The organism is Mycobacterium sp. PSTR-4-N (genome assembly GCF_022348085.1).
GTDB lineage: Bacteria > Actinomycetota > Actinomycetes > Mycobacteriales > Mycobacteriaceae > Mycobacterium.
The window spans coordinates 57,672-114,945 of sequence record NZ_JAKRFN010000008.1; the positions used below are offsets into that span (position 1 = coordinate 57,672).

54 protein-coding genes and 3 tRNA genes (2 of these 57 only partly in view) are annotated in these 57,274 nt (G+C 68.8%); 22 read left to right on the plus strand and 35 right to left on the minus strand.

Annotated elements, in window-relative coordinates; genetic code table 11:
* Together MHN84_RS13420 and MHN84_RS13425 are read left to right on the plus strand one after the other, a co-directional pair.
* Positions 1-1,643, plus strand: the 3' portion of a protein-coding gene (locus tag MHN84_RS13420; RefSeq protein WP_241205049.1) for a helicase HerA domain-containing protein. 1,486 nt of this gene lie to the left of the window's left edge; the window shows 1,643 of its 3,129 coding nt (coding positions 1,487-3,129); the start codon falls outside the window, past its left edge; its stop codon occupies positions 1,641-1,643.
* Positions 1,640-2,452: a sulfurtransferase gene (locus tag MHN84_RS13425; RefSeq protein WP_241205050.1), complete on the plus strand. Its 813-nt coding sequence runs from the start codon at positions 1,640-1,642 to the stop codon at positions 2,450-2,452. Before MHN84_RS13420 ends, MHN84_RS13425 begins: the two co-directional genes overlap by 4 nt.
* On the opposite strand, the gene MHN84_RS13430 is transcribed toward MHN84_RS13425, so the two are convergent.
* Together MHN84_RS13430 and MHN84_RS13435 are read right to left on the minus strand one after the other, a co-directional pair.
* Positions 2,423-3,805, minus strand: coding sequence for an APC family permease (locus MHN84_RS13430; protein ID WP_241205051.1), 1,383 nt, complete (start codon positions 3,803-3,805; stop codon positions 2,423-2,425). The genes MHN84_RS13425 and MHN84_RS13430 overlap by 30 nt on opposite strands.
* A 1-nt stretch (position 3,806) precedes the next feature.
* A complete protein-coding gene (locus MHN84_RS13435) occupies positions 3,807-5,441 on the minus strand; it encodes an amidohydrolase (RefSeq protein WP_241205052.1) in 1,635 nt (544 codons plus the stop codon).
* A 93-nt stretch (positions 5,442-5,534) separates the two neighbouring features.
* On the opposite strand from MHN84_RS13435, the gene MHN84_RS13440 reads away from it, so the two are divergent.
* Positions 5,535-6,131, plus strand: coding sequence for a TetR/AcrR family transcriptional regulator (locus MHN84_RS13440; protein WP_241205053.1), 597 nt, complete (start codon positions 5,535-5,537; stop codon positions 6,129-6,131).
* A gap of 7 nt (positions 6,132-6,138) precedes the next feature.
* Here the strand turns inward: MHN84_RS13440 and MHN84_RS13445 are convergent, their stop codons facing one another.
* Both MHN84_RS13445 and MHN84_RS13450 read right to left on the minus strand, forming a co-directional pair.
* The gene (locus MHN84_RS13445; RefSeq protein WP_241205054.1) at positions 6,139-6,891 is read right to left on the minus strand and encodes an SDR family NAD(P)-dependent oxidoreductase; all 753 of its coding nucleotides are present in this window, start codon (positions 6,889-6,891) and stop codon (positions 6,139-6,141) included.
* A 10-nt stretch (positions 6,892-6,901) separates the two neighbouring features.
* Positions 6,902-7,915 (minus strand): acetamidase/formamidase family protein, encoded by a 1,014-nt coding sequence (locus MHN84_RS13450; RefSeq protein ID WP_241205055.1) that lies wholly within the window; start codon positions 7,913-7,915, stop codon positions 6,902-6,904.
* Positions 7,916-7,963: 48 nt separating this feature from the next.
* Here MHN84_RS13450 and MHN84_RS13455 point away from each other — a divergent pair, with 48 nt between their 5' ends.
* Both MHN84_RS13455 and MHN84_RS13460 read left to right on the plus strand, forming a co-directional pair.
* Positions 7,964-8,395: a nitroreductase family deazaflavin-dependent oxidoreductase gene (locus tag MHN84_RS13455; protein ID WP_241205056.1), complete on the plus strand. Its 432-nt coding sequence runs from the start codon at positions 7,964-7,966 to the stop codon at positions 8,393-8,395.
* A gap of 54 nt (positions 8,396-8,449) precedes the next feature.
* Entirely contained in the window at positions 8,450-9,313 is an 864-nt protein-coding gene (locus tag MHN84_RS13460) for a DUF4344 domain-containing metallopeptidase (RefSeq protein WP_241205057.1), read from the plus strand.
* On the opposite strand, the gene MHN84_RS13465 is transcribed toward MHN84_RS13460, so the two are convergent.
* The 3 genes from MHN84_RS13465 to MHN84_RS13475 form a co-directional block, all read right to left on the minus strand.
* Complete coding sequence (locus MHN84_RS13465) at positions 9,314-10,330, minus strand: esterase family protein (RefSeq protein ID WP_374238366.1); 1,017 nt, start codon at positions 10,328-10,330, stop codon at positions 9,314-9,316.
* Positions 10,331-10,403: 73 nt separating this feature from the next.
* Positions 10,404-11,087 carry a phytanoyl-CoA dioxygenase family protein gene (locus tag MHN84_RS13470; RefSeq protein WP_241205058.1) on the minus strand — a complete coding sequence of 228 codons (684 nt, stop codon included), beginning with the start codon at positions 11,085-11,087 and terminating at the stop codon, positions 10,404-10,406.
* A 50-nt stretch (positions 11,088-11,137) separates the two neighbouring features.
* Entirely contained in the window at positions 11,138-12,349 is a 1,212-nt protein-coding gene (locus MHN84_RS13475) for a multidrug effflux MFS transporter (RefSeq protein WP_241205059.1), read from the minus strand.
* 65 nt (positions 12,350-12,414) lie between these two features.
* Between MHN84_RS13475 and MHN84_RS13480 the strand changes: the two genes are divergently transcribed.
* Positions 12,415-12,858, plus strand: coding sequence for a MarR family winged helix-turn-helix transcriptional regulator (locus MHN84_RS13480; protein ID WP_241205060.1), 444 nt, complete (start codon positions 12,415-12,417; stop codon positions 12,856-12,858).
* Here the strand turns inward: MHN84_RS13480 and MHN84_RS13485 are convergent.
* On the minus strand, positions 12,852-15,368 hold the full coding sequence (locus MHN84_RS13485) for a glycogen/starch/alpha-glucan phosphorylase (RefSeq protein ID WP_374238364.1): 2,517 nt from the start codon (positions 15,366-15,368) through the stop codon (positions 12,852-12,854). The genes MHN84_RS13480 and MHN84_RS13485 overlap by 7 nt on opposite strands.
* Positions 15,369-15,483: 115 nt before the next feature.
* Between MHN84_RS13485 and MHN84_RS13490 the strand changes: the two genes are divergently transcribed.
* Positions 15,484-17,322 (plus strand): diguanylate cyclase, encoded by a 1,839-nt coding sequence (locus tag MHN84_RS13490; RefSeq protein WP_241205061.1) that lies wholly within the window; start codon positions 15,484-15,486, stop codon positions 17,320-17,322.
* Here the strand turns inward: MHN84_RS13490 and MHN84_RS13495 are convergent.
* The 5 genes from MHN84_RS13495 to MHN84_RS13515 form a co-directional block, all read right to left on the minus strand.
* Entirely contained in the window at positions 17,308-18,333 is a 1,026-nt protein-coding gene (locus MHN84_RS13495; protein WP_241205062.1) for an FAD-dependent oxidoreductase, read from the minus strand. The two genes, MHN84_RS13490 and MHN84_RS13495, sit on opposite strands and share 15 nt — an antisense overlap.
* A complete protein-coding gene (locus MHN84_RS13500; protein ID WP_241205063.1) occupies positions 18,330-18,833 on the minus strand; it encodes an isoprenylcysteine carboxyl methyltransferase family protein in 504 nt (167 codons plus the stop codon). The genes MHN84_RS13495 and MHN84_RS13500 overlap by 4 nt, the downstream gene beginning before the upstream one ends.
* Before the next feature lie 3 nt (positions 18,834-18,836).
* Entirely contained in the window at positions 18,837-19,907 is a 1,071-nt protein-coding gene (locus MHN84_RS13505; protein ID WP_241205064.1) for a type III polyketide synthase, read from the minus strand.
* Entirely contained in the window at positions 19,904-22,150 is a 2,247-nt protein-coding gene (locus tag MHN84_RS13510; protein ID WP_241205162.1) for an MMPL family transporter, read from the minus strand. Before MHN84_RS13510 ends, MHN84_RS13505 begins: the two co-directional genes overlap by 4 nt.
* 87 nt (positions 22,151-22,237) lie before the next feature.
* Positions 22,238-22,939 (minus strand): M15 family metallopeptidase, encoded by a 702-nt coding sequence (locus MHN84_RS13515; RefSeq protein WP_241205065.1) that lies wholly within the window; start codon positions 22,937-22,939, stop codon positions 22,238-22,240.
* A gap of 157 nt (positions 22,940-23,096) precedes the next feature.
* Here MHN84_RS13515 and MHN84_RS13520 point away from each other — a divergent pair, with 157 nt between their 5' ends.
* Positions 23,097-23,309, plus strand: coding sequence for a hypothetical protein (locus MHN84_RS13520; protein WP_241205066.1), 213 nt, complete (start codon positions 23,097-23,099; stop codon positions 23,307-23,309).
* A 16-nt stretch (positions 23,310-23,325) separates the two neighbouring features.
* On the opposite strand, the gene MHN84_RS13525 is transcribed toward MHN84_RS13520, so the two are convergent.
* The 12 genes from MHN84_RS13525 to MHN84_RS13580 form a co-directional block, all read right to left on the minus strand.
* Positions 23,326-23,748: a PPOX class F420-dependent oxidoreductase gene (locus MHN84_RS13525; protein ID WP_241205067.1), complete on the minus strand. Its 423-nt coding sequence runs from the start codon at positions 23,746-23,748 to the stop codon at positions 23,326-23,328.
* Between the two features lie 114 nt (positions 23,749-23,862).
* Entirely contained in the window at positions 23,863-25,059 is a 1,197-nt protein-coding gene (locus MHN84_RS13530) for an SfnB family sulfur acquisition oxidoreductase (protein ID WP_241205068.1), read from the minus strand.
* On the minus strand, positions 25,056-26,225 hold the full coding sequence (locus MHN84_RS13535; RefSeq protein WP_241205069.1) for an LLM class flavin-dependent oxidoreductase: 1,170 nt from the start codon (positions 26,223-26,225) through the stop codon (positions 25,056-25,058). The genes MHN84_RS13530 and MHN84_RS13535 overlap by 4 nt, the downstream gene beginning before the upstream one ends.
* A 14-nt stretch (positions 26,226-26,239) precedes the next feature.
* The gene (locus MHN84_RS13540) at positions 26,240-27,691 is read right to left on the minus strand and encodes an LLM class flavin-dependent oxidoreductase (RefSeq protein WP_241205070.1); all 1,452 of its coding nucleotides are present in this window, start codon (positions 27,689-27,691) and stop codon (positions 26,240-26,242) included.
* A 78-nt stretch (positions 27,692-27,769) separates the two neighbouring features.
* Complete coding sequence (locus MHN84_RS13545) at positions 27,770-30,166, minus strand: lysylphosphatidylglycerol synthase transmembrane domain-containing protein (protein WP_241205071.1); 2,397 nt, start codon at positions 30,164-30,166, stop codon at positions 27,770-27,772.
* A gap of 27 nt (positions 30,167-30,193) precedes the next feature.
* Positions 30,194-30,493, minus strand: a complete 300-nt coding sequence (locus MHN84_RS13550) for a hypothetical protein (RefSeq protein WP_241205072.1) — start codon at positions 30,491-30,493, stop codon at positions 30,194-30,196.
* Positions 30,494-30,589: 96 nt separating this feature from the next.
* Entirely contained in the window at positions 30,590-30,889 is a 300-nt protein-coding gene (locus MHN84_RS13555; RefSeq protein WP_241205073.1) for a hypothetical protein, read from the minus strand.
* Between the two features lie 218 nt (positions 30,890-31,107).
* Positions 31,108-32,787 (minus strand): exodeoxyribonuclease V subunit alpha, encoded by a 1,680-nt coding sequence (recD, locus tag MHN84_RS13560; protein ID WP_241205074.1) that lies wholly within the window; start codon positions 32,785-32,787, stop codon positions 31,108-31,110.
* Positions 32,784-33,683: an NYN domain-containing protein gene (locus MHN84_RS13565; protein ID WP_241205075.1), complete on the minus strand. Its 900-nt coding sequence runs from the start codon at positions 33,681-33,683 to the stop codon at positions 32,784-32,786. The genes recD and MHN84_RS13565 overlap by 4 nt, the downstream gene beginning before the upstream one ends.
* The gene (gene recB / locus MHN84_RS13570; RefSeq protein WP_241205076.1) at positions 33,680-36,985 is read right to left on the minus strand and encodes an exodeoxyribonuclease V subunit beta; all 3,306 of its coding nucleotides are present in this window, start codon (positions 36,983-36,985) and stop codon (positions 33,680-33,682) included. The genes MHN84_RS13565 and recB overlap by 4 nt, the downstream gene beginning before the upstream one ends.
* Positions 36,986-40,249 carry an exodeoxyribonuclease V subunit gamma gene (gene recC / locus MHN84_RS13575; RefSeq protein ID WP_241205077.1) on the minus strand — a complete coding sequence of 1,088 codons (3,264 nt, stop codon included), beginning with the start codon at positions 40,247-40,249 and terminating at the stop codon, positions 36,986-36,988.
* 102 nt (positions 40,250-40,351) lie between these two features.
* Positions 40,352-41,023 (minus strand): DUF3060 domain-containing protein, encoded by a 672-nt coding sequence (locus MHN84_RS13580; protein WP_241205078.1) that lies wholly within the window; start codon positions 41,021-41,023, stop codon positions 40,352-40,354.
* A gap of 198 nt (positions 41,024-41,221) precedes the next feature.
* Here MHN84_RS13580 and MHN84_RS13585 point away from each other — a divergent pair, with 198 nt between their 5' ends.
* A complete protein-coding gene (locus tag MHN84_RS13585; RefSeq protein ID WP_308192943.1) occupies positions 41,222-42,235 on the plus strand; it encodes an FAD/NAD(P)-binding oxidoreductase in 1,014 nt (337 codons plus the stop codon).
* Here MHN84_RS13585 and MHN84_RS13590 read toward each other — a convergent pair.
* Together MHN84_RS13590 and MHN84_RS13595 are read right to left on the minus strand one after the other, a co-directional pair.
* Positions 42,213-43,208 carry a magnesium transporter CorA family protein gene (locus MHN84_RS13590; protein WP_241205079.1) on the minus strand — a complete coding sequence of 332 codons (996 nt, stop codon included), beginning with the start codon at positions 43,206-43,208 and terminating at the stop codon, positions 42,213-42,215. The two genes, MHN84_RS13585 and MHN84_RS13590, sit on opposite strands and share 23 nt — an antisense overlap.
* Positions 43,209-43,225: 17 nt before the next feature.
* Positions 43,226-43,939: a crotonase/enoyl-CoA hydratase family protein gene (locus MHN84_RS13595; protein WP_241205080.1), complete on the minus strand. Its 714-nt coding sequence runs from the start codon at positions 43,937-43,939 to the stop codon at positions 43,226-43,228.
* 211 nt (positions 43,940-44,150) lie between these two features.
* Between MHN84_RS13595 and MHN84_RS13600 the strand changes: the two genes are divergently transcribed.
* Complete coding sequence (locus MHN84_RS13600; protein WP_241205081.1) at positions 44,151-44,288, plus strand: hypothetical protein; 138 nt, start codon at positions 44,151-44,153, stop codon at positions 44,286-44,288.
* A gap of 9 nt (positions 44,289-44,297) precedes the next feature.
* On the opposite strand, the gene MHN84_RS13605 is transcribed toward MHN84_RS13600, so the two are convergent.
* A complete protein-coding gene (locus tag MHN84_RS13605) occupies positions 44,298-45,296 on the minus strand; it encodes a DUF2235 domain-containing protein (RefSeq protein WP_241205082.1) in 999 nt (332 codons plus the stop codon).
* Between the two features lie 92 nt (positions 45,297-45,388).
* Positions 45,389-46,105, minus strand: a complete 717-nt coding sequence (locus MHN84_RS13610; protein ID WP_241205083.1) for an MBL fold metallo-hydrolase — start codon at positions 46,103-46,105, stop codon at positions 45,389-45,391.
* Positions 46,106-46,228: 123 nt separating this feature from the next.
* On the opposite strand from MHN84_RS13610, the gene MHN84_RS13615 reads away from it, so the two are divergent.
* The 11 genes from MHN84_RS13615 (at position 46,229) to rplA (ending at position 50,988) form a co-directional block, all read left to right on the plus strand.
* A tRNA-Thr gene (locus tag MHN84_RS13615) sits at positions 46,229-46,301 on the plus strand.
* A gap of 28 nt (positions 46,302-46,329) precedes the next feature.
* Positions 46,330-46,403 (plus strand) — tRNA-Met (locus tag MHN84_RS13620).
* A gap of 39 nt (positions 46,404-46,442) precedes the next feature.
* Positions 46,443-46,610 carry a 50S ribosomal protein L33 gene (gene rpmG / locus MHN84_RS13625; RefSeq protein ID WP_003929651.1) on the plus strand — a complete coding sequence of 56 codons (168 nt, stop codon included), beginning with the start codon at positions 46,443-46,445 and terminating at the stop codon, positions 46,608-46,610.
* Positions 46,611-46,624: 14 nt separating this feature from the next.
* Entirely contained in the window at positions 46,625-47,104 is a 480-nt protein-coding gene (gene hadA / locus MHN84_RS13630) for a (3R)-hydroxyacyl-ACP dehydratase subunit HadA (RefSeq protein WP_241205084.1), read from the plus strand.
* Positions 47,091-47,519 (plus strand): (3R)-hydroxyacyl-ACP dehydratase subunit HadB, encoded by a 429-nt coding sequence (gene hadB / locus MHN84_RS13635; protein WP_241205085.1) that lies wholly within the window; start codon positions 47,091-47,093, stop codon positions 47,517-47,519. The genes hadA and hadB overlap by 14 nt, the downstream gene beginning before the upstream one ends.
* 11 nt (positions 47,520-47,530) lie before the next feature.
* Positions 47,531-48,073 (plus strand): (3R)-hydroxyacyl-ACP dehydratase subunit HadC, encoded by a 543-nt coding sequence (hadC, locus tag MHN84_RS13640; RefSeq protein WP_241205086.1) that lies wholly within the window; start codon positions 47,531-47,533, stop codon positions 48,071-48,073.
* Positions 48,074-48,199: 126 nt separating this feature from the next.
* Positions 48,200-48,272, plus strand: a tRNA-Trp gene (locus tag MHN84_RS13645).
* A 101-nt stretch (positions 48,273-48,373) separates the two neighbouring features.
* Positions 48,374-48,832, plus strand: a complete 459-nt coding sequence (secE, locus tag MHN84_RS29875; RefSeq protein ID WP_241205087.1) for a preprotein translocase subunit SecE — start codon at positions 48,374-48,376, stop codon at positions 48,830-48,832.
* Between the two features lie 48 nt (positions 48,833-48,880).
* Positions 48,881-49,732 (plus strand): transcription termination/antitermination protein NusG, encoded by an 852-nt coding sequence (gene nusG / locus MHN84_RS13655; protein ID WP_374238365.1) that lies wholly within the window; start codon positions 48,881-48,883, stop codon positions 49,730-49,732.
* 56 nt (positions 49,733-49,788) lie between these two features.
* A complete protein-coding gene (rplK, locus tag MHN84_RS13660; RefSeq protein ID WP_046361080.1) occupies positions 49,789-50,217 on the plus strand; it encodes a 50S ribosomal protein L11 in 429 nt (142 codons plus the stop codon).
* Between the two features lie 63 nt (positions 50,218-50,280).
* Positions 50,281-50,988 carry a 50S ribosomal protein L1 gene (gene rplA, locus MHN84_RS13665; protein ID WP_241205088.1) on the plus strand — a complete coding sequence of 236 codons (708 nt, stop codon included), beginning with the start codon at positions 50,281-50,283 and terminating at the stop codon, positions 50,986-50,988.
* A 249-nt stretch (positions 50,989-51,237) separates the two neighbouring features.
* Here the strand turns inward: rplA and MHN84_RS13670 are convergent, their stop codons facing one another.
* The 5 genes from MHN84_RS13670 to MHN84_RS13690 all read right to left on the minus strand — a co-directional run bounded on the left by MHN84_RS13670 (position 51,238) and on the right by MHN84_RS13690 (position 56,567).
* Positions 51,238-52,137: a cyclopropane mycolic acid synthase family methyltransferase gene (locus MHN84_RS13670; RefSeq protein WP_241205089.1), complete on the minus strand. Its 900-nt coding sequence runs from the start codon at positions 52,135-52,137 to the stop codon at positions 51,238-51,240.
* A gap of 163 nt (positions 52,138-52,300) precedes the next feature.
* A complete protein-coding gene (locus MHN84_RS13675; protein ID WP_241205090.1) occupies positions 52,301-53,194 on the minus strand; it encodes a cyclopropane mycolic acid synthase family methyltransferase in 894 nt (297 codons plus the stop codon).
* A gap of 138 nt (positions 53,195-53,332) precedes the next feature.
* Positions 53,333-54,235 carry an alpha/beta fold hydrolase gene (locus MHN84_RS13680; protein ID WP_241205091.1) on the minus strand — a complete coding sequence of 301 codons (903 nt, stop codon included), beginning with the start codon at positions 54,233-54,235 and terminating at the stop codon, positions 53,333-53,335.
* A complete protein-coding gene (locus MHN84_RS13685) occupies positions 54,235-55,590 on the minus strand; it encodes an AarF/ABC1/UbiB kinase family protein (protein ID WP_241205092.1) in 1,356 nt (451 codons plus the stop codon). Before MHN84_RS13685 ends, MHN84_RS13680 begins: the two co-directional genes overlap by 1 nt.
* A complete protein-coding gene (locus MHN84_RS13690) occupies positions 55,587-56,567 on the minus strand; it encodes an oxygenase MpaB family protein (protein WP_241205093.1) in 981 nt (326 codons plus the stop codon). The genes MHN84_RS13685 and MHN84_RS13690 overlap by 4 nt, the downstream gene beginning before the upstream one ends.
* Positions 56,568-56,649: 82 nt before the next feature.
* Between MHN84_RS13690 and MHN84_RS13695 the strand changes: the two genes are divergently transcribed.
* Positions 56,650-57,246 (plus strand): TetR/AcrR family transcriptional regulator, encoded by a 597-nt coding sequence (locus MHN84_RS13695; protein WP_241205094.1) that lies wholly within the window; start codon positions 56,650-56,652, stop codon positions 57,244-57,246.
* Between the two features lie 3 nt (positions 57,247-57,249).
* Here MHN84_RS13695 and MHN84_RS13700 read toward each other — a convergent pair whose 3' ends face one another.
* A protein-coding gene (locus MHN84_RS13700; protein ID WP_241205095.1) for a DinB family protein crosses the window boundary here: on the minus strand, positions 57,250-57,274 show its end. It continues 572 nt past the right edge of the window; only the last 25 of its 597 coding nucleotides appear in the window; its start codon lies beyond the right edge, outside the window; its stop codon occupies positions 57,250-57,252.

Here is a 57,274-nt window from a genome sequence, read left to right on the forward strand (position 1 = left end):
TCCGCGCCGTGGCGGCCGACAACGCCAGCGCTGCGCTGAGCCGGGTCCGAAAAGCCATCACCGCCGCGGGTTTCGGCCCCGGCGCCGGCCGGCGCCGACTGTTCCTGATCCGCAACACACCCTGGCCGACCGGGAAGAAGACGGCCGAGGAGATCGCGGCATTCCACGCGTGGGGCGGTGCGACGGTGCCGCTGTCGGAGGGCGACGTGCGGACGATGGCCGCGCTGCGTGATCTGTTCGCCGAGGACGACCCCAGCCTCGCCCAGTGGCTGCGGACACGCCGGCCCGCCCACCGGATGGCTCTGCTGGCGGAGACCCTCGGCGACGGTGTGGTCGAGGACGAACCCGAGATCGATTCGGACAGTGACTCATCGGATGAGCCGGTCGACGATGCCCCCGCCGTCGACGTGCCCGACGACGAGGTGCCGCTGGGCCGCGACCTGCACAGCGGCGAACCGGTGTCGATCCCGATGTCAGCACTGCGCAAACACGTCGCGATCTTCGCGGGGTCGGGATCGGGCAAAACGGTGCTGATCCGCCGACTGGTCGAGGAATGCGCGCTGCGCGGAGTGTCCGCGATCGTGCTGGACCCGAACAACGATCTCTCGCGCCTCGGGACCGCCTGGCCGCAGAAGCCCGACGGCTGGCAACGCGCCGACGACGTGCGCGCCGAGGACTATCTGCGCTCGACCGAGGTGACGATCTGGACGCCGCGGCGCACCAGCGGCCGCCCGCTGAGCTTCCAGCCGCTGCCCGACTTCGCCAGCGTCGTCGACGACCACGACGAGTTCTACGAAGCCGTCGAAGCGGCGTGCTCGGCGCTGGAACCGCAGGCGCTGATCACCGGCAAGACGCAAAAGGCCACCCGCGCCCGGGCGGTGTTGCGAGAAGCTTTGCAGCACTACGGCAGAACACCCGAGCCGACGCTAGCCGGATTCGTCCGGCTGCTGGTCGACCTGCCCGACGACGTCAGCAACATGGCCGGCGCGCACGAGATCGCCGGCGACCTCTCGCAGAACCTGCGCGCCGCGATGGTCAACGACCCGCTGTTCGGAGGTGCGGGCACGCCCGTGGATCCGGGCGTTCTGCTGACCCCCTCCGACGGTTACCGCGCACGGGTGTCGGTGATCAGCATGATCGGACTACCGTCCGACGAACAGCGGCAGAGCTTCGTCAACCAACTGCAGATGGCGCTGTTCGCCTGGATCAAACGCAACCCGGCGGGCGACCGGCCACTCGGCGGGCTGCTCGTGATGGACGAGGCGCAGAACTTCGCTCCCGCACGGGGTTTCACCGCCTGCACCCGCAGCACGCTCGCGCTGTCGTCGCAGGCCCGCAAGTACGGTCTGGGCTTGGTGTTCGCCACGCAGGCGCCCAAGGGTTTGAACCTCAACATCCCCGGCAACGCGGCCACCCAGTTCTACGGACTGCTCAACGCGCCCGCGCAGATCGAGACGGCCCGCGAGATGGCCAGGGCCAAAGGCGGACTCGTCGACGACATCAGCCGGTTGCGGGCGGGCAACTTCTACGTCGCCACCGAGGGGGAGTCCTTCCACCGCGTCGTCGAACCGTGGTGCCTGTCCTACCACCCGTCGAGCCCGCCGTCGGCCGACGAAGTGCTGGCCTTGGCGGCGCAGCGATGAGCCGGGTCTTCATCACCGCCGACGAGCTGGCGGCGATGCTGGAGCGCGGTGAACCCGTCACGCTGCTCGACGTCCGGTGGTCGCTGCCCGAACCCGACGGCAGCGCAGCCTACGACCGCGCCCACCTGCCGGGCGCGGTCTACGTGTCCCTCGACGACGAGCTGTCCGATCACAGCGTCACCGGACGCGGCAGGCACCCGCTGCCATCGGGTGCCGCGGTCCAGGCGGCCGCCCGGCGGTGGGGCGTCCGCACCGGTGTCCCGGTGGTGGTCTACGACGACTGGAACCGGGCCGGTTCCGCACGCGCGTGGTGGGTGCTGACCGCGGCCGGCATCCCGGACGTCCGCATCCTCGACGGCGGGCTCGCCGCCTGGCATGGCGAACTGCGTTCGGGCACCGAGGCCGTCGAACCCGGTGACATCACGGTGGCCCACGACGACCTGTACGACGGCGCGCTGCCGACGGTGACGGCCGACGAGGCGGCCGCGGCGCCGGTCCTGATCGACGCCCGCGCACCCGAACGGTTCCGCGGAGACACCGAACCCGTCGACCCGGTGGCCGGACACATCCCCGGCGCCCGCAACGTCCCCAGCACCAGCCTGCTCGCCGAGGACGGGACGCTACGCGATGATCTGACCGCGCGGATCGGGTCCGTGGACGCGCGCCCTGCGGTGTATTGCGGTTCCGGGGTCACCGCGTCCGTCGTCGTCGCCGCCCTGGCATCGGTCGGGGTGGACGCCGCACTGTTCCCGGGCTCGTGGTCGCAGTACAGCGGCGAGTCAGCGCGCCCGGTCGCTCTCGGTGAGTGACCCCGTCTCCTCGAGATCGAGCACCGGGGTGGGCCGCCGGAAGCCGCGGGTGACCACGGCCAGCCAGACGACACCGATGGCCAGCCAGATCAATCCGATCGTCAGCGCCTCACCGGACAGGCTGGTCCACAGCCAGACCGTCAGAAGGAAACCGATACCAGGCAGCACCACGTTGAGCACGACGTTGCGTTGGCGCTGATCGACGAAATAGTGCTTGATCACCGACAGGTTGACCACCGAGAACGCCACCAGCGCGCCGAAGCTGACCACCGACGCCAGGATCGCGAGATCGATCACCAGCGCCAGCAGCGAGATGACACTGACCGTGATGATTGCGTAGACGGGCGTGCTGAATTTGACCGACACGTGCCCGAACACCTTGCGCGGCAGGATGCCGTCGCGGCCCATCGCGAACAGGATGCGCGCGACCGACGCCTGTGAGGTCAGCGCCGAGCCGAGCGCACCGGCGACGTAGGCAGCCGTGAAGAAGATGTTGGCGAACGACCCGCCGGCGGCAAGCATCACGTCGGTCGAGCCGGTGTCGACGTCGGCGAACTCGTTGGACGGGAACACCAGCTGCGAGACGTACGACAGCACGATGAAGATGATGCCCGAGACGACCGTGGCGATCATGATCGCCTGCGGCACGGTGCGTTTGGCGTCGCGCGCCTCCTCCGACAGCGTCGACACGGCGTCGAAGCCCAGGAATGACAGACACAGGATCGCCGCACCGGCCAGGACCGGGCTCATACCGCCGGCACTGCCGTCACCGGTGAAGGGCGCCAGCAGATCCACGGTGCCGAAGCCGGAGATCTTCGACAGTGCCAGCGCCACGAACACCACGATGAAGATCGCCTGGATCGCGATGATCAGGAAGTTGGCCCGCGCCACCGACACGATGCCGACGATGTTGAGCACGGTGACGATCGCGATCGACACGAGCACGATCACCCAGGCGGGCAGTGCCGGCAGGGCGGCGTTCAGATAGAGCCCGATCACGAGATAGTTCAGCATCGGCAGGAACAGGTAATCGAGCAGTAGCGACCAGCCGGCGAGGAAGCCGACGGGGGCGCCGAACGTCCGCTGTGTGTAGGTGTAGGCAGAGCCGGCCACCGGGATCGCGGCGGCCATCCGCGCGTACGACAGCGCGGTGAACACCATCGTGATGGTGGTGACCACGTAGGACATGGGGACCCGACCGCCCGAGGTCTCGGTGACGATCCCGTAGGTGGTGAACACCGTCAGCGGCACCATGTACACGAGGCCGAACAGCACCAGTGAGGGCAACCCCAGTGCTCGTTTCAGGTGACCCTCGTGCGGGTCGGCGAGAAAAGCGCCCGAATCTGTGCTCATGTCAGCCCCTTCCGTTCTGGGCCCGGTAGGCCGGTGTGCCACGCAGATAGGTGGCGCGGATGCCGACATCCGGAAGATCCAGTGGCGGCACGGTCCGTGGGTCGCGGTCCAGCCATACCAGGTCGGCACTGGCCGCCGGGGCGATAACGCCCCAATCGTTATCGGCGAACGCTTGATTCGCAACGCCGGCGGTATACGCCGACAGGGCACGGTCGACCGGCAGGATCTCGTGCGGAGTCCAGCCACCCTCGGGCTCACCCGTGGCGGTGCGTCGCGAGGTGGCGACGGCGATGCCGTCCAGCGGGGCGCCGGAGGACACCGGCCAGTCCGAGCCGAAGCCCAGCGGAGCGCCGGAGGTGTCCAGCGTGCGGATCGGGTATTGGCGGTCCGCGCGTTCGGCGCCCAGCCGGGGCACGGTGAGCACGGTCATCAGTGCGTCGAGTTGTGCCCACAGCGGCTGCATGTTCGGGATCACCCCGAGGGCGGCGAACCGGGCCAGATCGACCTCGTCGACGAGCTGGCAGTGCGCGATCACGGGCCGGCGATCGCGGGGACCGTTGTGCGCCACAACGTGTTCGATGGCGTCGAGGGCCTGGCGCACCGCCGCGTCGCCGATCGCATGGATGTGGATCTGCAGTCCGAGCTCGTCGACGCGGCGGGCCGCCTCGGCCAGCGAGTCGCCCTCCCAGTTCCGCATTCCCCGGTTCTCGTGGGCGTGCATGCCCGTGCAGTAGGGCGCCAGCAGCGCGCCGGTCTCGTTCTCCACGACCCCGTCGGCGAAGAACTTCACGGTGTTCGCGGTAAGCAAGGGGTTGGCCGCCTCGGCCACCATGCGCTGCTGCTCGGCGAAATGGGTGACCTGGCTGTCGAAGTGGCGTGGATCGCCGTAGAGCGCGAGATTGAACCGCATCCGCAGGGCCCCGCGACGGGCCGCCTCGACGTAGGTGGCGACGTCGGCCGGCTCGACCCAGGCGTCCTGCACCCACGTCACGCCGCGCGCCAGGTAGTAGTCGGCGGCGGTGCCCAGGGCCCCGATGCGGACGTCCTCGTCGCGCGGCGGCATCACGTTCATCACGAGATCGGTGGCGCCCCACTCGCGGAGCGTGCCGAGCACCGATCCGTCCTCGCGGTGCGGGATCTCGCCGAGCACCGGGTCGGGTGTGTCGGCGGTGATGCCCGCCCGCTGCAATGCCACGCTGTTGCACCACACCGTGTGGTAATCCCACGCGCGCAACACCACCGGCCGATCCGGCACGGCCGCATCGAGCCACCGCGCGTCGAACAGGCCGCCGGGGGCGAGGCTGCCGTCATAGGAGGCGCCGACGATCCAGTCCTCGTCCGGGTGATCCTCGGCGTACTGCTTGACGGCCAGCACGATCTCGTCGACCGAGGTGCACGGCCGCACGGCCGGCCCGACCGCCTCGAGACCGCCGTAGAGCGGATGGGCGTGTCCGTCGCCGAACGACGGCATCAGGAAGCCACCGTCCAGATCGACCGTCTCCGCCTGTCCTGCTTGGACTTTCGCGTCGTCGCCCAGGGCGGCGACGACGCCGTCGACGACGAGGACGGCGTCGGTCTCCTGAGGGGCATGACCGCCCGTCCACACGGTGCCGCCGGTGAACAGTGTCGCGCTCACGCGAGCACCAGAATGAACATCGAGCTCCTAAAACGAATGAAGTTCGTTTATTGTGAACTGACTCACCCGACCGTGCAAGAGGGGAGCGCGAATGTGGGCCGACCGCGTACACCTCTGCTGTCGTCCGAGCGGATCGCCGAAGCCGCTCTGGAGCTGGTGATCAGCACCGGCGGCTTCACCATCGCGGGGGTGGCGCGCGCACTGCGGGTACGGCCGTCCTCGCTGTACAACCACGTCAGCGGGCGCGACGACGTCGTCGAACTGCTTCGTGAGCGCGCGATGTCCGACGTGGAACTGCCCGTCGACGACCCCCAGCGACCGTGGCGCGACGTCGTCGCCGACATCGCCCGCTCCTACCGCCGCAGCTTCGCCCGCTACCCGCAGCTGATCCCGCTGCTCACCGAATACGCGGTCAACAGCCCGCACGCCATCACGATGTACAACGCACTCGCGGTCACGCTCACCCGGGCCGGCTTCAGTCCGGCCGACACGCTGCGGACGATCACGCTGGTGGATTCCTACGTGCTCGGCTCGGCGCTCGATGTCGCCGCCCCGGACCAGCCGTGGCGGCACCGCGCCGAAGTCGGGCCGGAGCTGGCCGCCGCCCTGGACACGGGGGCACCCAAGCCGCAGCGCGCCGACGACGCGTTCGAGTTCGGCCTGGCGGTACTGCTGCGCGGGCTCGGCTGATTCGCGATCAGAACTGCACGCCGCGCGTCAGCGCTCCGTCGACCACGAGATTGGTGCCGGTGATGAAGCTGGCGGCCGAACTGCTCAGGAACACCACCGCGTTGGCGACTTCCTGCGGTGTGGCCATCCGGCCGGTCGGGTTCAACGCGAGCGCCTCGGCGAACAACGTGGGATTCTCGACCTCGATCGTCGACCACACCCCGCCCGGGAAGTAGGTGTTGCCGGGGCTCACGGTGTTGGCGCGCACGCCCTGGGCGGCCAGCTTGTACGCGAGGCCCTGCGTGTAATGGATGATCGCCGCCTTCATCGTCCCGTAGGGTCCCGCCGCGAAATCCACCTCGCGGCCCGAGACGCTGGAAATCGTGACGATGGAACCGGATTCGCTCGCGAGCAGATGCGGCAGCGCGGCCTCGACCAGTCCGATCGTGCCCATGAGATCCACCTCGAACGTCGTCCGCCAGTTCTCCGCGGACTCCGGAATCGCCAGCGCGCTGACATTCGCGACGACCCCGTCGAGCCCGCCGAACGCCTCGGCCGTAGCGTCCACCCACGCGGTCAACGCCGCAGTGTCACCCACGTGCACCACGGTTCCCAGAGCGGCATCGCCCAGATCCTTTTGCGCGTCGGCCACCGCCTCGGGCGTCCGTGCGCAGTAGGCGACGCGGGCGCCCTCGGCGAGCAGCCCCTCCACCACGGCCCGGCCGATGCCGCGGGTGCCGCCGGTGACAGCGAACCGCTTGCCCGTCAGCCCGAGATCCATGCGCGTCCTCCTAATAGGTGATGGAACCGAAACCACCTGCTGCCGAACGCATCTCGGCATGGACACCGCCGAACGCGGATGCGGCGGGCAGCAGCCGCTTGTCGATCTTGGTGACCGAACTGTAGTTCGTGTCCACGACGTTGGCGATCGGGGCGAGCGAGATCTGGGTCAGCAGCTGGTAGGCATCGAGACGATCCAGGCCGTAGAGCTCACCGAGCCACGTGATCATCTCCACCTGCCCGGCTCGCCACGCCTCCTCCAGTGGACGGCCCGAGCCCACGCACATCAGATGGGTGTCGGTCTCGATCCGCGGCCAGGCCGGTCCGCCGCCCTTCACCAACCCGACGATCGCCGTCACGTTCATCGCGCCCTCGACCGCGGTGCCGCAGGACTCGCCTTCACCCTGCCGGTAGTGCCCGTCGCCGAGCGAGAACAGGGCGCCGGGCACGTTGACCCGGAGGTAACAGGTCGCGCCCGCTCTCATCTCCGGGGTGTCCATGTTGCCGCCGAACACGTCGGGCACCAGCGAGGTCCGCACCTCGCGGCGGGCGGGTGCGACACCGACGGTGCCCAGCATCGGGTTGGCGGGCAGCGCGAGCTCGAAGTCGCTGCCGTGCGCGGAGAACGCGACAGTGCCGGCCGCGGAGTCGTACTCGTAGATGTACGTGCGCTCGGGCAGTGGGTCCTGCAGCGTCGGGCTGACCGGAACGCTGGTCAGCCCGCCGAAGAACGGAATCAGACTCGACGCACCCCAGGTGCGCGCGGGCGTCAGGTCGACGAGATGAACGACGAGTGTGTCCCCGGGTTCGGCGCCCTCGATCCAGAACGGCCCGGTCTGCGGGTTGAGGTCTTCGGTGTCCAGGGCGGTGGTCGCGACATCCGCGGCGCTCGTGATCCGGCCCCCGTAGGCGTCCTCGGTCCACAACGTCAGCACCGTCGGCGGCGTGATCCTCGCGACGGGCGCCGCGCCGCCGAAGGTGTAGGCCATCTGGTCGGCGGTCGGGATGAAAGTGACGTGATCCATGCTCGCCATCCTCGTCCGGTGCAGCGCGCGCCGCCATACGATCGGGGCATGGCCGATGAGATGAGCGGAGAGCGCGACTTCAACCAGCGCAACATCGACGAGTTCCGGGCCAACGGCGGCAAGGTGGGTGGCCAGTTCGAAGGGTTCCCCCTGCTGCTGTTGACCTCGACCGGCGCCAAGAGCGGCGAGCAACGCGTCAACCCGGTGGCGTACTTCGAGTTCGACGACGGCATCTACATCGTCGGGTCGGCGGCGGGTAGGGATTCAGATCCCGCGTGGGCGTTCAACATCCGCGCGCACCCGGAGGCGCAGGTCGAGATCGGCTCCGATCCGCCGCGACCGGTGCGGGCGCGCGAGCTGCCGCGCGAGGAACGTGACCGTCTCTACCCGCGGGTGGTCGAGCAGGCGCCCGGTTTCGGCGACTACGAGAAGCGGACCGACCGCGTCATCCCGATCTTCGAACTGGTGCCCGCCGACTGACGGGTTTTGCCGCAACCGACTCGGCGCGAGCGCCGGTGTGCGACGGTATGCACCATGCGCGTGTGGGGGATCGTGGTGCTGTCTGTCGGGCTGATCGCGGGCTGCAGCAGTCCGGCACCGGCCCCATCTCCGTCCCCATCGATGTCGCCTCCAGCTGCCAAAGCCTCTGGCGCTCCGCAGGACCCGCAGACCGACGACACCGAAGGCGGGGACGGCACCATGACCGTCACCTACGAGGATGCGACCACACCGGAGGCGATCGCCGGCCGAGCACTGCTCCAGGACAACACCGTGCTCGACGACTTGGCTGCCGACATCAACGAGTCCCTGTATCTGCCGCAGGACATCACGCTGCGGGGCGCGCAATGTGACGAGCCGAATGCGTTCTGGGACGCAGGCGCCAACAGCATCACGCTGTGCTACGAGGACGCGGATTCGGCGAAGGAGGTGTTCACCGCGCTGGGTGATCCCGATCCGAGCGCCGCGGCCATCAACTCCGAGTACGCGACGTTCTATCACGAGGTGGGTCACATGGCGATCAGTATTTACGAGCTGCCGATCACCGGGCGGGAGGAAGACGTCGCCGACCAATTGGCGGCGTTCGTGTTGCTGCAGCCCGGCGACGACGGTAAACCCGACCCCGAATCCGTCAAGGCCGTCAAGGATTTCGCCAGCACCTTCGAGGCGTCGGGCGCCGAACGTCAGGAACTCGGCGCCGCCGACTTTGCCGATGTGCACTCACTCGACGAAACGCGGATGTTCAACCTGCAGTGCTGGATCTACGGCGCGGACCCCGATGCGGGTGCCGACCTCGTGACGTCCGGCCGGCTGCCGGAAGGCCGAGCCGACGGCTGCGCCGACGAATGGAACCAACTGGACAACGCCTGGTCGACGCTGCTGGACCCGCACCTGAAGTGATCAGCGCGGCGCCGGTGCCGCCGGTGCCGGCGGGGGCGGCGGCAGCGGAGCGGGCGCCGGTGGCGGAGGAGGCGGGGGTGCGAGCAGCCGGACGATGTCGGGCTTCATCTGCTGCAACTGCGCGCCCCAGTACCCCCAGCTGTGGGTGCCGTTCGGTGGGAAGTTGAAGATCGCGTTGCGCCCGCCCGCGGCGATGTACTTGTCGCGGAACTCCTTGTTGGTGGCAATCGTGATCGTCTCCAACGACCCCGCACTGAGGTTGATGCCCAGGTCCGTCCCGGTGTCCAGGTCGGAGGCGACGCCGTTGCCGCAGTAGATCCACAGCGCGGTGCGGTTGGCGACGAGCCGGTTGATGTTGAGCATCGGATCGGCCCGCTTCCAGGCCGGTGAGCCCGACGGGCCCCACATGTCGAGTGAGTCGAAACCGCCGGCGTCCTGCATCGCGATGTCGATGAGCGGCGGCCAGAACTTCTGCGACGGAGCCAGATAACCCGACAGCGACGCTGCGAACTTGTACTGACGCGGGTAGTAGGCGGCCATCGTCAACGCAGCGCTGCCCGACATCGACAGCCCGACAACGGCATTGCCGAACGGATCCTGACCGCGGTTGGCGGCGAGCCACGTCGGCAGCTCGTTCGTCAGGAACGTCTCCCACTTGTACGTCAGCACGCCGTTGCGGTTCTTCGCCGGCCGGTACCAGTCGGCGTAGAAGCTGGATTGCCCGCCGACCGGCATGATCACCGACACCCCGGACTCGTGGAACCATTCGAAGGCTGCGGTGTTGATGTCCCAGCCGTTGAAGTCGTCCTGCGCACGCAGGCCGTCGAGCAGCAGCACCGAATGCGGGCCCCCGCCTTGGAATTCGACGCGGATCGTGCGGCCCATCGACGGCGACGGCACGTCGAGCTGTTCGACCGGCAGACCTTCCCGGGAGAACGCGTGCGCCTGCGGGGTGACGATCAGCGCGGTGGCGGCGAGCAGCGCCGCGACGGCGGCACGACGAACCCGCTGGCCCAAAGAGATCACGCGCGCGAACCTATTCGCGATGCGGCGCCGGCGGTCGGGGGCGCGCCCGGCGGTGACCGGGTTGTTACCGAGTTGTGAGCGGGCGCGTCAGCAGCACAGGACCTTGGGCCATGAACCGTGGTGTGTGGCCCCGATGTTCGTCTGCGGCGTGCACGGTGAAGGGATGCAGGACTAACATGTCTCCGGGCTCCCCGGTGGCGTACCGGACCGGCCGTGACGCGCTCGCGGCGTCGACGAGGGCGCCGGCCGTCACTGCGTCGAGCGGTTCATCGCCGAGCACGCGTGCCGTGTCGCGGTGGGAGCCGACCCGGATGCGCGTCGGCGCGTCGTCGATCGACACCTCGGAGAGCAACGTCAACACCAGCAAGGTGTGCGGCCGCCTCGTCACGTGCCAGGCACCGTCGTCCCCCGGGGTGTTCAGATCGATGTGCCAGCCGCGGTCATCGGCCGGCGGACGCACCGGGAAGCGAACGGGGATGTTGCCGAGGGCCCCGCGTGGCGTCCACCCGCCCTCGCCGCAGATCGCGTCGAGCGCGTCGGCCAGCTTCGGACTGCGGACCAGTGCGCCGAAGGGACCCTCGCCGGTCAGGTCGGCGGTCCAGACGACCGGCTGGGTCCAACTCGCCGGATCCCGCGCGACGCCGAGCCGTTGCCACAGCAGCTCCCGCGCCGCGTCGGCGGCAGCGCGCGGCGCGGCCTGTTCGAGGGCGAGGTAGCCGTCGGCGGCGAAGGAGTCGAGATCGACCATTCGACGAGCCTGGCACAGCGTCCATGCCCGCTACCAACGGTTTTCGCCGCTCAGCGGCGTGCGGCGGCAAAGCCCAGGACGGCCACCGTCGCCGCGCACACCATCGCGATGCCCAGCGGTACCGCGGTGTGCTCTCCGCCGAGACCGACGAGCGGCGACACCACGGCCGCGAGCCCGAACTGCGTGGCGCCGAGCAGCGCCGACGCGGTGCCGGCGGCCCTCGGAGCAGCGGACAACGCCAGCGCGGTGGCGTTGCCGAAGATCAGGCCCATGCCTGCGACCGAGAAGAACAGCGGCAACGCGAGCCAGCCCGCGGGGACTCCGGTCACCGCCAGCGTCAGCACCGCGATGCCGGCCGCCAGGATGATCACGAGGCCGACGCCGGCCAACCGGCGCGGCTCGACGCGCGCGGCCAGCCGCGCACTCGTCGCGCTCATCAGCAGCAGCCCGCAGGCGTTGACCCCGAACATCGCTCCGTACTGCGCCGAGCTGAGGCCCATCATCGTCTGGTAGACGAACGGCGACGCCGAGATGTAGCCCATCATGACCGCGAACGCGAACCCGAATGTGACCAGATGACCGAGGTATTCGCGGCGGGCCAGATCCCGCAGCGGCGAGCCCTGGGTCGAACGGTTCGCTCGGAGTTCCCGACGACGTTCCTCGGTGTGGGTTTCGCGGATCACGACCAGCGCGGCGACGAGCATGGCGACGACGAGGGCCAGGATGACCGAGAGCGCGCCACGCCAGCCCAGCGGCTGCACCAGGAAGCCGCCCGCCAGCGGCGCGGCGATCGGAGCGATCCCGCCGACGATCATCATCAGGGAGAACGCCCGCGCCGCGGCACGTCCCGTCGCCAGGTCCGAGATGATCGCCCGGCCGATCACCATGCCCGCCGCGCCGGTGAGCCCCTGCGCCAGCCGGGCCGCGACCAGCACCTCGATCGTGGGGGCGAGGACGGCGACGACGCTGGCGACCACGCACACGGCGGCGCCGGACACCAGTGGCTTGACCCGCCCGTAGCGATCCGACAGCGGACCGAACACCAGCTGGCCCGCCGCCAGGCCCAGGAGGAATGCGGTGAGGGTGAGCTGCACATTCGTCGGAGACGTGTGCAGGTCGTCGACCATCTGCGGGAAGGCGGGCAGGTAGAGGTCGGTCGCGAAGGGCGCGACGGCCGACAGCAGCGCGAGCGTGACGAGCAGCCCGGCAGTGATCTGCGGAGGCGCCTGCCGGCGAGCCGGCGTATCGACGGTCGAGGTCATGGGAACTCCCGTATTCATTATCAGAACATAATTATCAATCAATAAATATCAGGTATGGTGGTGTCGTGCAAGCCCGACAGCCCCGCGGTGAGCAGCTCGCGGACCTCGCCGACGTCGTCATGGCCGTCGCGCGCGCAATCAAGTCACAGGCCGCGGCGGACCCCGGCATCGTCGAACTCTCGCCGACCGAAGTGACCGTGCTGCGCTACATCGACCACCATCCCGACGTCAGCGCCGGCACCGTCGCCGCGGGAACGGGGCTGCAGCGCAGCAACCTGAGTCGGGCGCTGCGCGACCTCGAGGCCAAAGGGTTGGTGCGCCGATCGGCCGATCCGGCCGACAGCCGTCAGGTCGTGTTGCGCTCGACCCGGCAGGCCGCGGAGAACTTGGCGCGGCTGCGCGTCATCTGGGCGAGGGTGCTCGGCGATGCGCTCGCGGCGTCAGGGGAGGAGCACGACATCGCGTCGGCGCTGACGCTGATGCACGCGCTCGAGCGCAATCTCTACTGAAGGTCGACCGACATCGGGCCCACGCCCCAGATCTCGTCGCAGTACTCCCGAATCGCCCGGTCGGAGGAGAACATCCCGCTACGGGCGGTGTTGCGGATCGACATCCGCGTCCACACCTCGTCGTCGAGCCACACCCGCGACACCTCGGCCTGCTTGTCCACATACGCCCGGTAGTCGGCGAGCACCAGGAACGGATCGTGGGCGATCAGGTTGTCCACGACGGGGCGCAACACCTCGGTGTCGCCGTGGGTGAACGTGCCCGCCGCGATCAGTTCCAGCACGGCGGCCAGCTCGGGGTCGCGTTCCACATAGCTCTGCGGCCGATACCCCTCGGTTTTGACCGCTTCGACCTGATCCTCGGTGAGCCCGAAGCAGAAGAAGTTCTCCGATCCTGCCTCCTGCCGGATCTCGACGTTCGCGCCGTCGAGTGTCCCGATGGTCAGCGCGCCGTTGATCATGAACTTCATGTTGCCGGTGCCCGAGGCCTCCTTGCCCGCGGTCGAGATCTGTTCGGACAGGTTCGCGGCCGGGTAGACGAGGTGGGCGTTCTTGACGTTGAAGTTCGGCAGGAACACGACTTTGAGGAAACGGTTGACGTCGGGATCGTTGTTGATCGTCGCGCCGACCGCGGTGATCAGCTTGATGATCCGCTTGGCCATGACGTAGCCCGGTGCGGCCTTGCCGCCGAACAGGAACACCCGCGGCGGGATCGTCAACCCCGGGTTCGTCTTCAGCCGGTGATACAGCGCCACGATGTGCAGCACCATCAGATGCTGACGCTTGTACTCGTGGATGCGCTTGACCTGCACGTCGAACATCCACAGCGGATCCAGCTCGATGCCCGTGGTCGAGTGCACGTACTCGGCCAGTCGAGACTTGTTGGCGCGTTTGACTTCTCGCCACCGGGACCGGAACGAGGAATCCTCGATGAACGACTCCAGGCCGTGTAGCCGCTCCAGATCGGTCAACCACCCGGGCCCGATCGCCTCGTCGAGCAGCCCCCGCAGCCCCGGGTTCGACAGGGCGAGGAAGCGCCTGGGGGTGACGCCGTTGGTGACGTTGCCGAAGCGCTCCGGCCACATCTCGTAGAAATCCTTCAGCACACTGGATTTCAGCAGTTCCGAGTGCAACGCGGCGACACCGTTGACCGCGTGGCTGCCGACGGTGGCCAGATGCGCCATCCGCACCGACTTTCCGCCGTCCTCCCCGATCAGCGACATCCGGCGGACCCGTTCCTCGTCACCGGGGAACGTGTCGCGCACCTCGGCGAGAAAGCGGTCGTTGATCTCGTAGATCAGCTGGAGGTGGCGCGGCAGTGCCTCGCCGAACAGATGCAGCGGCCATGTCTCCAACGCCTCGGGCAGCAGGGTGTGGTTGGTGTAGCCGAATGTGCGCACCGTCAGATCCCAGGCATCCTCCCATGCCAGATGGTGCTCGTCGATCAGCAGGCGCATCAACTCGGCCACCGCGATCGAGGGGTGGGTGTCGTTGAGCTGGATCGCCCACTTGTCGGGCAGCGCCGACAACGGCAGACCCGCCCGTTCGAGGTGGATGTTGAGGATGTCCTGCAGCGAACACGTGACGAAGAAGTACTGCTGCAGCAGGCGCAGCCGCTTCCCGGCCTCCGGCTCGTCGTTCGGATAGAGCACCTTGGAGACGGTCTCGGAGACCACCTCCTGATCGACCGCCCTGTAGAAGTCGCCGCTGTTGAAGGCGTCGAGGGCGAACGACTCGACCGCTCGGGCACTCCACAGCGTCAGCGTGTTGCAGGTGTTGACGCCGTAGCCCTGCACCGGGGTGTCGTAGGAGACGCCTTTGAGCACCCGCTGCGGCACCCACCGCACCCGCAGCCTGCCGGCTAGATCCTCGTACGTCTCGGTGTGCCCGCCCCAGTTGACCAGGTAGTTGGCATCGGGCTTGTCGATCTCCCACGGGTTGCCGCGCACGAGCCAGTTGTCGGTCTTCTCGACCTGCCAGCCGTCCTGGATCTCCTGGGTGAAGATGCCGAACTCGTAGCGGATGCCGTACCCGATCGACGGGCGCTCCAGCGTCGCCAGCGAGTCCAGGTAGCACGCGGCCAGCCGCCCCAGGCCGCCGTTGCCCAGCCCCGGTTCGCCCTCGCAGTCAAGGATCTCGTCGAGGTCCTGGCCGAGATCGGCCAAGGCCTGCCGCGCCTCGTTCTCGATGCCCAGATTCAGCAGGTTGTTGCCCAGCTGCGGCCCCATCAGGAACTCCGCCGACAGGTAGCAGGTGACCTTCGCCGACAGATCCAACCAATCCTGCGTGGTGGCCATCCAGCGCTTCTGCATCCGATCGCGCACCGCCAGCGACAGCGCGCGGTAATAGTGCTCGGGCTGCAGCACCGCAGGTGGGCGGGCGATCGAATACACCAGGTGGTCGGTGACCGCGGCGCGCAGCGCATCAGCGGTCATGCCCGTCCTGGTCTGGCCGGTCGGCCCGGGATTGACCTGGGCCGGCTGATCGGCGGGGGCGTTCACGAGGTCGGTCACCGCGCCATTGTGGCGGTTCCATGTTTCGGCAATGAATCCTGATCGTGAACGACACCTCTGCCGAGGTTGTGCGCAAACGTTGGCGCGCCGGTTATCGACGCGGTTGACTATTCCGATGGCGACGCGCGCACACCCTCAGGTGACGCGTCGGGCTGCCCTCGGCGTTCCCCCGCCGTCCCGGTTGATCGGCTGGACCCTGGCCGTCGGCATCACGTGCTTCGCCGTGCGCGCGCTGGTCCATCTGGACGGCTGGTCGTATGCGATGGTGTGGCCCGCCGTCGCACCGCAGCTGGTCGCCCTGCTCACCTCGCCGCGCCGGCAGTGGCCCGTCTATCTGTCCGCGTTCCTGGCGGTCCAGATCATCCCGGCACGGCTCGTGCTGGGGATCGCCCCGGAGATCGGCGTGGTGTCGACGCTCGCGGCGGTCGTGTTCGGCGCGGCGATGCTGCATCGCGACCAGGACTGGGTGACGGGGCGCACCGACACGCTGCGCAGTTGGCTGCGGTTCCTGCTCTACGGCGTCTACGTCGGACCGGCCCTGGCCAGCCCGATCGGTGTCGCCGGGCTCGTGATCAACGGCGAGGTCGGCACCGAACCCGGGGAGTTGGTGCACGCGGCCATGGCCTGGTACCTGACCGAGGCCGTCGGCATCGCGTTCCTCGTGCCCCTGATGCTGCGGTGGCGGCACTACGTGCGCCGGCACACCTGGCGCGAGACGGTGTGGTTCGCGACGATGATCGCGGTCACGGTGGGGTTGTGCGCCGCGTCGGCGACGATGTCGAGCTTCGTGCTGGTGTTCCTGACCGGGCTGCCCGCGCTGCTGGTGCTGATCAGGTCCGGCATCGCAGCCGCGTTCGCTGCGACGGCCGTCGGTTCGGCGATGGCGTTGGGCGGTACCTTCGCCGGCTACGGTCCCTTCGCGCTGTCGCTTCGCGATTCCGGTCAGGCCCTGATCTCGGTGCAGGTGTTCGTCCTGGGCGCGTTCACGATGCTGGTGCTCGTCGCCGCCGCGCTGGAGGACCGGATGCGGCTGGTCGCCCTCGAGGACGTCAGCCACAAGGCCTATGAGCTGATCTCGGAGTTGACCGGCGACGTGGTGATCCTCGTCGACGCCGACGGCACCGTGCTGCACCGCGCGAGCCAGGGCCACGAGATCCTCGACGACAACGACGGGCCCATCGCCAAATCGGTGTGGTTGAGCCAGATCCACCCCGACGACCGCGCCATCCTCGCCGGCTTTCCGGCCGCGGGTCCTGCCGCTTTCCCAGGCACCTCCGAACCCTTCCGCGTCCGTCGGGCCGATGAATCGTGGGGCTGGTACGTCTTACACAGCCGTCGCACCGAAGACGGCCTCACCGCGGCGATCATGCGCGATGTGACGCTCGAGCGGGAGGTGCAGGAATCGCTGACCGACATGGTGAACACCGATCCGCTGACCGGGCTGGCCAACCGCCGCGGGCTGGACACGCGTGCCGGCGACCTGTGGCTGCGGGCTTGTGTCGCCGGCGAGCAGGTGACCGCGCTGTTCGTCGACATCGACCACTTCAAGTCGTTCAACGATCTCTACGGTCACCAGGCCGGCGACGAGTGCCTGCGCAGCATCAGTGACGTGCTGGCCCACCTCGCCGACCCGAGCGTGTGCGTCGCCGCGCGCTACGGCGGCGAGGAGTTCGCGGTCGTCGTCGCGGGCTGCGACGACCCGGGCGGCTTCGCGACAGGATTGATGAGGGCCATTCGCTCGCTGGCGATACCGCACGCCGGAGCCGCGAAGGGGACCGTGACGATCAGCGTCGGTGTGGCCACGCTGCGCCCGTGGCGGCAGACCTTCGACAACGCCGACCTGGCAGTGCGCGATCTGCTCGACCGTGCCGACAAGGCCCTCTATGCCGCCAAGAGCATGGGCCGCGACACGGTGTCGACGTATCGCGAGGGCGGGGTGCTACTCGGCGAGTAGATTGACCGCCCGGGCGAACACCTGTGGTACGCCGTGGGCGGCCGGCACGATCGCGCGCCGCAGTGGAGATGCGCTCGCGTGCAGCATCATCGACGTCATCATGCGGTAGCGGCGCGTGGCGCGGCGCCAGAGCCGCTCATAGGTCTCGGGCCGGTCGGCGGCCACGCATCCGGCCAGCGCGCGAGCCGCCGCGAACGAGAGCCCGAGTCCCTCGCCGGTCAACGCATCGACGTACCCGGCGGCGTCGCCGACGAGCATCACCCGGCCCGCCACCCGGCTCACCACCCGCTGCCGTAGGGGTCCGGCGGCGCGATCGGGCCCGTGCGATGATCCCGAGATGCGTTCGTGCAGCGCAGGAAAGGCCGCGAGATGATCGTCGAACGCACCGCGGCGGGAAGTCAGGATCGCGATCCCGACGCAGTCGCGGGCGACCGGTGTCACGTACGCCTCACCGGCATCGGGATCGGCGGCCCAGTGCACCTCGACGTGGTCGGTCCAGGGTGCGATGCCGACGTGGCGGGTCAGGCCCCAGCGGCGCCGCCCGCCGCCGGTGGCACGGTGCAGGCCCAGCTGCGCCCTGATCGGTGAGTGCAACCCGTCCGCGGCGGCCAGGTAGCGCGCGCGAATACCGTTGACCGACACACCGTCTCGGTGCTGCTCGACCGTCTCGACCGAGCCGCCGACGATTCGTACGCCCGCCGACACGGCCGCGTCCAACATCGCCTGCTGCAGCCCCGTGCGCCGAACGCCGAGCCCCGGCCCGGTGTCGAACGTCGCCGTGACCGTCCGCCGCCCGTCGAGGTAGGCGACGCCGTGAAACGGCACCCCGCCGGGGTGCACACCGAGCGCGGCGAGATGACGCACGGTGTGCGGCATCAACCCTTCGCCGCACGCTTTGTCGATCGGGGCCTGCCGTCGCTCCACCACCACGGTCTCCAGTCCGTGACGGGCCGCCGCGAGCGCCGTGGCCAGGCCCGCGGGCCCGCCGCCGACGACCGCCAGGTCGATCACGTGAGCCGCTCCAGAGCCCGGTTCTCACAGGTGATCCGGGTGTGGAGCAGGACCGCGTTGAGAGCGGTGAACGCCAGCGCGGTGATCCAGGCGGTGTGCACCAGCGGCAGCGCGATGCCTTCGGCGACGACGGCGACGTAGTTGGGGTGGGCGAGGTATCGGTAGGGGCCACCAGAGACCCGGGCCGCACCCGGCACCACGACCACCCGGGTGTTCCACTGGCGGCCCAGGGTGCCGATGCACCACCATCGCAACCCCTGCGCGGCCAGCACGACACCGAACATCGGCCACCCCAGTGCGGGCAGGAACTCCCGGTGCGCCGCCTCGAGCAGGCAGGCGGCCAGCAGGGCGGTGTGCAGCGCCACCATCACCGGATAGTGGCCCGCCCCGTACTCCACGCCGCCGCGCTCCCGGCTGTAGCGCAGATTGCGTTGCGAGACAACAAGTTCAGCGATCCGCTCCAGGGCAATGGCGACGATCAACAGTGTGTAGGCCGGCACAGTTCACCGCCAACCCAGCAGCACGAACTCCGCGCAGAAGCCCGGTCCCATCGCCATCAGCAGGCCCGGCCGGCCGGCCGGCGGCTTCTTCGCGATGGTGTCGCGCAGCACGTGCAGGACCGACGACGAGGACAGGTTGCCCACCTCGGCAAGCGAGCGCCACGTCAACTCCAGCGCGTCCGGTGTGAGAGCGAGAGCCGCGGTGATCGCCTCGATCACCTTGGGCCCGCCGGGATGTGACACCCAGGCGGCGATGTCGTCGACGTGCAGATCGTGGATGCCGAGAAACGCGGTCACGTCGTCGGCGAGGTGCCGGTCGATGAGGTCGGGCAGGTTCGCCGACAGCACGAGCGCCAAGCCGTTGCCCCCCACCCGCCACCCCATGGTGTCCAGCGAGTCGGGGTACAACCGGCTGCGGGAGTCGATCACCTCCGGACCGTGCGGGTCGAGACGGCCGGCCCGGTCCTCACCGACCGCGACCACCGCGGCCGCACCGTCGCCGAACAACGCACTGCCCACCAGACTGGCCATCGTCGGTTCGGCGGCCGGGATCGTCAAGGAGCACAGCTCGACCGAGACCAGCGCGGCGGCGTGCCCGGGTGCGCCGCGCAGATAGTCATGCATGCGGGCGATCCCGGCCGCGCCCGCGACACAGCCGAGTCCGAACAACGGCACCCGGCGCACGTCGGTCCGCAACCCCAGTCGTGTCGCGATGCGGGCATCCAGCGAGGGCACCGCGATGCCCGTCACCGTCGTGGTCATGATCATGTCGAGATCGGCACCGCGCAGACCTGCCTCGTCCAGCGCCGCGGTCAGGGCCTCGCAGGCGAGGTCGGCGGCGTGCTCGAGGTAGATGTCGTTGGCCTCGCCGAAGTCCCGCAGCGCCGCATACCTGTCGAGGGGCAGCACGAAATGCCGGCTCGCCACCTTGGCGTGGTCGTGCAGAGCACGCACGATGTCAGCGCAGTCGGCGAACGCGGGCATCGCGAGAAATGCCTCGGTGACCTCCTGCTGGCTGTGGCGATGTGCCGGCAGGGCGCCGGCGACGCCGGCGATGACACTGACAGGGCTCATGGGGCTATCCGTTCCGTGGGTTCTCGACAAGGCTCCGCCGATCCCTCGGCGAAGCCGAGACGGCGATGAATCCGGTTGAGCCACTGCGGGGCCCACCAGTTCCAGCCCCCCATCAAGCGCATGAATGCGGGTACCGCCACCATGCGCACCAGCGTCGCATCGGCCAACACCGCCAGCGTCAGGCCCAGGCCGAACATTCTCATGACCGAGGTGCTGGCGGCGATCAACGCCGCGAACGAAATCGACATGATCAGCGCCGCGGCGGTGATGATGCGCCCCGTGTAGGCGATACCCAATGCCACCGACTCATCGGAATCTCCCGTGCGCAACCAGATCTCGCGGATGCGGGCGACCAGGAACACCTCGTAGTCCATGGACAGGCCGAACGCGATGCAGAACAACAGCACGGGCATGTTCGCGATCAGCGTGCCGGTCGGAGTGGTGCCGAGCCCGCCGAGATGGCCGTCCTGGAACACCCAGACGAGCGCACCGAACGCGGCACTCAGTGAGAGAACGTTCAACACAAGGGCTTTCAGCGGAACGACGAGACTTCCGGTGAGCAGGAACAGGAGCACGAACATGATCACGCCGATCAGGCCGAGCACCAGGGGCAGAGTCGAGGTGATCGCGGCGACGCTGTCCCGGTTGGCCGCGGCCGTACCGGTGAGCTCGACAGCGCGCCCGCCCGGACCCGGCACCGCCTCCAACCGGTCCAGCTGGGTCTCCGAAGCGTCGGAGAACAGTGGCGCGCTGCTGGCCACCGTGAGATACACGGCGCCGTCGCGCTCACCGGTCGGAGCGGACGGCGGGCCGGCGGCGCGTCCGTCGACGTAGGTGCCGGTGGGCGCCGAGACCGCCACGACGTCGGGCACCAGGGACAGCTCGGTGGCGTAGGTGGACAGTTCCGCCCGACCCAGCCCGCGGGTGTCGGGGAGTACGACAGTGACTGCGGTGTCGGTGTTCTCGGCGAACTCGTCGCGCAGCTGGTCTCCCACCTGGTGGGCCGACGAGGATCGGGGGAGTACGCGATCGTCGGGGAAGCCCCACCGCACGCCGAGGAACGGCAGGCCCGCGACGACCAGCAGCAGGACGACCGCCAGGCCGAGAGGCACAGCGCGGCGCATCACGGCTTTCGCGCAGCGGTACCAGAAGCGGTGCTGCACCGGGACGGGCGTGGGCTCGGGCCGGCGCAACACCCGGCGCGCGAGGCGGCGGACGTCCAGTGCGGCGTGCCGATCACCGAGCAGCACCAGCGCCGCCGGGGTGACGATCACCGCCGACGCCGCGGCGAACGCGACCGTCGCCACGCCCGCATAGGCGAACGACTTGAGGAAGTGCATCGGGAACAGCACCATCACCGACATCGAGAGCGCCACCGTCGTGGCCGAGAAGACCACGGTGCGTCCGGCGGTGCTGAGCGTGGTCCGGATGGCCTGTCCCCGATCGGCGCCTGCCGCGAGCTCGTCGCGATACCGGCTCAGGATCAGCAGCGTGTAGTCGATGGCGAGTGTTAGACCCATCGCGGTGGCGAGGTTCAGCGCGAAGATCGACACATCGGTGAACACCGTGACGGCCCGCAGCACGGCGAGCGCGCCGACGATCGCCATCACCCCGATCGCGACGGGCAGAGCCGCGGCCAGCAGACCGCCGAACACCCACACCAGGACCAGGAAGCTGAGCGGGATCGCCAGCCCCTCCATCAGAAGCAGATCGCGCTGCGAATGCTCGGTGATCTGCACGTTGACCATCGCGGTGCCGCCGGTTCGCACGCTGACGCCGTCGGGGACGTCGCGGGTGACCTGCTCGTCGATCTGCGTGGCGTAACTCTGCTGCTCGGCTTCGGTGCCCGTGATGCCGACGACGACGAGTCCGGCGGTGCGGTCCCGGCTGACCAGATCGGTCGCGGCCGAGGGCGGAGCGGTCCAGGCCGACGACACCGTGGCGACATGGGGATCGCGGCTCACCTGCGCGGCGATGCGTTCGCCGGTCCGGCGGGCGGCCGGGCTGTCGACGCCGGCGGGTGAGGACACCACGATGACCATCGAGACGTCGCCCTGACCGAAAGTGTCGGCGAGGGTGCGCGACGCGCGGGCCGACTCCGAGCCAGGATCGACGAAGCCGCTGGGCGAGAGCTGCGTCGCGACCGGCACACCGACGATCGCCAGCAACGCGGTGAGGACAGCTGCGGTGGCCACGATCCGGCGCGGGGCGGTGAGGGCGAACGAGGCGATACGGGTCAGCAGGTTCGTCTCCTGTCCGATCGAGGGCCTGGACAGGACACGACGGGGCCGGCCGTCCGGTTCACGGTTTCGAAGAATTTGTGACCTAAGTCATCTCGGTAGCTCGAAGTGCTGGTAGTCCAGCGGTGTGCGCCAATGCCCGCCCCAGCTCCAGCCGCTGCTCAGGAAGACCTCCACGGCCGGGTCGCCGTCGTGCAGCATGCCGACGTCGCGTCGGGTCCGGTCCAGCCAGGGCGTCCCGGTGGCCGGTTCGACGTGGCCACGCGCGTCGACGTAGGGATTGACGAGCGGATTGATGTCGACGGCGCGGCCGTAGGCGTGCCAGGACCAGCTGGTGGACCCGGGGATGCCGCGGCAGTTGAACGCCGAGGTGTTGTTGTCGCGCATCGACAGCTCGTCCTCGGCGCCGGGATAGCGATCGGGGGTGCGCATCTTCTCGATCGGGAATCGCAGCGCCGCGAGACGGCCGAACAGGTCGATGACCGCGTCGGTGATCTCGGCGTCGACCACCAACTCGCCGCGGTGCAGGCGGCCGTCGTAACCCCAGTGGTCCAGGTCGACGCGACGCAACTGATCGGGGGACACCGGGCAGCCCGGCCGCCAGCTCGCGCCGAGGTCAGCGGCGCTGACGGGACTGACGGTGGCGGGCCGGGACCCTGACGTCGTGGTCGTGGTCGTCGTGGTCGCCCGGGTCGGTGCTGGTGCTGGCGCCGCGGACTGCGGGGCAGGCGGGGGAGGTGGCGCACACTGCACCGAGGCGGCCGTCACGGCGGCCGCCACGACGAGTGTCATCAGTCGCACATCAGCGAACCTACCCAACGCTGGAGGGCGGTTAGCCCACCTAATCGCTTTGGTTCGTTGACCTTTCGGCACCGCCGTGTGCCGGTCAAAACTGTGATTTCGGCCATTGTGGCGTTATATTGTGTCCGTCATCACAAGGAGGACGAACATGGCCGGAATCGGCGACGGCGCGATGGTCCCGCAGGAGTTGAAGCCGGCCCGCGCCGCGCACCCGGTCAACTGGCTGATCGGGTTCGTGATGGCGACGGTGCTCATCGCCGGGATCGCCGGCGTGGTCCTCGCGCTGTCCAGCGGCTTGCCGACGGTCGCGATTCTCGTCGCGCTGGTGACCGGAGCCGTGTTCGCCGGCGCCCTCTGCTAGGCCCGGTTCGGCCCGTTCAGCGGCCGTCGGGCTGGTCGTTGTTCTTCTGCGACCCCCAGCCGTGCACCCGGTCGACCTCGATGACGGCACTGACCCGCCGGCGGTCCCGCTGCGGATACTCCTGACCGCTGTAGCGCCGCGAGAGTGCGTCGATGTCGGCGAGTCCGTCGTCGTCGTACATCCGGGTGACGCGACCGATGACGGTGACGTGGGTGTACCAGTCGTCGGAGTCCAGCACCGTCAGCGAGACCCGGGGGTCCTTCCTCATGTGCTGCAGGCGGACTCGTCCCTCATCCATGTTGACCAGGATCTCGTCGCCACGCAGCAGGTACCAGGTGGCCGCCGACACCGGTTGGCCGTCGGAGCGCACCGTGCTGATCACCGCGGGGTTCGCCTTGGCCAGCATCTCCTTGGCCTGGTCGGACAGGGACGACGACATGATGGACTCCTTTGCGGGCGCGACGATCGCTCCCTCGGTCTGTACCCACGGAGTCGCCGGACAACCGGCCCACGGGGCGCCTGCTCGCTGCACGACCCCTCGACTGGCGTCGACTCAGATCTGCCCGTGCCGCGGCGGCAGCGTGCCGCTCAGCGTGTAGCGGCCAATGTGCTGCAGCTTCCACCGCGTCGGATCGTGCAGCGTGTGCGTGCGCGCATCGCGCCAGAACCGCGACAGATTGTCCGATGCGGATGCGCTCCGGGTTCCGCCCAATTCGAACAGCCCGTTGGATGCGGCCAGGGCCGCGCGGACCGCGCCCACCTTGGCGGCCGCCACCGCCACCGACGCTTCGGCGGCCGACTCCTCGGTCAGATGCGCTGTCGCCTCGTCGACGCGGCGGGCCGCCTCGACGAGCAACGCTTGGGCGGCGCGGACCGTGACGGCGAGTTCGCCGGCTGCGTTGATCACCGTCGGATCCTCGACGGCTACGGGCACCCGAGCCTCGAAGTGCGCCCTGGCGCGGCCGGCCTGACGGACTCCCGCTTCGAGCGCGCCGGTGGCGATGCCGACGTCGATGGCGCTGTGCCACAACTGCGCCCGTGCGCCGTAGGTGGTCGGCCTCGAGAAGATCGGACTGAACGGCACGACGTGCGCTGCCGGCACGACCACGTCGTCGAGCGTCACGGTCCCCGAGGCCGTGGTGCGCTGCCCCATCCCGTCCCAGTCGTCGACGATGTCGAGCCCTGGGGCGTCGTGCGGCACGAACGCGACCGCCTTCGGTGTCGACGCCACCGGCACCTTGCCGGAGCCGTCGCCGCATGATGCTCGCACCACGACCCAGTCGGCGAACAACGCCCCGGTGCTGTAGAACTTGCGGCCCGACAGCACGTAATCCCCGCCGGGGCGGGGCGTCAGCGTCGTCGCGTCCACATCGATCGGGTGCGGACCCCGTTCGCTCTGCGCGTTGGCGACCAGCGCACCGGCGAGCACCTCGCCGAAGAACCGTTCGTGCTGTGCGACCGTGCCCTGGAGTCTGAGCGCCTCGAGGAACGTGAAGTGCGAGTGCGGGATCTGTGCCAGCGACGGGTCGGCGTGGGCGAGGAGGCGGAACACCTCGGCCACGACAGTCGCCGGGGCGGCGATCCCACCGCACTGCTTCGGGACCGTGATGGCCAGCAGGCCGGAGTCCTTCAAGGCCTTGATCTCGGTGTGTGGCAGCGCGCGCTGGGCATCGCGCTCCGACGCACCGGCGGCGATGTCCTCGGCCAGGGATCGAGCAACGGGCAGAACGTCGTCGACGGACGTGATCACCGACTGGCTCCCACGAACGGGATCGAGGGGGCTGCAGTGTTTTTGGTCGTCGCGGTGAACAAGCCCCGGTCACGCAGGATCGGCACCACACCCTCGCCGAACCAGTAGAGCTCCTCCAAATGCGGGTAGCCGGAGAAGATGAACTCGTCGATACCCACCTCGGCGTACTCGGCGATGCGATCGGCCACCTCCTGGTGGCTACCCACCAATGCGGTGCCCGCGCCACCGCGGACCAAGCCAACGCCTGCCCACAGATTGGGCGCCACTTCCAATGACCGTGCGTCGTGCCAGTTTCCGTTGCTGCGATGTTCTTCGTGCAACGCCAGCATCCGCTTCTGTCCCTCGGACTGGCTGCGATGCAGGCCTTCCTGCGCTTTACGCACTGTCTCCTCGTCGAGCGCGGCCACCAACCGGTCGGCCTGCTGCCACGCCTCGTCGGCCGTGTCGCGTGAGATGGTGTGCAGGCGGATGCCGAAGCGCACGGGGCGGCCCTCGTCGGCGGCGAGCTTGCGAATCCATCCGATCTTCTCGGCGACCGCAGCCGGCGGCTCGCCCCATGTGAGATACACATCGGCGTGCTTGGCGGCCACGGGACCCGCGGCTGCGGAGCTGCCGCCGAAGTACAACGGCGGCACCGGGTCCGGCAGCGTCGCCAACGCGGCCTCGTCGACGCGGATGTGCTCGCCCTCGAGCGTCACCGTTTCCCCGCCCCACAGGCGACGGACCACCTCGAGGAACTCGTCACACCGCTGATAGCGGGCGTCCTTGTCCAGGAAGTCGCCGAACGACCGCTGCTCGTGGGCTTCTCCGCCGACGACCACGTTGAGCAGCAGACGCCCCGGCGCGTGGCGGGCGAAGGTCGCGGCCATCTGCGCCGACAATGTGGGGCTCACCAGTCCCGGCCGGAACGCGACCAGGAACGCCAACGACGTCGTCTCCCGGGCCAGTAGGGCCGCGGTGACGAACGCGTCCTCACACCAGGCGCCGGTCGGGATCAACGCGCCGGTGAAGCCGAAGGATTCGGCGGCACGCACGATCGAGGCAAGATAGTCGATCGAGGCGTCGCGGTCGCTGTGCGCGGCGCCGGCCGGCGTGCCGTGGCCACCTCCGACGATCAGACGGCTGTCGCCGTAGGTGGGCAGGAACCAGTGCAGGCTCGATGACATTGGGAGAGATCCTTTCAGCGGCCGCGGGCAGGTTGGGCCGCGACGGAGGCCGACGAGGAGGGAAGGGTGGACGGCCGGTCGATGATCGTCGAGCGGGCACCGCCCACCCGGTAGGAGGCCCCCCGATGCTCGGCGGGCAGCCGGTCACCGGCGCCATTGAGCTTGTGGCGCAGCGTACCCGGCGTGTAGTTCTCCTGGTAGGCGCCGCGCGCGGTCAACACGGGCACGACGTGGTCGATGAACTGGGCGAACGATCCGGGCGTGATCGCGTAGGCGAGGTTGAACCCGTCGACGTCGGTCTCCTCCACCCACTCCTGCAGCGAATCCGCCACGCGGGCGCCCGATCCCACGAAGCGCGGGCCGAGGCCGCCGATCTTGCCCCACTCGGCGATGTCGCGGATCGCCCACTCGCGGCCGTCGGGGTCGGCGGACTGGAAGGCCTTGACCGCGGAGAGGATCGCATTCGAGTCGACGTTGCCGACCGGCTCGTCGAACCCGTACCGGGCCAGGTCGACGCCCATCCACCCCGACATGAACACGAGCGCGCCTTCCGGGTCCCCGTAGGAGAGGTATTCGGCGTGCCGGGCGTGGGCCTCCTCGTCGGTGGCGGCGGTGACGATGGTCGACAGGTTGAAGATCTTCACCGAATACGGGTCTCGGCCGGCGATCTCGAGTTCGCGGCGGATGGTCGACACCGTGTCGCGCAGGATCGCCTTGGTGGGCGCGGCGGTGAAGATGGCTTCGGCGTTCTCGGCGGCGAACCGGACCCCGCGCGGGGACGACCCGGCCTGATAGATGACCGGCGTGCGCTGCGGAGACGGCTCACTCAGATGAATGCCGGGGACACGGAAATGGGTTCCGTCGTGGCCGATGTGGTGGACCTTGGCCGGATCGGTGAACACCCCGCGGGCGGCGTCGCGCACCACGGCGTCGTCCTCCCAGGACCCCTCCCACAGCTTGTAGAGCACCTCGAGGTATTCGTCGGCATGGTCGTAGCGGGCATCGTGCGCGGGCTGATCGGTCTGCCCCATGTTGCGGGCAGCGGAGGGTAGGTAGCCCGTCACGACGTTCCAGCCGACGCGGCCGCCGGTGAGGTGGTCGAGCGTGGACAGGCGGCGGGCGAACGGATAGGGGTGCTCGAAGCCGGTGCCCGTCGTGATGCCGAATCCGAGGTGCTCGGTGACGTACGCCATCGCGGACACCAGCAGCAGCGGATCGTTGACCGGCACCTGGGCGGCCTGCCGGATCGCCGCCTCGTCGCTCGCGCCGTAGACGTCGTAAGTGCCCAGGACGTCGGCGATGAACAGCCCGTCGAAGCGGCCGCGCTCGAGCAGGCGGGCGAGTTCGGTCCAGTAGGTCAGGTCCTTGTACCGAGCCGACTGATCCTCCGGGTGTTTCCACAGGCCGGGGGACTGGTGGGCGACGCAGTTCATGTCGAAGGCGTTGAAGCGGATCACACGGGTCACTGCGAAAGGGTGCCGAGTTTCGGCTCGGCGGGCATGGGTTTGTCTCACCGCGATTCTGATTCCGCGGTGGGTTTCGCGTCAGATCATGTCGCGGCGGGTGAGCCAGCGCATGATGGGCCAGCCGATGAACACCGGCAGCCAGCACGTCAGGATGCGGTACAGCAGCACCGAGGGCACCGCCACCGCGGCGGGCACACCGAACGCGGCCAGCCCGCCGATCAGGGCCGCCTCCACCGCGCCCACGCCGCCGGGGGTCGGCGCCGCCGAGGCGAGCGTGCCGCCGACCATCGTGACGATCGTGACGGTGACGAAGCTGGTGTCGCCGCCGAACGCCTCGATGCTCGCCCACAGGGCCAATGCCGCACCCAGAGTCGTTGCGGCACAACCCAGCACGATCAGTGCCAGCCGCTTGGGTTCGCGTGCGAGCTCGATGAGATCGTCGATGACCTCCTTGAGCCGCGGCCGCACCGCGGTGGCGAGCCAGCGCCGGAGCTTGGGCACGAACAGGAACACGCCGACCGCACCGAGCGCTGCGCCGGCGATCAGGTACAGCACGGTGGCGCTGGGCACGAACCGGGACAGATTCGCCGACGCCCCGGCCGCCGCGCTGAACAGGATCAGCAGGCTGACGTGGGTCAGCACCTGCACCGACTGCTGCAGCGCCACCGCCGTCGTCGCCCGCAGCGCGCCCAACCCGCCCTTCTGCAGGAACCGGGTACTCAGCGCCAGTCCGCCCACCCCGGCCGGTGTCGTCGTCGCCGCGAAGGTGTTCGCGACCTGCATGACGGCCAGATTCCGATAGCTGACCAGACCGTCGGCGCAGGCCCACAGCGCCGCGCCCGCCCCCAGGTACTTCAGCGCCGACACCGCGAGTCCGGCCAGGGCCCACCACCAATTGGCCGAACTCAACTCGGCGAAGAACACCGGCACCGAGCTGATGAACGGATAGGCGACATAGACGAGGGCGACCAACAGCACGGTCTGGATCAGCTGGCTGCGGGTGAAGCGGGTGATCGTCGCCGTCGTGATCTGATCGGCACCGGTCTGGCGCTTGACCTCGTCGCGCGCACTCGCCATCGCCTGCGACGGGTCGCTCACCGACTGTCGAACACGTTGGTGCATGGCGGTTTTGGTGAGCCGGCGGGACGCCGCGAGCACGGCGTCGTTGCCGAAGACGGTGATCGCCGCGGCCACCGCCTTGTCGGCGCCGTACAGATCGGTGGTGGTGACCAGAAGCTGCGCGATGTCGTTGTGCAGGTGCGCTTCTGATGCGCCGTACTCGGCGAGACCGAACCCACCGAACAGGGGCGCGCCGTCGGCGACCGTGATTTCCTTGCTGCGCAGATCGCCGTGCGAGATCTGCTGACTGTGCAGGACTGCCAACGCGTCCCACAGCCGGGCGACCGGCGTGTCGGCGGCGCATTCGTCGATCGGGGTGCCCTGCGCAGGCCGGTGGGCGTACAGCGTCCAACCGCGCTCCAGCGCAGACACGGCGATCGGGGCGGTGTTGGCCAGCCCCACATCACCGACCGCGATGGCCATCAGCGCTCGATGCTCGATCGCGCGGCGCATCGAGGTCTGCAACGGGGCGGTTTCGCTGTCGCGCAGCCGCAGCTTCCGCCAGAACTGGCGCAGGAAGCCGCCGCCGCGCTGATGCGGCCCGTAGAGCTCGACGATCGCCATGCCCTCGTCGGGGTCGGCGCGATCGGTGCCACGGTCCTGGGTGGCGTGCAGCAGCATGGGGCCACGCCCGGCGGGTCGCACCACCTGCAGCGCCGACACCCGGAAACCGCGTCGTGCCATCGCCCGTGCCGCACCGTCGAGCGGAACCTCGAGCGCCGGGGTGCCGACCACCAACACCACGAGGGCGCCGACGAACCAGCCGACAGCCAGCCCGAGCAGCGACCGGGCCGGCACCACCGCGCTCACCACGAGGTGGATCGGGACGAACGCCAGCAGCAGCGTCCACCACCACCGTCGCCACCGGGCCGGCAGCCACGGCCCCGACACCGTCAGCACCGCGGCGAGCATCGCGATCCACCGGGGGTCGTCGAGGAACTGCGACGCCACGGTGTCGAGACGATCGGTGAGGTCGAAATGCCAACGCGGCGCGGCAATGCCGTTGCCGGTGATGGACAACGACAGAATCGCGATGATGCCCGCCGCGGCGTACGCGCCGAGCATCTTCCATTGCCGCGCGAGGACGAGGCCGATCAGGATCATGAACGGCAGCGCGACGATCGCGATGCCATAGACCAGATAGACGGTGTTGGACTGCGTGGGGCTCAGGACGCCGACGATCTCGGAGATCGAGCGTTCCAGCGCTTCCCATTCGTATCGAGTGATCAGCGAGCTGGTCACCACGATCACGAGAAAGGCGCCGGCCGAGACGAGCCGCAGAATGTCGTTGGTGCGCCGGGTCAGCGGTTGGAGCAGATCTCCCGAGACAACGATGTCCCGCCCGTCAACGCGCATGGCCCACCGATCATAGCGGCTGGCCGATCACCTGACGGTGACGTAGACGGTCTGGTTGGCGATCGAGCGGAAGTTGTCACCCTGCGACGTCGCGAACGGAACGCCCTGACGCACGACGGGTCCGTGGGTGATCGACACGATCGAGGCCTCGTCGAGGGGTGCGTCCGACAGCCGGGTGACGACGACGCGGTTGCCCTGATCCTCGAGGGCCATGATGGCCGTGTCGGCGCGGCCTGCGCCGGTCGGTGCGGCAACGGCGGGTGCAGCCAGGCTCAGTGCCGCCGCGAGAGTGACGGTGCCGATGGCCAGGAGCGAAGGTCGGGTCATGGGAGTGCTCTTCTCAGGTGGTGCGGGTATTGCCACCCCATACACGAGTCAGGGGCGCCTCCGGTTCGAAGGCGCCCCTGATCTGATGTCACGCGGTTACCGGACCGTGACGTAGACGGTCTGGCTGCGGACCGTGCGGCTGTTGTCGCCCTGCGAGGTTGCGAACGGCACGCTCTGTGGAATCGCCGGACCGCGAGTGACGGACACGACCGACGCCTTGTCCAGCGGCGTGCTGGATTGACGGGTCACGACGACGCGCAGGCCCTGGGCCTCCAGCGAGCTGATGGTGTCGGCGGCGTTGCCACCTGTCGGGGCGGCCTGCGCGGGCGCGGCCAGTCCGAGGACGCCGGCGATGAGCGCGGCTGCGGCGGCGGTGGTGATGCTGAACTTCTTCATTTCCGGCCTTCTTCGGTTGGTGATCTTGGTGATCTGACCTGTCAAACCCCTGTGAGTCGGGGTTCATTTCACTTGGCAGGAATTGAGCGATCGCTGGCAGAAAGCGCGCTGTCGGCGGTCGCGAGCGCACGCGAATGCACGTTGTGAGCGGCGCGTCGACGTGCAGACGCGCGCGCTCGCGGAACGGGAGGTGCCCCCAGCGCTCGCGGGACGGGCGGTCAGATGGCGAGGCGGCGGGCCAGGCCCGAGGCGCGCGCTGCGCGTCGGCCGACCGCGGCGCGCACCGACGCCTCCGCACCCACCACCCGCACCCGCTTCTTGGCCCGGGTCACGGCGGTGTAGAACAGCTCCCGGGTCAGCAGCCGCGACTCCTGCGGCGGCAACAGCACCGTGACCTCGTCGGCCTGGCTGCCCTGACTCTTGTGGATCGTCATCGCGTGCATGGTGTCCACCTCGGAGAGCCGGCCGGCGGCGAACTCCTGCTCGCCGATCACCACGCGCAGGCCCTCGCCGTGCACGATCGCGACCCCCGTGTCGCCGTTGTACAGCTTGCGGCCGTAGTCGTTGGCCGTCACCAGGACCGGCCGCCCGGCATACCAATCCGCCCAGATCGGCTCACCGGTCGCGTCCGTCAGCCACCGCTCGACCTGACGGTTCCAGTAGGCGATGCCGAACGGACCGCGCCGGTGGGCGCACAGCAGGCGATGCTCGTCGAGCGTGTCGAGTGCGGCCCGCGTGTCCCCGAGGATCGCCGCCTCGCGCAGCCGCAACGCCGGGGGAAGCAGCACGTCGCGCAAATGTTCGCCGGGCGCGTCGGCAGCGATCCACTCGACGTGCTCACCGCCGTCGCGCAGCACCTGCACCGTCTGGTCGGCGTCGCCGTCGCGGATCGCCGCAGCCAGCTCGCCGATGCGGGCACCGAACCGGTGCGAGGTGTGCAGCGCCGCGATCCGCGCGTCGCTGCGCGCCCCGAGGCCGTCGACCAGATCGGCGAGCACCGCGCCCGCTTCCACCGAGGCGAGCTGATCCGGATCACCGGCGAGCACCAGGCGGCTGTCGGGGCGCACGGCCTCGAGCAGGCGGGCCATCAGCGTCAACGACACCATCGACGTCTCGTCGACGACGATCACGTCGTGGGGCAACCGGTTCTCTCGATGGTGACGGAACCGCGAGCCACTGTCGGGGCGTGGGCGCAGCAGTCGGTGCAGCGTCGATGCGGTCAGCGGCGGCAGCCGGTCGCGGTCCTGGGCATCGAGCTCCGCGAGCTCCGAACGCACCGCCTCGAGAAGGCGCGCCGCCGCCTTACCCGTCGGCGCTGCCAGCGCGATGCGCAGCTGTGGCCGCCCGGCGAGGGCGGCCTGTTCTGCGAGCACTGCCAACAGGCGGGCCACCGTCGTGGTCTTGCCGGTGCCCGGCCCGCCCGTCAGTACGGTGAGCGATTGCGCCAGAGCGACATCGGCTGCGCGGCGCTGCTCCTCCCACCCCTCGGGGAACAGCCGCTCCAGACCGGGAGCAGCTGTCGACTGCGGTGCTGCCAGCAGCGCCAGCACGTCGTCGCGAACCTGTTGCTCCTCGCGCCAGTACCGATCGAGGTAGAGCAGATCGGCGTCGGCATCGGAGCGCACATGCACCACCTGCTGAGCCACCAGCGGGCTGGCCCGCACGGCCTCGAGCCACTCCCGCGTTGCAGGCCAAGGCAATTCGGGTCGACCGATCTGCTGGGGCAGCGACCTCAGATCAACGCACACCGACCCCGCGCGCAGCGCCCGCACCGCGAACGCGACAGCCAGCGCGACACTCGGATCGGCTTCGCCGGTCAGGACGCACAGGCGCTGCGCCACATGGACATCGGCAGGCTCCAGCAGCTCGCCGAACGTTTCGAGCGTCGGCGCGGTCACGGGGATTCCCCGCGCAGCCGCACGGTGCGAGCCGTCGAGCTCTCGTCGAGTTCGACGAGATCAGCACGCGACCGCAGGAAGTCGCTGAACGACTTGAAGCCCAACGACTTCTCCGAGAACGACGGATCCATTCGCTTCATCTGCGCCTTGACCGCCGAGTTGTGCAGCCAGTCCACGTCGTCCTTCTCCAACCCGATCTTCAGCGCCCGGGTCAGCAGCGCTGTCGCCGAAGCCTGCGGATCGGGCTCATCGTCGGCGTCGCGACCCTTGGACCGCCGGGTGCGCTTCTTCGGCGCCGTGCCGGTGGGCGATTCGTCGGGCTCGAACACCGGTACGCCCGGCAGTGCGTCGTAGGTGACGAATTCATCGCAGGCCGCCGCCAGTGAGCGGCTGGAGGAGCCCGCAACCCCGATGCCGACGACGTAGCGGCCGAGCCGTTTGCAGCGCTGCGCCAGCGCGATGTAATCCGAATCGCCGCCGACGATCACGACGTGGGTCAGATCGGGCAACCGGAACATGTCCTCGACCGCGTCGACGGCCAGCCGGATGTCGGCACCGTTCTTGCCGTACGCGGCGGCAGGGAACAACTGCACCAGATCGACCGCGCGGCCGACCAATTGGCCGCGATAGTTCGCGTTGACGTCGGCGGACCAGTCCGCGTAGGCCCGGGTGAGGACGAGCGTGCCGAACGACGACGCGAAGTCCACGATGGCGCCGACGTCGACCGTGGCGCGCGCGAGCTTCTCCGCGAAATCACTGGTGCCGGTGTCGCTGGTGGCGTCCCGCGCCCGGTCGCGCTGGAACGAATTGCGGCCGTTGACCTGGTCGTAGCGGCTGATCACGATGTTGTCGAAGTCAAAGTAGACCGCGACGCGGGAGTCCTGGGAGTCCGTCATCGCACCAGTGTCTCCGACGGTGCGTCCCGGGCGAGCAGATCCGAGAGGGCCACGATCAGTTCCGCGGGAGGCTGCCAGCTGAACACCCCGGCCGGGTGGCCGTCCGTCACCGGCGTCTGGGGTCCGCACATTCCGCGCACGTACAGGTACAGCACACCACCGAGATGACGCTGCGGCGAGTAGTCCGTCTGTCGCCAACGCAGAAACCGGTGCAGCACAACGCAGTAGAGCAGCGCCTGCAGTGGATAGTCGGAGTGCAGCATCGCCTCGACCAACCGGGATCGCCCGTAGTCGGCGGCGGTCAGCTCGCCTCCCGGTTCCCCCAGCCAGTTGGTCTTGTAGTCCACCACCAGATAGCGACCGCCGACCCGCAGCACCGCATCGACCGACCCGGTGAGGTAGCCCCGCAGCGACTGGGCGCCCAGCGCACCTCCGGAGAGGCGGCGCGCGTAACCCGCCAGCGGATCGTCCGGCGGCAGATGGCTGTGCACCAGCGCGCCGACGTCGGCGAGGGACAGCGCCGGGCCGGCTGCGCGCAGATCACCGCCGGCCAGTGGGAACTCGAAGTCCAACTCACGCAACCGATCCCGTAATCCGATCTCGCGCAGCGTGGCGCCGTTGGCCAGTGGCCCGAGCGGGGTGTCGTGCATCGGGACCAGCGCAGCGGCCAGCTCGGCCGGGGCCACGTCGACCGGCCACCACTGCGCGTGCCGGACGATCTGTGCTTCCAATTCGGCGGCCAGGTCGGGCGCGAACGGATCGGTCGTCTCGAGCACCGCGTGCACCAGCGTGCCGAACGCCGCACCGGTCGGAAGGTCCGCCATCGGTGAGCGCACCCGCTCACCCGTGTCCACCGGACCGGAGGCCGGGACGTCGGCGACCTCGTCGTCGAGTTCGGTCACCTCCGGCTCGCTGGACACCCCGGGCGCCTCCTCGGCCGAACGGATCAACCCCGAATAAGACGTCCGCCGCCACGACGTGTCGATGCGGCGATGGAAGTGGCGCACGTCCAGACCCACGGGCACCGGCGGTGTGGCGACGGGTGCCGGCGCGGTGATGACGGATTCCTCGAGGACCGGCCCGCCGGCGTCGGCCCAGGCGCGCAGCGCGGCCATGGCGTCGGGGTCGTCGATGCGGGGCGGGTCGCAGCGATCGGGCACCATCGCCTCCCCGGGCCTGCGGCCACGCAGCAGGCGGGACAGTCCGCCGTTGGGTTCATCTGCCGACGGCGCCCACCACGCGACGACCTGGGACTGAGCGCGCGTCATCGCGACGTAGGTGAGCCGCACGTCGTCCCCGGCAGCCTCCTCACGGCCCTGCCGCTGCACCGCATCGTGATCGGGGCTGTGCTCGCCGCCGATGTGCAGACAGCGGGTGTCGCCCTCGTGGTAGAGCACGACGTCGCGGCTCTGGATGTTGCGGTTGAACGCGAACGGCAGATACACGACGGGAAACTGCAGACCCTTGCTCACCCACACCGTCATGATCTGCACAGCCGCGGCGTCACTGTCGAGGCGACGGCTCCGTTCGACCGCGCCGCCACGTTCCTCGCGCTGCGTGCGCAGCCAGTCACGCAGCGCAGGCAGGCTGAAGTGCTCCAGGTGCGCAGTCTCCTGCAGCAGCTGGGTCAGATGCGCCAGGTCGGTCATGTGCCGCTCGCCGTCGACCCAGGACAACACCCGCTCGCCCATGCCGGCGCGCTGAGCCGCTTCGAACACCGCGGCCACGCCGCGCTCCCGCGCGTGATCAGCCCAGCTGCGCAACGTCTCGGTGATCCGATCGGTCAGCCGATCGCCCTCGGCGACAAGGCTTTCCGCGGTCTCACCGAAGAACATCGTGGTGGCTGCCGCCCGCACCAGACCGGACCGCTGCGGCTGGTCGAACGCTTCGAGCAGACACAGCCAGTCATCGGCGGCCGGCGAGGCGAACACATCGGAGTCGCCGGTGTAGACGGCGGGGATGTTCGCCGCGTTGAGCGCCTCGAAGCAGGCACGCCCGTCGCGGTGGCTCTCGACGATCACCGCGACGTCGCCGGGCACCACTGGGTTTCCGCAGTAGGTGGCCCCGGCGGCGAGCAGCGCGGCGATGTCGGCGGCCATGTCCTTCGGGATGTGCTCCCGCAGCCGATCGATCGGGATGGTCTTGTCGGGGCGCACCCGCAGCTGCTCGCGGGTGACCACCCGCAGCCGGAACGGCGCATTCTGCGGCGCACCAGCCAGCCGATGCTCGGGGTGCGCGGCGGCCACCGGCCGCACCACGATGCGCGGGTCCCCGAGCTGCGCATCCCGCATCACCGCCTGCAGACTCGCGACCAGCGGGCCGTCGCTGCGATAGTTCGTGCCCAGCGTGCGCTGCCGTCCCGCGCTCGACGCGGCGTGCAGATACGTGACGATGTCACCGCCGCGGAACGCGTAGATCGCCTGCTTCGGATCACCGATCAGGATCACCGTGGAGTGTCCGCTGAACGCGCGGTCGATGACCTGCCACTGCACCGGATCGGTGTCCTGGAACTCGTCGACCATGACGATCGACCAGCGCCGCCGCATCCGGGTACGCGCGGGGGAGTCGTCGGCCTCGAGCGCGTCGGCGAGCCGGGACAGCAGATCGTCGTAGTGCAGGATGCCGAGCCGGCGTTTACGCGTCTCCAGTTCCGCGCAGACCGCGGTCGCGAACTCGACCCGCACCGCCGGGTCCGTGCCGGGCGCGGGATCGGCAGGCCGCAGCTCGGTGTGCGCACCGGCGACGACCTCGCGGGCCAGACGCAGCGCGGCGTCGTAGGACAGCAGTGGTTCCTCGCGCTGCTGACCGAAATGCGCGAGGTACAGGTCGTCGACGATGTCGCGCACCACATCCTCGAGGCTTTCCACCAGCTGCACACCGGAATCGGTGTCCCCGGCCACCCCGAGACTCTTCAACACCAGCTGGCAGAACTGGTGAGTGGTCGCGATCGTGGCGGCGTCGAACCCGGCCAGCGCGTCACGCAGCCGCTGTCGCCGCAGGGCGAGTTCGTCGGCCGGGCCCGACAGCAGGTGGGTGGGCACCGCGTCGTTGCGGGCGCGGGCCGGATCGCCGAGTGCGAGCAGGGCGTCGAGGATCTGGGCGCGTACCCGCTCCCGCAGCTCCTGGCTGGCCGCCCGCCCGAAGGTGATCAGCAGCATCTGGTCGAGCGTCGCAACCCCTTCTGCGACATAGCGGGTCACCAAACCGGCCAGGGTGTAAGTCTTTCCGGTACCCGCACTGGCTTCCAGCACCGTCGTGGTGCGCGGCTCGGGCAGCGGGCCCAGCAGGTCGAACGGTTCCATCTAGTCCGGCATCCTCTCGGCGCGCAGCATCGGAGACCACAACCGGGACGCGTAGGCCGGAAGGCCCGCGGCGACCAGGTCGACCAGCGGACGGCCAGGACCCCACACCGTGACGTGCGCGGGCTCGGCGTCCTCGCCGGGATACCCGCCGGACTTCCACTTCCAGCCGGCCTCCCGCGACGGCGCGCCGCGGTGGTGCTCGGTCTCCGCCCAGGCGTAGGACGTCTTGGGCGGCAACGGAATCGGTGCGCGACGCCCGTCGTCGTACATCTCGACGAGATCGGCCAGCACACCGGCGGCGTCGTCGGGCGGTCCCAACAGCCGTTGTCGTGGGGTGTCGCCGCGTTTGGCTCGACCGATGCACACCGCCGACCAATCCCTGCCGGGATGGTGAGCGGCCAACGCCACCAGTCGAATCCACGATTCCAGTAGGTGCCTGCCGTCGAGCTTGGAATAGGTGACCCACACCAGGCGCTCGCCGTAGACGCGCGGCACGGTGCCCGTGACGCGGCGGTCTGTGTCTATGGCGGCGCCGACCGCGACGTCGACGTCGAACGCCTCGGGCGCACGGGTGCGGTGCTGCTGGGCGGCCGCAGCGAGCGCGGCGGTGCGCTGCGCGAGTTCCTGGGCTTGCCGCCAACCGAGCCGGCCCGGCGGAAGCGAACCACGACGCCACTCGGCCTGCTGGGCCTGCGCCGGTGTCATCCCGCGCTGCATGTCCTCGAGCATCCGGGCGCCGATCTTCCACTCCGCCAACGCATCGATCTCGACCGGCATCCCGTCCTCGACGGCATCGACGTCCCACGGCAGCGTGTAGTCGAGAGCCCGGAAGAAGCCCTTGACCGGATCCTTGAAGAACGTGATCAGATCGTCGAGGACGACGTCGTCGAGCGGTGGCGCCGGTAGCGGCGCCCCGACCAGCGGCGGCTTGACCGTCCGCTGAGCCGTCGAGGCCCGGGCCGCGGTCAGCGCGGCGGTGTCGAACGTGAACGGCTCGTCCGGACGCGTTCCCAGCGCCCCCGGTGTGACATTGCGGATGTCGAAGGGCTGCAACGGATGTCGAATGTGTACCTGCTCGCAGACCGGCTGCTGCGCGGTGACGTCGAGCGCGTCGAGGAGCTCGACGAGCGGCACGGCCGGCGGCTTGCGTTGACCCGAGTACTCGTTGGCGCCGGTGTAGGTGATCACCAGGCGCTCGGTCGCCGCACCGATCGCGTCGAGCAGCAACTGGCGATCCTCGGAGCGACTGTCCCGTTCACCGGTCACCGGGTCGCGCGCCAGCGCGTCGTCGCCGTCGGTGACTCCTTGCCGTGGGAAGACCCCGTCGTCGAGACCCACCAGGCACACCACGCGGTGAGGGACCGAGCGCATCGGGACCATCGTGCACACCGTCAGCGTGCCGGTGCGGAAGTTGGCGCGCGTCGGTCGACCGGCGAGGTGGCGGTCCAATAGTGCCTTCACATCGGCGAGGCGCAACAGGGTCTCGGACTGCGCGCCGGCGTCAGCGAGGATGTCGCCGAACTCCCGGTCCACCTGGGCGCCCTGCCACGCATCGGCGTCCGGGGCGGCGGTGAGCTGGTCGAGACCGCTGCGCAGGGCTGTCAGCCATCCGCCCAATGTCCTTGTGCCGCTGAGGTCCTCGACCGCGACGCGGAGCAGCTCGACGTACTCGGCGAGTCGCCCCGCGAGCTCCACCCGGTTGCTGCCGACGTCGTCGAGGGGCAGCGTGGTGTCCAGCCAGGTGTGGGCGTCCTCCGAGACGGCGACGCCGGCCAGTACCCGGTCGATGCCGAACCGCCAGGTGTTCTGCACGAAGTCGACCCCATACGGATGGCGGTGTCCGCGGTCGAAGCCCCAGCGGATGTTGGCCTCCCGCACCCAGTCGCCGATCGTGTCGAGATCGTCGTCGCTGAAGCCGAACCGGAAACGCACCGGTGCGGCCTCCGCGAGGTTGAGCACCTCGCTGGCGGTCGCCCGCCCGCCGGCCAGGATGAGCAACTGACTCGCCACTGCGAGCAACGGATTGGTCTGGGTGAGCGCGCGGTCGGCCAACTTGACGCGCAGTCGATGGGCGGGGTGCGCGTCGGACACCACATCCCCGAGACCGAAACCCGCGACGATGAGTGGTGCATATGTCTCGATGTCGGGGCACATGACGAGGATGTCGCGCGGCTCGAGCGTGGGATCGTCGGCCAGCATGCCGAGCAGCACCTCACGCAGAACGTCGATCTGGCGAGCGGGGCCGTGGCAGCTGTGCACCTGGACCGACCGGTCGGTCGCGTCGAGCCAACGACCTTGCGGGCGAACGCTGTTGGCGGCGATGTCGGACTGGAGCCAGCCGAGCAGTGTGGGCGGGCGGTCGGCGGCGCCGAGGAACTCGTCGACTGCGGGGTCGGCGGGAAGGGCCCGCTCCAGCTCGCGCAGATCGCGGCCGAGCGTCGCGAGAAGCGGGTGCCCCACCGCGCGGTGCGACGTGTCGGTACGCCGCGGCACCGGTCCATGACTGCCGCGCAGTGCCGCCCACAGTACGTCGCTGGGATGCGGGAGCCACAGGTGCAGATCGTGATGCGTGCTGAGCGCTTGCAGGAGTTCGATCTCGGTGCGCGGCAAGCGGGTGTGACCGAACAGCGACAACCGCGCGGGTAGATCTGAAGGTGAATGCCGAAGACGAGCAACAGCTTCGGCGTGACGTACCGGCGGGGGCTCGGCAGCGACGCGGGCCAGCAGAGCGCGGTAGAGCTCAGGCTGCCAGCTCAGGTCGGCGTCGAGGGCGTCACTGCGGCGCTGCGCCCAGTCGATCAACAGCTGCGGACGTTGCCGGGCGTAGGAGGCGAACAGGCCGGCGAGGCGACGGGCGACGGCATAGCGCCTGCCCTGGCGCAGTTCTCGCTCCTCGCCCTGCTCATGATGGCCGAGATGGGCGGCCAGGGTGGCACACCACGGCTGGTCGAGCGAGCTGTCGATGACCTCGAGTAGCGGCCACACCATGGCCTCGGGTGCCCATGGATCGTCGTCGGTGGTGCCGGTCAGTTCCGCGACGAGTGAGCGCGGATGGCGGAACGTGATCCCGGCGCACACCCCGTCCTGACCGCCACCGCGCCCCAGGATGTGGGAGAGCCGCTGGCTGAGCCAGCGTTCGGTGCCGCGCGCCGACACCAGCACCAGGTCCTCGGCGAAGGGGTCGGCAGGCGGGTCTGCGAGCATCGCACCCAGGCCGTCGGCGAGCAGGTCGGTGCGATCAGCCCGATGGAGGTGTAGCGCCATCGCAGCTCAGACTACGGGCGCGCGCTCGCAGGCGGTGAGCGCACACGAAATGCCATGCTCGGCGGCGCGTCGGTGTGCAGACGCGCGCGCTCGCCGAATGGGTCAGCCGCGTTCGATGACGTTGCCGGTGCCGGCCTGCGAGGTCTTGGGGTCGCCGGTCCGGTAGGTCACCGTGTTGTCGAAGCCCGAGACGTTGATGGCGCCCGCCGACTCCACCGTCAGCTCGTTCTCCATGCCGGACACCGAGACCTCGGCGCACGAGCCCTGCACCTCGATCGTGTTGTTCATCCCGCTGATGCTCACGGTTCCCTGATTGCAGATCACGGTCTGCGTGCGATCGACACCGCCGATCGACAGCGACCCGCCCGCTTCGACGGTGAGCACCTGGTCATCACCGCCGATGCCGGGGATCGCCGGAATCGAGGGAATCGCCGGGATCGCCGGGATCGCCGGAACGGACGGTTCGGCGACGGAACCGCCCCCGCCGGACGTGCTCGGCCGACCGGGCACCGTGCTCGTTGCGACGTTGTTCCCGACGAAGTAGACGACGACGCCGATCACCCCGCCGATGATCACCAGACCGGCGATCAACGGAATCAGCCACACCGCAGGATTCGAGCGCTTGTGCACGACCTGCTGCGGGGCCGCGAAGTACGGCGAACCGTGGGGCTGCTCGAAGGACGGGGTGGGGTACGGGTACGGAGGCACCGGCACCGCGGAACTGCCCCGCTCCAAGTCCCTGATGCGGGCCTCGGGATCCCCTGTCGGCTCCATGCGCAGATGCTCGCACAACCGCGGCGCGCCTGCGCGGATCTGACCAAACCCTGACCGGTGACCACGCGCGGCGGTTGAGTTCACGGCCCGGTGGTACCCATGCGCCATGGTGGCACCGGGCTTCCTCGCCATCGGCAGCGGTCCCGCGGGTGTCAGCGCGGCCGAGACCTTCCGCGCGCCCGGCACCGCCACATCCCCGTGCGCATCCTGTCCGCCGATCCCGCGCTGCCCTATGCCAAGCCGCCCTTGAGCAAGCAGTTCCTGTGCGGCCAGCCCGCAGAACTCGACCTGCACAGCGCCGGCTGGTTCCACCGCAATGCCATCGATCTCGTCCTCGGGGTCACCGTCGAGCGCATCGACACCGCCGCCCAGGAGATCGTCACCGCGGGTGGTGCCCGCTATCCCTACTGGCACCTGGTGCTCGCATCGGGTGCCACGCCGGTGCCGCTGACGGTGCCGGGCGCGGAGTCGGCGTTACCTCTGCGGTCGTTCGGCGACGCGGTGGCGCTGCGAATGGCGGCGCGCCACGCCGACTCGGCGGTCGTGGTCGGGGCGGGTCTGATCGGGTGCGAGGCGGCGGCCTGCCTGGCGGCCGGTGGTCTGGACACCGTGCTCGTCGCGCCCGAACCGGTGCCGCTCGCCCGCCGTTTCGGCCTCGACGTGGGTGAGCGCGTGGTCAAGATGCTCTCCGATGCCGGTGTGCGCTTCACCGGTTCCGCCCCGGTCGCCGCGGTCACCGGCACCGGGGTGGTGCTGGACTCCGGCGAGTGCATCGACGCCGACCTGGTGGTCGCCGCCACGGGCGTGCGCCCCGACGTCCGGCTGGCGCAGCAGGCAGGGCTGCAGATGAGCGGAGGGCGCGTCGTGGTCGACGAACACATGCGCACCTCGGTGCAGAACGTCTTCGCCGCCGGCGACATCACGCTGGCCCACAACGTCACCGCGGGCCGGGCGGTGGCCGCCGAGCACTGGCGCGACGCCGCCCAGCAGGGGTTGGTGGCGGGGTCGACCGCGGCCGGCTACCCGGCCGTCTGGGACCGGGTGCCCCGCTTCTCCTGCTCGATCGGGTCGGTGACGATGCGTCACCGTGGCTGGGGCGACGACTGGGATTCCTGTCGGGTCACCGACCGGCGACACGGCTTCACCGCGGCGTACACGCGCCTCGGTCACGAGGTGGCAACCCTGGTGGCTACAACCAATCCCGGCGCTTGAACGCCACGTAGAGAATCGCGACCATCACGACGATGAGCGCGGTGCTGGTGACGAAGCCCGCGACGGTCTCGATTCCGGGATAGTCGACGTTCTGGCCGTAGAACCCCGTGATCGCCGTCGGGACCGCGATGATGGCCGCCCACCCGGTCAGCTTCTTCATCACCACGTTCAGTCGCGCGTCCTGTAGCGAGAGGTTCGTCTCGAACACCGTGGTGACCATGTCGCGCAACGATTCCGTCCACTCCGATGCTCGCAGCACGTGGTCGTACAGATCGGCGTACACCGCGTCGAGTTCCGGGGCGGTCTTCGCGTCGAGGCGACGGTGTTGAATGGCCGAGACCACCTCCCGCATCGGCAGCACCACCCGGCGCAGCGCCACCAGGTCCTTGCGCAGCTGAAATGTCTTGCGCTGCAATCCCTTGGGTGGCGCCTCGTCGGCGAACAGATCGTCCTCGAGGCCCTCGATCGCATCGTCGAGCGCCTGTACCGCGGCGAAGTGGCCGTCGACCACGACATCGAGCAATCCGTGCACCAGTGAGCCGACCCCGTACTGCTGACCGCCGAGCTCGTCGAAGCGGCGGGACACCTCGTCGATGTCGATGTGCGGCGACAACCGCACGGTGATCAGGCCGCGGGGCAGGACGAACCCCGAGATCCGGTGCACCTCGAGCAACGACGACGGGGAATCGTCCTGCGCCGGTGGTGCGGTCACGGTCACCGAGTACACCGTGAAGAAGGTATGGGTGCGGTACACCACCGCCTTGGTGCGTTCGGATTCGGCGAGCGCGTCCTCCACCGCCCACGAGTTCAGATGCAGCTCGGCGGCAAGGTCTTTGAGGATCGCTTGGTCGGGGTCGTAGATGTCGCACCACACGAGCGTGTCGTCACCGCTGAGACAGTCCGAGATCGCCGAGAAGTCGAAATCGTCCTGAGGTTCACCGTGCCGCCAGATCCGGCCGCGCACATGGGTCATCGCAGTGGGGGCATGTGTCAGCCGAGCGTGAATTCGTCAGCCAGACCGTCGATTCCGGCTTGGATGGCGTCGAGAGCGGGTTTACGCGCCTTCAGTTTGGTGGCCCGGTGGGCGCCGGCGTGCAGCGTGCTCGCCGCCTCCTGGGCCACCTGCTGAGCGCGGGCGAGCACCTGATCGGCCTCGACGATCTCGTCGAGCCAGCCCGCCGCGATCGCGTCGTCACCGACGAACGTCGCGGCGAGGGCGGTGCCGCGCTCGAAGGCCGCCGGCGTGAGCCGCATCCGCATGATCTCGATCGCCGAGATCGGGATGGTCATGCCGATCGCGACCTCGATCGCCTGGCAGCGCGACTTCGGACCACCCACGCGATGGTCGGCCGACAACAGCAGGAACGATCCCATCGCGATCGCGGGACCGGTCGCGGCGATGATCACCGGTACCGGGAACGTCAGCGTGCGCAGCGAGAGCCGGAAGCCGCCAGAGAGCATGCCGAGCGCGGCCGCCGGATCGCCGGACTGGAACACCGCGAGGTCGAAGCCGCCGCTGAAGACGCGGGAGTTGCCTGCCAGCACGACGGCTTTGGCGCTGCCGGCCTCGACGTCGGACTCGGCCCGGTCCAGCGCCTCGTTGATCGCGGCCTGCATGTCCGGGCCCAGGACGTTGACCTTGCCGTCGTCGAGGGTGATGGTGGCCACGGATTCCGCGAGCTCATAGGACACGGTGCTGGTCATCGGGCCTCCTGGGGCGAGGGGTCGGGGCGCCTCGAACCTAACAGCGGCCCAGAAAGCATCGGCGACCCGGGACTACTCACTCGCCGTCGCACGGGGACCGCGTAGTCAGGTACTCGACTACGCACGACCCGGCCCGCGCACGTCCCTAGCGTGATGGTCGAGCGCGGCGGTGACGAGGGGTCGCCGCGCTTCCAGCTACAGGAGGACGACCATGGGTGCACACCGCAAGCCGGCAGAGCCGCAACCCGATCGCCGCAGGCGCCGGGTGAAAGTCCGAAAGGTGCGGCGCGACAGCGGGATTCCCACGCTCGGTCTGTGGGAGTGCGGAATCGGCGCGGGCTGGCGGTGACGGCCGGTTTCAGACCGTGCTGACCAGTGCGGGCTGCGCGGCTGGCGTCTCGATGGTCGCCGGGGAGGCCATCAGACGCTCGCCGCGGGCCACCCAATCGGGGTCGGCCCACTCGACCTGCGCCGGCAACCGCCGCCAGTACGACGGATGAGCTCGCAGGTAGCACTCCACGCTGGCGTGCACGGCGGCGCCGCCGGGTAACCGCCGCGGCGACATGGCATGCGCGCTGCCGGCGAGCGCGTCGATCGGGCTCGGAGCTTGCCGGGCCGCGGGGTCGGCGAGCTCGATGCCCGCATCCACGGCGCCGTCGAGGACCCAGTCGAGCGCGATGTCCGACAGCGCCGCGCACGAGTGCCGGCCGCGGGTGACGTCACCGTGCCCGCCGCGAAACCACACGTCCTGATGCGTGGCCGCATCGCCGCCGAGTGGGATCGCGGCCACGCGGGCGTCGATCGACAGCGCATGCCGGGCCATCTCCACCTGAGCCAGAGCGCCGGCGGTGGCCGCCCGCGGCATGCCGGGGATAACCCGGGTGTCCCACAGCCCGAGGAACCGCACGGCCACCGATGTCTCGCCCTGGCCGCGCAGGTCGGCGACGACTTTGCGCACCCGCTGCCAATCGTCGTGCTCGCGCACGGTTCGGGGCATCGCGTACACGCTCAGCAAGTAGCCGCGCAGCTCCGCCAGCGATTCCGACGTGTCGTCCCCGGGAAGCACCCCCACCGTGCCGATCAACCGGGCCACGGCGCGGGCACACACGCCGTCTCGGCCCGCACCCGCGATGAACACGTGGTCTCCTGGTTCCCACGAGTCGGCGAGGAAGTCATAGGCCGCGACGACGTGTCGCCGTGCCGCGTCGACCACATGACGGTGTGGCCGTCGGCCGTCTCGTGGCACGTGCGCAGAGGTCCAGACGAGCTGCCCGGCGGATCGGCGCAGCATCCCGGCGAACGCTGCGGCGTTGCCGGCCGGGTTGAAGTTGTCGAAACACAGCGCGATGTTCTTCACGATGGCCCCCGACGGGATGTGCGGATGCGCTGGTAGGAGAGTTTGCCAGAACGCGGTGCCGCGGGGGCCGGAATCAGCCGAACGAGCGGACCTCAGCCACCCATCAGGGTGCGCCACTGATCGAGACTGCTGGCCCGGTAGACGTAGTTGCTGCGCCGGACGGAGTCCAGCGGGGCGCTCTTCGCCGCCGAATACCAGTGGCCGGGGAACACGGTCGGATCACCGGGCAGGGCGGCCAGCGCCTGCAGGCTACGGAACATGTCGTCGACGTTGCCGCCGGGGAAGTCGGTGCGGCCGCAGCCCTCGAGGAACAGCGTGTCCCCGGCGACCAGCCGGCCGTCGAGCAGGAAGCACTGGCTGCCCGGCGTATGGCCGGGCGTGTGCAGTAGTTCGATGTCGATCGCCCCGACCTCGACGGTGTCGCCGTGCTGGTGCGAGGTCAGCTCACTCGGTGCGATACCCGTGATCCGGGAGACCCAGTCGGCCTCGTGGGTGTTGACATGCACCGGCACGCTGACCCGTTCGAGCAGCTCGGCCAACCCCTTGAGCTCGAAGCCCATCATCGATCCGCCGACGTGATCGGGATGGTGGTGGGTGACCAGAACGCCGGACAGCCGCATGCCGTCGGATTCGAGGACGTCGACCAGATCCTGCGCGGCGTAGGCAGGGTCGACGATCACCGCGTCGCCGGTCTCGGCGTCGCCGATCAGGTAGGCGAAGTTGCGCATCTGCTGGGCGATCATGTCGCCGGCGGCGAAATCGCGGCCGGCGAGGAGCTGACGGAAGTAGAGACGATCGTCTTCGGCCATGCGGGTCAGCGTAGGCGCACAGGCCGCAACGGCCCTCGGGTGCCCGGCGCGACCAGCGGTTTGGCGCCGCAATCGGTGAGAATGTACCCTCTTTAAGGCCCGTCGCTCTATGACGTGCTGCAGGCCCCCTTAGCTCAGTCGGCAGAGCGTTTCCATGGTAAGGAAAAGGTCAACGGTTCGATTCCGTTAGGGGGCTCGGTGGACCGCTCTGCGGGTCCGTCCGGGGCGGTGTAGCTCAGCTGGTTAGAGCGCACGACTCATAATCGTGAGGTCGGGGGATCGAGCCCCCCCACCGCTACAAGACACTGACGAGACGTAGAAGAGAGAGACGACTGCCGTGGCCTCCAGTACCGACGTACGGCCCAAGATCACCTTGGCCTGCGAGGTGTGCAAGCACCGCAACTACATCACCAAGAAGAACCGCCGCAACGATCCCGACCGGCTCGAGATCAAGAAGTTCTGCCCGAACTGCGGCAAGCACCAGGCGCACAAAGAATCGCGCTAGGCGCACCATCTGCCGTGTCTTTCCTGGACGAGTACGTCGGGCTGCACTATCGCCATCCCGACCACTACGTCGTCGGCCGTGAGAAGATCCGCGAGTACGCGACCGCGGTCAAGAACGACGACGAGGCGTTCTTCACCGAAGAAGCGGTGGCCGAGCTCGGCCACGACGCGCTGCTCGCGCCCCTGACGTTCATCTCGGTGTTCGGCTACCAGGCGCAGCGGGCGATGTTCGATTCAGCCGGCATCGCGATCACCGACGCCCAGATCGTCCAGGTGGACCAGTCCTTGAAGTTCGTCCGTCCGATCAAGGCCGGCGACACGCTCTACTGCGACGTCTGGATCGACTCGGTCCGCACGGCACACGGCACCGACATCATCGTCACCAAGAACATCGTCAGTAACAGCAACGGCGACGTCGTGCAGGAGTCCTACACCACCCTGGCGGGGCGGAGCGAAGAAGACGGAGAGAGTGGCTTTTCAGATGGCACTGCGTGAGTTCAGTTCGGTCAAGGTCGGCGATCAGCTGCCCGAGAAGGTCATCCCGCTGACGCGGGCCGACCTGGTCAACTACGCCGGCGTCTCCGGTGACCTCAACCCCATCCACTGGGACGACGACATCGCCAAGCAGGTCGGCCTGGACACCGCGATCGCCCACGGCATGCTGACCATGGGTCTGGGTGGCGGATACGTGACTTCCTGGGTGGGCGACCCGGCCGCCGTCACCGAGTACAACGTGCGCTTCACCGCCGTCGTCCCCGTCCCCAACGACGGCAAGGGTGCCGAGATCGTGTTCAACGGACGCGTGAAATCCGTTGAGGCGGAATCGAAGTCGGTCACCATCGCGCTGACCGCGACCGCGGGTGGCAAGAAGATCTTCGGCCGCGCCGTTGCCGTGGCCAAGCTGGCGTAGGGAGGTCGACGATGGCTCTGAAAACCGACATCCGGGGCATGGTCTGGCAGTACCCGGAGCCCTTCGTGGTGGGTCGCGAACAGATCCGCCAGTACGCCACCTCGGTCAAGGCGTTCGACCCCGCCAGCCACGACGTGGACGCTGCGGCCGAACTCGGCCACAAAGGGCTGGTCGCGGGCCCGACATTCATGTCGATCCTCGCGGTGATGACACAGCGGCACTTCTTCCAGAATGTCGACGTGGGCTTCGAGACGATGCAGATCGTCCAGGTCGACCAGAAGTTCCTGTTCCACCGGCCCATCGGCGAGGGGGACAAGCTCACCGCCACCATGTACATCGAGTCCGTCGACGAACGCTTCGGCGCCGACATCGTCACCACCCGCAACGTGCTGACCGAGGACGACGGCACGGTCGTCATGGAAGCGTTCACCACGCTGATGGGCCACGAAGGCGACAACTCGATCTCGGCCGGATGGGATCCGGAGACCGGCCAGGTGGTCCGCAAGCCCGTCATCCACGACACGGTGGACGACACCGGGCCGGCGACGGATTAGCAACTCCGCCCCGCGGCGCGCTACACTCGGCACTTGGGTTTTCCCAGTTGAGCGCGCTGTCCGTCGGGGCTTGTGTCACCGCACGGGGAGCGCGCGAATTGTGTGGGCCCTACAGGGAACCCGTCTAGGGGCGTAGCTCAACTGGCAGAGCAGCGGTCTCCAAAACCGCAGGTTGCAGGTTCAAGTCCTGTCGCCCCTGCTCAACTGAATACTCGATACGTAGGGTCGGACTGGTCTGGATACTGGACTGCAGGCCCCACGAACCGGGACCGATTACGACCGATCACGAGGGAGCACGCGGTGAGCGACGAGCGCGACGGTGCCAGCTCGGCAGGCACCGACAGCGGCGCGGAGACCGACGGCGGTGACGCACGAGCGCAGACCGCGGTCGTGACGCGTCCGCTGAGACCCACGGGTAAGCGATCGCGTCGAGCGGCGGATGTCGACGACACCGCGGCCGACGACACCGACGCCGCGCCCGAAACCGACAGTTCGGGCGGCAAGGACAATGGCAACGGTCCGAAGGCGAAGAAGAAGACCGCGCGCAAGCCCAAGGACGGGCCGTCCCGCAATCCCATCGTCTTCGTCATCAACTACCTGAGGGAAGTTGTCGGCGAGCTGCGCAAGGTCATCTGGCCGAACCGCAAGCAGATGGTCAGCTACACCACCGTGGTGCTGGTGTTCCTGGTCTTCATGGTGGCGCTGATCGGCGGAGTCGACCTGGGCCTGGCCAAGCTCGTGACGTTGGTGTTCGGCTGACCGCACGGTCACCCGACCCGACGCGATACATGTAGAGAGGACTGACACGTGACCAGCTTCGACGGCGAGAGCGCCGCGAACGTGTCCGAGGCACGCATCGCTGCAGCGGACCCGGCGACGGTGATCACCGCCGCGGGGGCCGGCAATCTCGACGAGACCAGCCCGGCCGAGGCCGTGGAGGAGGCGCCGCTGGTTGACGCGCCCGACGACGCGCAGCCCGAGGACGCCGAGACCACCGACGCCGAGACCACCGACGAAGCTCCGGTTGCCGACGAGGACGAGGACCCTGCGGTCGCGCTCAAGAAGGAGCTGCGCCTCAAGCCCGGCGACTGGTATGTCATCCACTCCTACGCCGGTTACGAGAATAAGGTGAAGGCCAACCTCGAGACCCGTGTGCAGAACCTCGACGTCGGCGACTACATCTTCCAGGTCGAGGTGCCCACCGAAGAGGTCACCGAGATCAAGAACGGCCAGCGCAAGCAGGTCAACCGCAAGGTTCTACCCGGTTACATCCTGGTCCGCATGGAGCTCAACGACGAGTCGTGGGGCGCCGTGCGCAACACCCCGGGAGTGACCGGCTTCGTCGGCGCGACGTCGCGGCCCTCGCCGCTCTCGCTCGACGACGTGGTGAAGTTCCTGCTGCCGCCCGCGGCCGCGAAGAAGCCCGGGAAGGCCGCCTCGACGGCCGCGGCGTCCTCCGAGGCGTCGATGGAGCGTCCGGAGATCCTGGTCGACTTCGAGGTCGGCGAGTCGGTCACCGTCATGGACGGACCGTTCGCGACCCTGCCGGCATCGATCAGCGAGGTCAACGCCGAGCAGCAGAAGCTCAAGGTGCTGGTGTCGATCTTCGGCCGCGAGACGCCGGTCGAACTGACCTTCAACCAGGTCGCCAAGATTTAAGCCGGGCTCCTCGGCCGTGAGGACCCCCACGAGATAGAAGAAGGACACGCACAACCATGCCCCCGAAGAAGAAGGTCTCCGGGCTGATCAAGCTGCAGATCCAGGCCGGGCAGGCCAACCCCGCCCCGCCGGTCGGTCCCGCGCTCGGCCAGCACGGCGTCAACATCATGGAGTTCTGCAAGGCGTACAACGCCGCGACCGAGTCGCAGCGCGGCAACGTCATCCCCGTGGAGATCACCGTCTACGAGGACCGCACCTTCACGTTCGCGCTGAAGACGCCGCCCGCAGCGAAGCTGCTGCTCAAGGCCGCCGGCGTGCAGAAGGGCTCCGGTGAGCCGCACAAGACCAAGGTCGCCAAGGTGACCTGGGATCAGGTGCGTGAGATCGCCGAGACCAAGAAAGAAGACCTGAACGCCAACGACATCGATCAGGCCGCCAAGATCATCGCCGGGACCGCCCGGTCGATGGGGATCACCGTCGAGTAAGACGGGGTCTCGTGGAAGGGCTGGCATCGGCCCGCACCACAACTCAGTGACTAGGAGACAACAATGAGCAAGAACAGCAAGGCCTACAAGGAAGCCGCCGAGAAGGTCGACAAGACCCGGCTCTACACGCCGCTGGAGGCCACCAAGCTGGCCAAAGAGACGTCGTCGAAGAAGCAGGACGCCACCGTCGAGGTCGCGATCCGCCTGGGCGTCGATCCCCGCAAAGCCGACCAGATGGTGCGCGGCACCGTCAACCTTCCGCACGGCACCGGTAAGACCGCGCGCGTCGCGGTGTTCGCCGTCGGCGACAAGGCGGAGCAGGCGCTGGCTGCCGGCGCCGACGTGGTCGGCAGCGACGACCTGATCGAGAAGATCCAGGGCGGGTTCCTCGACTTCGACGCCGCGATCGCCACCCCCGACCAGATGGCCAAGGTGGGCCGCATCGCCCGCATCCTCGGCCCCCGCGGCCTGATGCCGAACCCGAAGACGGGCACCGTGACCCCCGACGTCACCAAGGCCGTCAACGACATCAAGGGCGGCAAGATCAACTTCCGCGTGGACAAGCAGGCCAACCTGCACTTCATCATCGGTAAGGCGTCGTTCGACGAGACCAAGCTGGTGGAGAACTACGGCGCCGCGCTGGACGAGATCCTGCGCGCCAAGCCGTCGTCGTCGAAGGGCCGCTACCTGAAGAAGGTCGTCGTGTCGACCACCACCGGTCCCGGCATCCCGGTCGACCCGGCGGTCACCCGCAACTTCACGGAGGAGTAGGCGCCAGCCGAAACGCCGCGAGTCCCCTGCGCCACAGGCGCGGGGGACTCGTTGTTTTGTGAGCTCCTCGACCACCGGTGCCCGGGTGCGCCGCAACCATCGTCCCCCACGAACGACAGGCTGACGGCATCACCCGGAGATCCGAGTTGTCCCCCACATCGAACCCTGATGCGGCGGTCGAGGAGCCCCTTCGGCAAACATAACACCGGCGCCGGGCCAGCGCGCCGGCATCGGGAAAAGGGAGCCGGTTCAGGCGGCCGCAGCACCCGGCTTCAGGTACGTGACGAGGCTGACGTCGAGGGCCTCGTCGACGAAGTAGTACTGGCACCCGGTCAGGTAGCGCATGTAGTCGTTGTACGACTGCTCACCTGCCGCGGCGATGGCCTCGTCCTTGTGGGCCTCCAGACGGCCTGCCCAGATGCCGAGCGTCTTGATGTAGTGATTGCGCAGCGACAACGTCTCCGGGACCGTGAAGCCGGCCTTCTCGCCGTGTTCGACCATCATCTGGGTCGTCGGGATGCGGCCGCCGGGGAAGATCACCTCGCCGATGAACTTCGCGAAGCGCGCCAGCTCGAACGTCAGCTTCTTGCCGCGGGCCTGCAGATCGTACGGGTGGTACCCGCAGCTGCTCTGAATCGTCATCCGGCCGTCGTCGGGCAGGATGTCGTAGCAGGTCTTGAAGTAGTCGTCGTACCGCTCGAAGCCGAAGTGCTCGAAGGCCTCGATGGACACGATCCGATCGACGGGGGAGTGGAACTGCTCCCAGCCCTCGAGACGGACGTCGAACGTGCGCTCGGTGTCGATCTTCGACAGCAGCTGACTGCAATAGGCCTGCTGGTTCTTGCTCAACGTGAGGCCGATGACGTTGACGTCGTACTTCTCCATCGCACGCTGCAGCGTCAGCCCCCAGCCGCAGCCGACCTCGAGCAGTGTCATCCCCGGCTTCAGGTCGAGCCGGTCGAGATGCTGATCGACGTTGGCGATCTGGGCTTCCGACAGCGTCGCGTTGGGGCCGGTGAAGTACGCGCAGCTGTACTTGCGGGTGGGGTCCTGGAACACACCGAAGAAGTCGTCCGACAGGTCGTAGTGCGCCTGGATGTCCTCGAAATGAGGAGTCAGATCCTTCGTGCCGGTGGAGTTGTCAGACATGTCTTTCTACGTCCTCTTGTCGTGGGGCCACTTGTCGAGGGCCCCCGCCCGATGCGACATCGCGATGGTGTTCCGACCGTACCCAAACAGAGCACGGCCTTCCGGTAAACACGCTTCTCGGGCGATCAGCCTAACGGCTGGACGTCTTTCCGGGCCAATCCGCTCAGGGCGCCTTGACCAACGTGAACTGGTTGACGTCGGTGTAGCCCTTGCGGAACGAATCCGCGCACCCGGTGAGGTAGTGCATGTAGCGGTCGTAGACCTCTTCGGACTGCACGGCGATCGCCTCGTCCCTGTGCGCCTCGAGCGCCGCGGACCAGTGGTCGAGGGTGCGCGCGTAGTGCGGCTGAAGCGACTGCTCACGGGTCAGGGTGAAACCCGCCTTGCCGGCATGCTCGCCGACCAGCTCGATCGTCGGCAGATACCCGCCCGGGAAGATCTCGGTGAGGATGAACTTGATGAATCGGGCGACCGAGAACGTCAGCGGGATGCCCCGTTCGATCATCTGCGGGATCGTCAGCGCTGTGATGGTGTGCAGCAGCATCACGCCGTCGTCGGGCAGCACCTTGTAGGCGGTGGTGAAGAAATCGTCCCAGCGGTCCTTGCCGAAGTGCTCGAACGCCCCGATGGAGACGATGCGGTCGACCGGCTGGTCGAAGCTCTCCCAGCCCTCGAGTCGGATCTCCTTGGTGCGGGGGCTGTCCGATGCGGCGAACACACGCTCGACGTGCGCCTTCTGGTTCTCGCTGAGCGTCAGGCCGATCACGTTGACGTCATAGAGTTCGATCGCGCGCATCATCGTGTAACCCCAGCCGCAGCCGACATCGAGCAGCGTCATGCCGGGCTCGAGGCCGAGTTTGCCCAGGGCCAGGTCGACCTTCGCGCGCTGCGCCTCCTCCAGCGTCATGTCGTCGCGCTCGAAATATGCGCAGCTGTACATCTGCGAGGGGTCGAGGAACAGGCGGAAGAACTCGTCGGACAGGTCGTAGTGCGCCTGGACGTCGTCGAAGTGCGGTTTCAAGTTTTTCTTGGCTGTGGCCTTTTTTGTGTCGGCCATGAGGTGGCCTTCCTGAGCAAGCTGCCCGAAGAGGTTCTCCTGAAACGGCGGTCACGCATGCCCGTCAGGAATGGTACGTCGTCTTCCCGGCAGTTCCCTCATCGACCGAATTGACGTTCATGCAGTATCAGTGATCGATCAGCGCGCCTGCGCGAACGTCGTCTTCAGCTCGCCGACGATGTCGTCCCAGAGGGGTTCGGGCAGCTCGTGGCCCATGCCGTCGAACAGCACCAGGCGTGCGCCGGGGATCGCGCGGGCGATCGCGCGACCGCCCGACGGCCGCATCAGCTTGTCGGCCGTGCCATGGATCACGACCGTGGGCACGGTGGTCGATCGGTTGTGATGGCGCAGGCTTCCGCTGCCCAGGATCGCCGAGAACTGCCTGCCGATCCCCGCCGGGTAGTGGGCCCGGTCGTAGCCCTCGATCGCATCGGCGCGCAGGGCGTCGTCGGACCGGGGATAGCCGGGGCTGCCGATGATCTTGCTGACCTTGACCGCGTTGTCGATGATCGCGTCGCGACCGGTGCCGGAGGGCTTGGACAGGATCGCGAGCAACTGCTGTGGGCCCGGCGGTGGGAGAGCGGGTTGATTGTTGCTGGAGAAGATGACACCCAGCGACCGCGTGCGCGCGGGATGCCGCGCGGCGAACACTTGCGCGATCATGCCGCCCATCGACGCTCCGACGACATGCGCGCGGTCGATGTCGAGGTGGTCGGCGAGCGCGGCGGTGTCGTCGGCCATGTCCTCGAGGCGGTAGGGCGCCGGGCTGGCGATCCCGAGGAACGAGCGCGCCATGCTCAGCGGTAGCGAAGCGCTGGACCGCTGTCCGCGCACCTTGCCCGACAGCCCGCAGTCGCGGTTGTCGAAGCGGATCACCCGCAGGCCCTGGTTGACCAGCTTCTCGCAGAACTCGGTCCGCCAGAAGATCATCTGCGCCCCGAGCCCCATGATCAGCAGGACCGCTGGATCGCCGGGGTCACCCATGTCCTCGTAGTGGATGCCGATGTCGCCGGACGGCGCGGTGCCGCTGCGCACCTGCATCAGGCGTCCAGCTGCTGGTCGTGCTCGCGGGACACTTCCACCATGAAGTTGGCGAAGTAGCCCGTCAGCGACGGGTCGCTCATCATCTGCCAGCTCGGCGCCAGCAGCTTCATGTAGCGCTCGACGTAGAGGAACTGCTTCCCGATGAGCACCAGCTCGCGGGGCAGCTTCACGTCGTAGGCCTCGGCCAACGCGGAGAGCTGCTTGCCGATCTCGGCGTAGCTCAGGTCGCCGAGGGAGGTCATCGTCAACGGGGTGGCGAACTTCTCGAGGTCCTTGGCCGCCTGCGCCTCGGGCTTGACGGTGCCGACCGCGCCCATCAGCACGACGATCTTGCCCGCCGCGGCGTGGTCCTTCTTGACCAGCAGCGCATAGACCAGCTCGCGCAGCAGCCAGCGGGTCCGCGGATCGATGCGGCCCATGATGCCGAAATCGAAGAACACGATCTTGCCGTCGTCGTCGACGGAGAGGTTGCCGGCGTGCAGGTCGCCGTGGAACAGCCCGTGCCGCAGACCACCTTCGAAGACGCTGAACAGCAGGGCCTTGACCAGCTCGGTGCCGTCGAACCCCTTCTTGCGGATGGCGGCGACGTCGTCGATACGCACGCCGGAGACCCGTTCCATGGTCAGCACGCGCTCGCTGGTCAGGTCCCAGTAGACCTGCGGCACGCGAATGTTCGTGCCCAGCGGCGAGGCATGCATGTGGGCCACCCAGGCGTCCATCGACTGCGCCTCCAGACGGAAGTCCAGTTCCTCGGCGAGGTTGTCGGCGAAGTCGGCGACGACGTCCTGGGCGGACAGGCGCTGGCCCAGCTTGGCGAACTCGACCAGGCGGGCGCCCCGCTTGAGGATCTGCAGGTCGGCGGCGACGCGGCGGCGGATGCCCGGTCGCTGGATCTTCACGACGACCTCTTCGCCGCTGTGCAGCGTCGCGTAGTGCACCTGTGCGATCGATGCGGAGGCGAACGGCTTCTCGTCGAACGAGGCGAACAGGTTCGACGGGTCGTCGCCCAGCTCCTCCCGGAACAGTTTGTGCACGGCCTCGGAGTCCGCCGGCGGCACCCGGTCGAGAAGGCTGCGGAATTCCCGGCTCAGCGGCTCACCGAAGGCGCCCGGGCTGGACGCGATGATCTGGCCGAACTTGACGTAGGTGGGGCCCAGGTCGGCGAACGCCTGGGGAATCTGCTTCACGATCTTCTGCTGGAGCGAACCGCGGGAGCGAATGGTGGACACGACCCGGGCGCCGGTGCGAGTGACCTGCCAGCCGGTCGCGCCGATGCGCGCTGCCTCGATGGGCAGCGGTACACGGTCGAGCTTGGCTACCTCGCGGTGCTGTGTGTTCCGCGTAGTACTCATCCCTGCAGTGTCTCAAAAGAGCCTGCACGCTCGAAAATTCGTGTGCCCCGGGTCACACCCGCAGGCGAGCCCGTCCCGCCGGCCACCCGTGCCCTGGCCTGCTCGAACTCCGGCATCGCGCCCGAGGCTGCGGACACGCCGTTGATGACCGACCAGACCAGGGCGCGCCGGGCTGTGCGCTCGATGATGTTGGGGTCGCTGTGCTGGATGAGCCCCTTGGCCCAGGACGGCATCGTGTCACGCACCGCCCAGTTCAACGCCGCCTGAGGCAGGGGCAGGTTGGGGCCGGTCGCCATCGCGGTGCCGTAGGTGACCGCGAGCCTGGGCAGGTAGGACTTCAGGCAGTCGAGGGTGTCGGCCTTGGTCGCGGGCAGGTCGGTGCCGCCCAGCGCGTGACCGACGCGCACGAATTCCTCGTAGTAGCGGTCGATCTTCTTGCCGCGCAAAGGGTTCGGGTGATAGAGCTCGTGGGCGGTGGCGATGCCCCAGACGACGGTCGCGTAGTTCCAGCGCAACCACTCGGGATCGTCGGCGTCGTAGCGGGCGCCGTCGGGCCGGGTCCCCTTGATGGTGTGGTGCATCGATGCCACCGTGGTGGCCAGGCGTTCGGCCGTCTCGGTCGAGCCGTACGCCGTACCGATGAAGAACGCGACGGAGTGTCCGAGTCGGGTGAGCGCGCCCTCGGGGTCGATCTGGGGCATCGGATCGTCGCGGGTGTCATCGCGGACCAGTCGGGAGTGGTGCACGCCCATCCAGTAGATGGACGGGTCCAGACGCTCGAGGAACGCCGCGCACTGCAAACCGAAGATCAGCGCGTGGGTGTGCGAGTGCACGTGCCACACGGCGCTGCCGGGGCCGAACCAGCCCGGGTCGCCCGCGGGTGCGGCGAACTGCATCCCCTTGAAGAAGTGCCGTCGCACGTCCTGGTCGAAGCGCCGGTCGAGCACCTGGCCGATGAGCTGGTGCGGCAGGAACATCTCATCCTCCTGGTCACGGGTGTGCCCAGTTTAGCTTCTGGATACGGTTGTGGCCAGATTTGCGGCGGCTTACCCTGATCGGGTGTCGACTCCCACGCGATGGGCGGGCGTTCCGCTGGTCGACCGCCGCGCCGAGCGGCGGGAACTCCTCGTCGACGCCGCCTATCGAATCTTCGGGGAGGGCGGCGAGCAGGCACTGTCCGTGCGGTCCGCATGCCGGGAGAGCGGCTTGAACTCCCGTTACTTCTACGAGAGTTTCGCCGACGTCGACGCCCTGCTCGGCGCGGTGTACGACCGGGTCAGCGCCGAACTGGCCGCCGCGGTCGAGGCGGCGATGGCGTCGGCCGGCGCATCGTTGGCGGCCCGCACCCGGGCCGGAATGGCCGCCGTGCTCGCCTTCAGCTCCAGTGATCCGCGGCGCGGCCGGGTGCTGTTCACCGACGCCCGGGCCAACCCGGTGCTGGCCGCCCGCCGCGTCGCCACCCAGGATCTGCTGCGCGAGGCGGTGCTGTCCGAAGGCTGGCGGCTTCACCCGGGGTCCGATCCGGTGGCCGCCCAGGTGGCGGCCGCGCTCTACACCGGCGCGATGGCCGAGCTGGCCCAGCAGTGGCTGGCCGGCCGCCTGGGTGACGACCTCGACGCCGTCGTCGACCACGCGCTGGCACTGGTGCTGCGCTGAGAATCAGCTCTGCGGCCGCCACCGCTTG

Coding starts and splice junctions, on each gene's coding strand:
- MHN84_RS13680 (WP_241205091.1), bottom strand. CDS start 54,235: ATGCAGGTGCGCAGCGGCACCGCGCCGTCCGGCGACATCGGCATCCAC.
- MHN84_RS13590 (WP_241205079.1), bottom strand. CDS start 43,208: ATGACCCATGTGCGCGGCCGGATCTGGCGGCACGGTGAACCTCAGGAC.
- MHN84_RS13600 (WP_241205081.1), top strand. CDS start 44,151: ATGGGTGCACACCGCAAGCCGGCAGAGCCGCAACCCGATCGCCGCAGG.
- MHN84_RS13595 (WP_241205080.1), bottom strand. CDS start 43,939: ATGACCAGCACCGTGTCCTATGAGCTCGCGGAATCCGTGGCCACCATC.
- recC (WP_241205077.1), bottom strand. CDS start 40,249: ATGGCGCTACACCTCCATCGGGCTGATCGCACCGACCTGCTCGCCGAC.
- MHN84_RS13505 (WP_241205064.1), bottom strand. CDS start 19,907: ATGAGCCCTGTCAGTGTCATCGCCGGCGTCGCCGGCGCCCTGCCGGCA.
- MHN84_RS13430 (WP_241205051.1), bottom strand. CDS start 3,805: ATGAGCACAGATTCGGGCGCTTTTCTCGCCGACCCGCACGAGGGTCAC.
- MHN84_RS13550 (WP_241205072.1), bottom strand. CDS start 30,493: ATGACCCGACCTTCGCTCCTGGCCATCGGCACCGTCACTCTCGCGGCG.
- MHN84_RS13545 (WP_241205071.1), bottom strand. CDS start 30,166: ATGCGCGTTGACGGGCGGGACATCGTTGTCTCGGGAGATCTGCTCCAA.
- hadC (WP_241205086.1), top strand. CDS start 47,531: ATGGCTCTGAAAACCGACATCCGGGGCATGGTCTGGCAGTACCCGGAG.
- hadB (WP_241205085.1), top strand. CDS start 47,091: ATGGCACTGCGTGAGTTCAGTTCGGTCAAGGTCGGCGATCAGCTGCCC.
- recB (WP_241205076.1), bottom strand. CDS start 36,985: ATGGAACCGTTCGACCTGCTGGGCCCGCTGCCCGAGCCGCGCACCACG.
- rplA (WP_241205088.1), top strand. CDS start 50,281: ATGAGCAAGAACAGCAAGGCCTACAAGGAAGCCGCCGAGAAGGTCGAC.
- MHN84_RS13685 (WP_241205092.1), bottom strand. CDS start 55,590: ATGAGTACTACGCGGAACACACAGCACCGCGAGGTAGCCAAGCTCGAC.
- MHN84_RS13610 (WP_241205083.1), bottom strand. CDS start 46,105: ATGGCCGAAGACGATCGTCTCTACTTCCGTCAGCTCCTCGCCGGCCGC.
- MHN84_RS13445 (WP_241205054.1), bottom strand. CDS start 6,891: ATGGATCTCGGGCTGACGGGCAAGCGGTTCGCTGTCACCGGCGGCACC.
- rplK (WP_046361080.1), top strand. CDS start 49,789: ATGCCCCCGAAGAAGAAGGTCTCCGGGCTGATCAAGCTGCAGATCCAG.
- MHN84_RS13555 (WP_241205073.1), bottom strand. CDS start 30,889: ATGAAGAAGTTCAGCATCACCACCGCCGCCGCAGCCGCGCTCATCGCC.
- MHN84_RS13525 (WP_241205067.1), bottom strand. CDS start 23,748: ATGTCGTCGTCCCTGTCCGACCAGGCCAAGGAGATGCTGGCCAAGGCG.
- MHN84_RS13490 (WP_241205061.1), top strand. CDS start 15,484: ATGGCGACGCGCGCACACCCTCAGGTGACGCGTCGGGCTGCCCTCGGC.
- MHN84_RS13470 (WP_241205058.1), bottom strand. CDS start 11,087: ATGGTCGATCTCGACTCCTTCGCCGCCGACGGCTACCTCGCCCTCGAA.
- MHN84_RS13520 (WP_241205066.1), top strand. CDS start 23,097: ATGGCCGGAATCGGCGACGGCGCGATGGTCCCGCAGGAGTTGAAGCCG.
- MHN84_RS13450 (WP_241205055.1), bottom strand. CDS start 7,915: ATGGATCACGTCACTTTCATCCCGACCGCCGACCAGATGGCCTACACC.
- MHN84_RS13475 (WP_241205059.1), bottom strand. CDS start 12,349: ATGACCTCGACCGTCGATACGCCGGCTCGCCGGCAGGCGCCTCCGCAG.
- MHN84_RS13675 (WP_241205090.1), bottom strand. CDS start 53,194: ATGGCCGACACAAAAAAGGCCACAGCCAAGAAAAACTTGAAACCGCAC.
- MHN84_RS13455 (WP_241205056.1), top strand. CDS start 7,964: ATGGCCGATGAGATGAGCGGAGAGCGCGACTTCAACCAGCGCAACATC.
- MHN84_RS13690 (WP_241205093.1), bottom strand. CDS start 56,567: ATGTTCCTGCCGCACCAGCTCATCGGCCAGGTGCTCGACCGGCGCTTC.
- MHN84_RS13460 (WP_241205057.1), top strand. CDS start 8,450: ATGCGCGTGTGGGGGATCGTGGTGCTGTCTGTCGGGCTGATCGCGGGC.
- MHN84_RS13670 (WP_241205089.1), bottom strand. CDS start 52,137: ATGTCTGACAACTCCACCGGCACGAAGGATCTGACTCCTCATTTCGAG.
- MHN84_RS13515 (WP_241205065.1), bottom strand. CDS start 22,939: ATGACACTCGTCGTGGCGGCCGCCGTGACGGCCGCCTCGGTGCAGTGT.
- MHN84_RS13580 (WP_241205078.1), bottom strand. CDS start 41,023: ATGGAGCCGACAGGGGATCCCGAGGCCCGCATCAGGGACTTGGAGCGG.
- MHN84_RS13535 (WP_241205069.1), bottom strand. CDS start 26,225: ATGTCATCGAGCCTGCACTGGTTCCTGCCCACCTACGGCGACAGCCGT.
- MHN84_RS13565 (WP_241205075.1), bottom strand. CDS start 33,683: ATGACGGACTCCCAGGACTCCCGCGTCGCGGTCTACTTTGACTTCGAC.
- MHN84_RS13425 (WP_241205050.1), top strand. CDS start 1,640: ATGAGCCGGGTCTTCATCACCGCCGACGAGCTGGCGGCGATGCTGGAG.